Here is a 55030-nt window from a genome sequence, read left to right on the forward strand (position 1 = left end):
GTCCAAGGCGCAGGCTCATAAGCTGCTTTAGCCGGCCAAATGGGGGGGGGGGGCCCCCGGGGGGGGGGGGGCCCCCCGGGGCGGGGGGGGGGGGGGGGGGCCCCCCCCCGGGCTGGGCTTACGGGTGATAGGCCGCTTCGCCATGCGCGGTGAGGTCGAGCCCTTCGCGCTCTGCATCGGCTGTCGGGCGCAAGCCTACGATCATATCGACGATCTTGTAGAGGATGGCGCTGCCGATGCCCGACCACAGGACGGTTACCAGGACACCCTTGAACTGCGACCACAGCTGCGTGGCCGTGCCGGCATAGCCGGCGGCGAAGTCGGCCGTCGAATAATCGACGATGCCGGCGCCGCCGAGGGCGGGGTTGACCAGGATGCCGGTCCCAAGCGCGCCGATGATGCCGCCGACGCAGTGGATGCCGAAGACATCGAGGCTGTCGTCGTAGCCGAACTTGTTCTTCACGACCGAAACGAAGAAGTAACAGACGCAGCTGGCGACGATACCGAGCACGATGACGCCCATCGGTCCGCCAAAACCGGCGGCGGGCGTGACGGCGACAAGGCCGGTAACAGCGCCCGAAACCGCGCCAAGCATGGAGGCTTTGCCGCGCAGCAGCGTTTCAAGCACGATCCAGGTCACTGCCGCCGCGGCTGTGGCGACGAAGGTGTTGACCATGGCCAGCACCGCATAGGCGTTGGCTTCGAGGTTCGAACCGGCGTTGAAGCCGAACCAGCCGACCCACAGCAGCGACGCGCCGACCATGGTCAGCGTCATAGAATGCGGCGCCATGACGTCCTTGTTGTAGCCGATGCGCTTGCCGATCATCAGCGCGCCGACAAGGCCGGCGATGCCCGCATTGATGTGAACGACGGTGCCGCCGGCGAAGTCGATGGCGCCGAAGCTGAAGATGAGCCCCGACGGGTCGCTGTAAGCGCTCGGGCCGCCCCAGAACCAGACCATATGCGCGATCGGGAAGTAGACGAATGTGACCCACAGGATGGTGAACAGGATCACGGCCGAAAACTTGATGCGTTCGGCGAAGGCGCCGACGATCAGGGCAGGCGTGATGCAGGCGAAGCTCATCTGGAAGATGACGAACACCAGCTCAGGAATGGCGACACCCTTGGTAAAAGTTTCCGACACCGTCGTCACGTCGACGCCGGCGAGAAACATCTTGGAAAGGCCGCCGACGAAGGCGTTGCCGGGGGTGAAGGCAAGGCTGTAGCCGTAGAAAACCCAGACGATCATCACCACGCTGGTGATGGTGAAGACCTGCATCAGCACCGACAGCATATTCTTGGCGCGAACCAGGCCGCCGTAGAAAAGGGCAAGGCCGGGAATGGTCATCAGCAGCACCAGGATGGTGGAGATCATCATCCACGTCGTGTCGCCCTTGTCGACGGTAAAGGCCGGCGCTGCTGGCGCGGCCGGGGCGGCCGGCGCCGCTTCCTGCGCGAAAACGGCGACCGTGCCCAGTGCTGCGATAGCCAGTGAGCCCAGCAGCGCGGTGCGCGCTACCGACTTCAAAGTAGAAGGAATATTCATTGATCTCTCCATTGGAATACGTTTCCGCAGCTCAAAGCGCGTCGGTGTCTGTTTCGCCGGTGCGAATGCGCACCGCCTGGTCGATGCCGAAAACGAAGATCTTGCCGTCGCCGATCTGACCGGTCTTGGCCGCCGCAGTGATGGCTTCGACGGCCTTGTCGACCATGTCCAGACCGACCGCGACTTCGATCTTGATCTTCGGCAGGAAGCTGACCGCGTATTCCGCCCCGCGATAGATTTCCGTGTGTCCCTTCTGACGCCCGTAGCCTTTGACTTCGGTGACGGTCAGGCCCTGGATGCCGACTGCGGTGAGCGCTTCGCGCACCTCGTCGAGCTTGAACGGCTTGATGATTGCCATCACGATTTTCATAAGGTTTCACCCTTTACTGTTGCGGGTCCCCCCGCGTTTGCACGACTTCGCCGATCCCCATGAGAGCCGGAGAGTGCCCGCTAGGATTCAAGCTCCGTGCCAGTTGCCGAAGCAGGGTGTTAAGCTGCTGTTAAATAAGCACTTGGGGAAGGTTTGTCGGCTGACTGTTCATAGTCGCGGGAGCGCTACTGATTAAAAAGTAGGCAATTTCGCAAAATTGCCTATTCCGCGGGCGGCCGCTTCAGCCTGATCAGGCCTTCCTGGGCAACCGAGGCGATCAACGTGCCGTCGCGGGCAAACAGCGATCCGCGCGTGAACCCCCGCGACCCTTGCGTCGACGGGCTGTCCTGCGTGTAGAGCATCCAGTCGTCGAGTGGATGGCTGCGATGGAACCACATCGCGTGATCGAGGCTCGCCGCCTGGATGTCGCTATCGAAGATGGCGCGGCCATGCGCAAAGGTCGAGGTATCGAGCAGCGTCATGTCGGAAAGATAGGCAAGCACTGCCGCCTGCCTGCCGCGATCGCCCGGAACCGGGCCGGTGGTGCGGATCCAGATGTTCTGTTTCGGCTCCAGCTTCTCCCGGCTGGTGTAATGCTCCAGCATCACCGGCTTCATCTCGATCGGCCGGTCACGCTCTCAGTAGCGCCTGATGCCGTCGGGCACGGCCGCGCCGAACTTGCCGATCAATTCGCGCTGCGACAGCAATGTGTCGGGCGCCGGCACGTCCAGCGGCATCGGCACCTGGTGCTCGAGACCGACCTCGTCCTGCTGGAACGAGGCTTCCAGCGAAAAGATCGCCTGGCCGTGCTGCACCGCCACGACTCGCCGCGTGGTGAAGGAGCCGCCGTCGCGGATGCGGTCGACCTGGTAGATGATCGGCACCTTGGTGTCGCCCGGCCGCATGAAATAACCATGCAGCGAATGGACGTGGCGTTCGGGCTCGACGGTTCGCTGGGCGGCGACCAGCGCCTGGGCGATGGTCTGGCCGCCGAAGACACGCTGCCAGTCGAGTTTGGGGCTGCGACCACGGTACAGGTTGTGTTCCAGTTGCTCGAGGTCGAGAATGCCGAGAAGCTCGTCCATGGCCGCCGTCATGTTTTCGCGCCCTCGTGTCGATTTGATTCCGAAGTTCGCCTAATTTTGATATTTCACTCGAAGCGAACTTCAAAAGCCGCAAAAGTGTTATGGCGGTTTCCGACAGGAATGACGGGCAGTCAAGGGCCGGCAGGAATTTGGCCGGAAGGAATTGGCCGGAAAGGAATTTGGCCATGGTCGACGGCAAGCCGGATGCAAAAAACCGAACCGCGCTCGACATTCTGGTCGCCGGCGCCGGCTATGTCGGCCTTGCCGCCGCCGTATCGCTGAAACAGGCGCGACCGAGCCTGGCGGTCGCTGTCGTCGACGCCGCGCCCGCCGGCATCTGGCAAAAGGACGGCCGCGCCTCGGCGATCGCCGCTGCCGCTTGCCGCATGCTCGACCAGCTCGGCGTCTGGGCCGAAATCGCCCCCGAGGCGCAGGCGATCACCGAGATGATCGTCACCGATTCGCGCACGTCCGATCCGCTGCGTCCGGTTTTTCTCACTTTCGATGGCGAGGTCGCGCCTGGCGAAGCGTTTGCGCATATGGTCGCCAACAGAGATTTGAACGGAGCCTTGCGCCGGCGCGCTGAAACACTCGGCATCGACATCATCGAAGGCGTCGCCGTCAGTGCCTTCGACGTCAACGGCGCCGGCATCACCGTGCATCTTGCCGACGGCGCGACGCTGAAGGCGCGGCTGCTGATCGCCGCCGACGGCGTCAACTCGAAGCTGCGCGACATGGCCGGCATCAAGACGGTGAAATGGGACTACGGCCAGTCCGGCATCGTCTGCACCGTCGCGCATGAGCGGCCGCATAATGGCCGCGCCGAAGAGCATTTTCTGCCGGCCGGCCCGTTCGCCACGCTGCCGCTCAAGTCAGACAAGGACGGCACACACCGCTCGTCGATCGTCTGGGTCGAGCGGTCGGAAGACGCCGAAAAACTGGTCAACGGCGACGACCTCGTCTTCGAGCACGAACTGGAACAGCGGTTTGGCCTGAAGCTCGGCGAAATTCACGTCGCCGACAGGCCGCGCGCCTGGCCGCTCGGCCTGACCATCGCCCGCGATTTCGTCGCGCCGCGCATTGCGCTCGCCGGCGACGCCGCCCACGGCATCCACCCGATCGCCGGCCAGGGCCTCAATCTCGGTTTCAAGGATGTCGCGGCATTGGCCGAAGTGGTGGTCGAGGCCGACCGGCTCGGCCAGGATGTCGGCGCGCTCGACGTGCTCGAACGCTACCAGCAGTGGCGGCGCTTCGACACGCTGCAGATGGGCATCACCACCGATGTCCTGAACCGGCTGTTTTCCAACGACATCGGCCCGTTGCGCGCCGTCCGCGACATCGGCCTCGGCGTCGTCGAACGCATGCCGCGGCTGAAGGATTTCTTCATCCGACAGGCGTCCGGTCTGTCCGGCGACACGCCGAAACTGCTCAAGGGCGAGGCGATCTGAACCCGTGTGACGGGCCGGCATCACCTGAATATAGCACACCCTAAAGCGCGTCGCGTTCGACCGACCTCACGCGACGCGCTTTAGGTTGCTGTTTTACGCATGTCGTTATCGCAAAACCGCTGCACACCCTCGGTTCAAGCCCGAGGGCATGCTTTTGCGCGACATGCATCAGTTGACCTCAAAGCCCAGCTTCTGGCGCAGCCGCAGTATCCTCTGGTCGGATATTTTTAGGGGTTGCTCACCAGCCTGCGCCGCGCGGTTCACCATCTGCAGCAAATCGTTTCTTTCGGTCACATCCAGACGTTCCCGCAGGAACGGCGCCAATTTGTCGATGACGATCGTGGCATCGTCGATCTGTGACGCCGCCCATTTGGCGTAGACGACGGCCTCATCGGTCTTCTTGTCGTCAGCAATCTCCGAAATCACCGACCGAATCACGGCTTCGCGCTGCGGCAGGACAGGTCCGTTCTCGGAAATGATGGCGGTGATCAGTGTCGCGGCCGCCACGACCGGATCGTCGATCGCCGTCAGCGGTGAGAGCGCCGCCTGCTTGCGCAGTCTCTTGCGCCGAATGTTGCCTTGCACACGCCCGACGACGTCCGCGACCTCGCGCGCTGCATCGTTCACGGCCTTCATCCGATACCACCAGAACGCCGCCACTCCCAACAGCCCAATTGCAGCAATCAGTATATGCATGCCCGAAATCCCCCAACCGCAGCGACGATAGGAGAAGTGCTGCCTCGCTTCAACACGCAAAAGTTGCGCACGCCGAAGAAATCGATTCCGCCGGACGCAAACGGAATAGTGTTTAGGACCCCGGCACGTCGTAGATCGCCCTGACCTCGATCGTGCCGATTTCAGCCAGCGGAATCCCGCCGGCAATCTCCAGCGCCTCGTCGATATCCCCGGCCTCGATCATGACGAAGCCGAGCAATTGCTCCTTGGTCTCGGCGAAGGGGCCATCGGTGATCAGCCGCTTGCCCTTGCGCCGGCGCACGGTTTTCGAGGTTTTTACCGATTGCAGCGCCTGCGCGATGATCAGCCGACCGCTTTGCTCCACTGATTTGTCATAGGCCAGCGAGTCGGCGTCGAGCTTGGCCAGCCTCTCCGGACTCATTGCATAAAGGTCTTTTTCCTCACCATAGACCAGGCAAACATATTTCATCTCTCATCTTCCTTGTTGTGACGAACCGTTAGCGACCAAGGTCTCATCCGGGCTTTTGACCGCCGCATGATCGAGAAGGGATACCGCAACCCCGATCATCGCGACCGCAGCAAGCAGTCGACCGAACCCGCAAGGTTGCCGATCCAACCAGTCGGCTTCCTGTTCAGCTGACTTTCGGCCGGTGTCTCTCCAGTGAGCAGAAAACAGATTATTCATGGTGTCCTCCATTCGGCCACGAAACCCGTGGCCGCCCGCAGGACGGGCGAGGCAGATGGAAGTCGACATTTTTGCACGCAGATTTTTTTGCGCCTGGCCATTGGCGCGAATGCACGGGTGGCCTTCGTGCCCGCGCGCGCTATAGTCGACCGGACGCCGATCACGGCTCAGCCGTCACATCAAGGAGGAATTCATGGACCGCATCGCAAACGCCGTCTGGCAAGGCAATCTGAAAGAGGGCAAGGGCACGCTCGACACGCAGAGCGGGGTCCTGAAAGGCACGCCGTACTCGTTCAAGATGCGCTTCGAGGATGAAAGCGGCAAGTCCGGCACCAATCCGGAGGAACTGATCGCAGCGGCGCATGCCGGTTGCTTCGCCATGCAGTTCTCTCACTTCCTGGCCGAGAACGGCACCCCCGCCACCGAACTCGACGCCAAGGCGGTGGTGACGCTGGTTCCAGGCACGGGGATCACAGGCAGCGCGCTCACGCTGGTCGGCAAGGTGCCGGGCATCGACGCGGCGAAATTCCAGGAGCTGGCCGAGAAGGCCAAGGCCGAATGCCCGGTGTCGAAGGCGCTCGGCGCCATAAAGGTTTCGCTCGACGCCAGGCTGGGTTGAGAGCCCAGCCTTCGGAGAGTGGGCGATCCTTCGCGCCCCCCTCTGCCCTACCGGGCATCTCCCCCACGAGGGGGGAGATCGGCAGCTTCGCCGTCCCGCCCTCTTGCAGCATTGGAGACTGGCGAAAGCCGAGGTGACGTCCAATCTCCCCCCTTGAGGGGGAGATGTCCGGCAGGACAGAGGGGGCTGTCGCTCCGACGCCTCAAAAATTCGTTACCGCCCGTCGCCGGTCAGCCCGTCGATGCGTGCGCGCAACTGCGTAACCTCCTCCTCGAGAGCCTGCACCCGGCCTTCGAGATCGGACACCGGCGAAGGCGCTTGCAAGGGCGCTGCGGCAGCCGACAGTTGTACAAGCCCGCCCAAGAGATGCGCAAAGCGGTCCTCACGCTGGCCGGGACCACGGTCGATCTGCTGAACGAGCGGCGGCTTGCGGCCGATCAACAGGTCGAGATTGCTGCGAAGCTCGTCGATGGAGGGTAACCGCGCCATGCGCTCAGCTCGCGCCAGCAACTCATAGGCGGTCTGCGGACCGCGCAGCAACAGCAGCCCAAGCAGCGCAATCTGCGCCGAGGTCAGCGAAAATCGCTGCGCAACGACATGCTCGTAGCGCTCGACGCGCGAGGCAAAGACCTGCCTGACCAGCCCCTTGTGCTCAAGCTGGCCGAGCGCTCGTCTCACCTCGACAAGCTCGACCGACATCACCGGCTCGCGCGCCGTCTTCTGGTTGGCGGCGGCAAGTGCTGCATTGAGCGTCAGCGGGTAGATATCGGGCGTCAGTTCCTTCTTTTCGATCAGGCACCCGAGCACGCGGGCTTCGACGGGAGAGAGGATGGGGAGTTCGGTATCGGTCATTGGGATTGGCTGTTTGATTGCTAATGTTCTTTGGCACTGTGACTTTGACAGACATCAGAACGCCGCGACAGGGCAGAACGTTGAAGTCGGCAGGACAGAGGGGGGTGTGAAGGATCGCTACCTATGAACATATCTGGGCAATTGTTGCTGCCCAGCAACCCGTCCGCCTCTAAACCCTTCTCTCCACCATCATCTTCTTGATCTCGGCGATCGCCTTGGCTGGATTGAGCCCCTTGGGGCAGGTCTGGGCGCAGTTCATGATGGTGTGGCAGCGATAGAGCCGGAACGGGTCTTCGAGATTGTCGAGCCGTTCGCCCTTGGCCTCGTCCCGGGAATCGATCAGCCAGCGATAGGCCTGCAGCAGCGTCGCCGGGCCGAGATAGCGGTCGCCGTTCCACCAGTAGCTCGGGCACGAGGTCGAGCAGCAGGCGCACAGGATGCATTCATAGAGCCCGTCGAGCTTTTCGCGGTCCTCATGGCTCTGCAGCCATTCCTTGGCCGGTTCGGGTGACACCGTCTTCAGCCATGGCTCGATCGAGGCGTGCTGGGCGTAGAAATTGGTCAGATCGGGCACCAGGTCCTTGACCACCGGCATATGCGGCAGCGGGTAGACCTTGATCGCGCCGGAAATGTCGTCGCAGCCCTTGGTGCAGGCAAGCGTGTTGGAACCGTCGATATTCATGGCGCAGGAGCCGCAAATGCCCTCGCGGCAGGAGCGGCGCAGCGTCAGCGTCGGGTCGATCTTGTTCTTGATCCAGAGCAGCGCGTCGAGCACCATCGGCCCGCAATCGTCCATGTCGACGAAATAGGTGTCCATGCGCGGGTTCTCGTCATCGTCCGGCGACCAGCGGTAGATGCGGTACTCCCGCAGATTGGTCGCATTCTCCGGCTTCGGCCAGGTTTTCCCGGCCTTGATCTTCGAGTTTTTCGGAAGGGTGAGTTCGACCATTATCTCAGGTCCTTTCGGATGACGAGCTTCAGCCCGGACCAAGTCCCGTTCACGGCGGCCATCGTCAATACACCCTGGCCTTGGGCGCGATCTTGGCCAGGTTGATGCCGCCGTCGGCTTCCCTAAGCAGCGGCTCGGTGTGCACCGGCCGATAGCTGAGCGACACCTCGCCGGCCTCGCTGAGCCGGGCCAGCGTGTGCTTGCGCCAGTTCGCATCGTCGCGCGCCGAAAAATCTTCCCGCGCATGTGCGCCGCGGCTCTCCTTGCGCGCCTCGGCGGCGTAGACCGTGGTGATGGCGTTGGCCATCAGGTTTTCCAGCTCCAGCGTCTCGACCAGGTCGGAATTCCAGATCATCGAGCGGTCGAACACTTTTACGTCCTTGAGTTCGCCCCAGATCTGCGAAATGCGCTTGCAGCCGCTTTGCAGCGATTCCTGGGTGCGGAACACCGCCGCATCGTCCTGCATCGCCTTCTGCATCTTTTCGCGCAAAACCGCCGTCGGCGTCGAGCCGTTGGCGTGGCGCAGCCGGTCGAAGCGGTCCATGGTCTTGTCGACCGAGGCTTCGTTGGGCGACGGGATCGCCGCGTTGCGGTCGATCACCTTGCCGGCCCTGATCGCCGCCGCGCGGCCGAACACCACCAGATCGATCAGCGAGTTGGAGCCCAGCCGGTTGGCGCCGTGGACGGAGGCGCAGCCGGCTTCGCCGACCGCCATCAGCCCGGGCGACACCTGGTCCGGGTTCAAGGCAGTAGGGTTGAGCACCTCGCCCCAGTAGTTGGTCGGCACGCCGCCCATATTGTAGTGGACCGTCGGCAGCACCGGGATCGGCTCCTTGGTCAGGTCGACGCCGGCAAAGATCTTTGCCGACTCTGAAATACCCGGAAGTCGCTCGTGCAAAACGGCCGGATCGAGGTGGTCGAGGTGGAGAAAAATATGGTCCTTGTTCTTGCCGACGCCGCGTCCCTCGCGGATCTCCAGCGTCATGCAGCGCGAGACCACGTCACGCGAGGCAAGGTCCTTGGCCGACGGCGCATAGCGCTCCATGAAGCGCTCGCCCTCGGAGTTGACGAGATAGCCGCCCTCGCCGCGCGCGCCCTCGGTGATCAGGCAGCCGGCGCCGTAGATGCCGGTCGGGTGGAACTGCACGAATTCCATATCCTGCAGCGGCAGCCCGGCCCGCGCCGCCATGCCGCCGCCATCGCCAGTGCAGGTGTGCGCCGAGGTCGCCGAGAAATAGGCACGGCCATAGCCGCCGGTCGCCAGCACCACCATTTTTGCCGAAAAACGGTGGATGGTGCCGTCATCGAGGTTCCAGGCGACGACGCCGGTGCAGGTGCCGTCCGGCTCCATGATCAGGTCGAGCGCGAAATACTCGATAAAAAACTGCGCGTTGTTCTTCAGCGACTGGCCGTAGAGCGTGTGCAGGATGGCGTGGCCGGTGCGGTCGGCGGCCGCACAGGTGCGCTGCACCGGCGGGCCGTCGCCGAAATTCATCATATGGCCGCCGAACGGCCGCTGATAGATCTTGCCCTCTTCGGTGCGCGAGAACGGCACGCCGTAATGCTCGAGCTCGTAGACGGCGGCGGGTGCTTCGCGCACCAGATATTCCATGGCGTCGACGTCGCCGAGCCAGTCCGATCCTTTCACGGTGTCGTACATGTGCCACTGCCAGGAATCGGGGCCCATATTGGACAGCGAGGCGGCGATGCCGCCCTGAGCAGCGACAGTGTGCGACCGTGTCGGAAAAACCTTGGTGATGCAGGCGGTGCGCAGGCCCTGTTCGGCCATGCCGAGCGTGGCGCGCAGGCCGGCGCCGCCAGCGCCGACCACAACCACGTCGAACTTGTGGTCGACATAGCTGTAGGCGGACGCCGTGTTGGCGTTGTTCGCGTCCTTGGCCAAAATTTCAGCCTCCAAATGCCAGTTTGAGCAGGGCGAAGATCGAGGCGACGCCGACCACTACGGGAAAGAATGTGTTGAGCGCGAGCAGCGCCAGCCTCATGCCCTCGCCATGCACATAATCCTCGATGATCGCCTGCATGCCGAGCCGCATATGGTAGAGCCCGGACAACAGCACCAGGGCCAGGACCAGCGCCACAAACGGGTTGGCAAGTGCGGCGCGCACTTGCGCATAGCCGGCGCCGTTCAGCGCGATCAGAAAGCCGACGAAGAACAGGATCAGCGGAATGTTGGCGATCGCCGTCAGGCGCTGGCGCCAAAAATGCTCCGTGCCCTCGCGGGCGGAGCCGAGGCCGCGGACCTTGGCCAGCGGGGTGCGCATGTCGGTGTTGTGGTGGCTCACGATCAGGCTCCCCGCGCCATGTAGCCGGCGATCCAGATCAGCAGCGTCAGTACGATCGAGCCGGCCAGCGTCGCCCAGGCGACCCTGGAGGCCGTGTCCTTTTCAAGACCGGCCCCGGTGTCCCAGATCAGATGGCGCACGCCGCCCAGCATGTGGTGCATCAGCGCCCAGGTATAGAACAACAGCACCAGCCGCCCCAGCCACGAGCCGAAGGCCCAGTTGACGGCATCGAAGGTGGATTGCGAGCTCGCCGCCGCCATCAGCCACAGCGCGACCAGCAGCGTGCCGAAATAGAGCGCCCCGCCGGTGACGCGATGGATGATCGACATCGTCATCGTGATCGGCGGTCGATAGACGGTCAAATGCGGCGAAAGCGGCCGTTCACGTCTGGCAAATTCGCGGGTGGCTGGTGATTTGCTCATGGCTCCCCCAGTTCGGCGTCTCTGGAGCCCCAGGCGGAAATGCGGCATTACCGCTTCCGGTTGCGACTTTGGACAGCCCGGTTTCTAATGCTCTTTTTGCACCGCGTCAAAGCCGGAAAATCGGTTCGAAAACGTAATTTAGTCTGACAAAAGGCAGGTGATTTCGCTTCAATCGATTAGGGCAGAAGCTCAAAGCCGGCGCAATGTTCGCTGCAGTGCGGTATGTGGTTTCGGACCGACGGCTTGGGGCATGTTGAGATGCAGGTCAGGCCGTGGCGAAAACAGTGGTTCCGAGAACCGGAACGGAGCGTACTATTGGGTACGTGAGTACCGGAAGCGCAGGAACCCACTGTTTGCAGACCGGCCTCACCTGCATATCGGCATGCCCCTAGCGGGTGCAGGTTAGCGGCGTGGCGCCGCCCTTCATCACCAGCGCGTCGCGCCCGTCGATCACGATTGCGTCATGCGCCACGCCGAAGCGGCTGTTTTGATTGGCTGGCGAGGCCGGCAGGTCCTCGCTGGCGCCGTCCGGGCCAAGCACCCGCACCGAGGTGCCGAGATTTTCGATGGTGATCCTGGCGCCATCGGCGCAAGCGTAGGTGGCGGTGCGCGGCTGCGGTGAATCGGCGAGCGGATTTCCGGCCTTCGACGCATTGCAGGCAATTGTGGTCAGCAATGGACAAAGGGCCAGCGTCACCCGAAACGTCCGGCCTAACGCCATGTGCTGTCTCCCTACGCGTCAATCCAGCCGCGATGCTTTGCCAAGATCACCGATGTCGCGCTCGGCGCCAGCCGCGATGGTGATGGCAAGCATGGCCGAAAGATGGCCGCGGATATTAACCATGTTTGCCGAGACCTGGCGGCCAACAGGGCTGGCCTCTTAACAAAGGTTAATAAAAGGTTAATTTATGATTCGAACAAGACTGGGCCTCTGACAAATGGGAGACGCCATGCATTCCAATTCAGGCAGATCGCGCCTTCCGACGCCCGTCTCGATGGCCGTCGTCCTTGTGGCGGTGGCCATCGGCTTCGCAGCACCGGCGCACGCCGGGGCGCGCGACCGCGTCTATGCCGATTCCTTCGGCAATCTGGTCATCGAGAGCGCCGCCGGGTACAAGCGCATCCTCGTTGGCGAGGGCAAATTGGCCAAGAAATTGTCGAATTACGTCGGCGCCAGCCAGCCCAAAATCGTCTATCAAGACGAACCGGACGATGTCAGCAGCCGCGACTGCTACAGGCCGCCGGTTTTCGTGAAGGGCCGCAGCTATATGTACGGGCTTTCCGACGGCGAGATGCCGGAGCTTAGCCCCTGCCGCTGATCTTCGGCCCGGCATTGGCGACAGCCGGCTGTCGGGCGGCGATTGATCCTATCGAGATCCGCACGCAATTGCGTCCGCTGCCCTTCGCTTGATAGAGCGCTTCGTCGGCGCGCCGCAGCAGGTCGGAAAAATTCTCAGTCGGGTGGAGCTCGGCAACGCCCCGAAAGCGCTGCGCGTGCCTTCGGCGAAGAGCCGCGCAGCGGCGAGGTTTGTTCCCGGCAGGATGATGGCGAATTCCTCACCACCGATGCGGCCGGCGACGTGATGCTCGGCGGCCGCATCACGCAGGAAGCCAGCAAAGGCCTCGATGACCCGGTCGCCGGATGCATGGCCGAAACTGTCGTTGACGCTCTTGAAATGGTCGAGGTCGGCGATGACCAGGGCGACCGGAATACCCCTGCGCACGGCGTCACGCATCGCGAGCTCGGCATGACGCTCGAAGCCGCCTCGGTTGAGCAGCCGAGATAGCGTGTCCGTCTCCGACTTCGACGTCGCTTCGGCGAGCACGTCGCGGACCAGAATGATCAGAATGAGAAGCGCGATCGTCATACCAAACACCGTGCCAAGCGATTGCGACACCAGAGCGCAGTTGCTCTGCAGATAGGCCTGTGGATTGGCTCCCCAGCCGCCCAATGCGTGGGCGATGAACGGCTTGCTCACGAATTGCAGGGCGCTGGCCGCCAGAACGGCCATCAGCGCATGGTCGAGCCAGTCGCGTCTTTGCCTGGACGACCAGACGATGCCGACGCCGGCAAACTGCATGGCGGCATAGGGAAGCTGGTAGGCCATCATGCGGGCAATCGACTGGCGCGGCAGATCCTGCACGAAATACACCGCCACGGTGGCCGCCAACAGGAAGACGAGCATCGGCGCCCACGGTGGCGCGACGCCGTATTTAAGGGCAAGCCCGCCATTGAAGGCGATGGTGGCGCCGAGGAAAACGGCGAAGCCCGCGACGACTGCGGGCCGCGCATTGTCGAAGACCGGAATGCTGAACTCGATGGCGAAATAGGCCATCCCGAGCAGATAACCGAAGACCAGACAGCGCGCCGGCGGGCGCGCCGAATCGTTGAACGAGATGGTCATGAAGGCAGCCGCCAGCAGGCCGGCGACGAGCAGGTTGATTGCAAGGATGAACTCTGCGCCGCCGCCCATGTGGTCTTTCGCACTCCCTGCGCCAGCAAATCACGAACGGGCGAAAGAGACGTTAACGTGGGGTCTGATGATCAGCCGGCTTTGAGCGGCTCCACAACATGCACGCCATGAGGCAGCTGCACGGAACTTGAAACGGCGACCGGCGTTTTCCCGCAGCAATAGATGGAGACGCTTTCATGGCCGATACAATCATGCTGACCGACCACGAGGCAATTCGCTCTTGGGCCGCGTCACGTGCCGGATTTCCGGCAATCGTCGATGTATCGCCCGAAACAGGCACGCAAGCCATGCTGAGGCTGGTTTTCGGCCAGCATGCCTATCAGGACCAGGACCAGGCCGAACGCCCGGCCAATGCCGGCGGCTACGAACTGGTCGAATGGGACGAATGGTTCAAGCTGTTCGACGAACGGCAGCTGGCGCTCGTGGTGGCAAAGGATCAACCCGGCCGCCGTGAGCAATTCCACGAATTCGTCAGGCGCCCCGGCTGAAAGAAACGGCCCGAATCGCGTTGCGGCTCGGGCCTGGCATGCACTCATATACGGACTGTGGCAGCCCTGAACTATTTCCACTCGCGGATGTCGACGAAATGGCCGGCGATCGCCGCCGCCGCCGCCATCGCCGGCGACACCAGATGGGTGCGGCCCTTAAAACCCTGACGGCCCTCGAAATTGCGGTTCGAGGTCGAGGCGCAGCGTTCATGCGGCTTCAGCCGGTCGTCGTTCATGGCAAGGCACATCGAGCAGCCCGGCTCACGCCAGTCGAAGCCGGCGGCGACAAAGATCTTGTCGAGACCTTCGGCCTCCGCCTGCTCCTTGACCAGACCGGAGCCCGGCACGATCATCGCATCGACGTGAGGACTGACTTTTTTGCCCTCGACCACCTTGGCGACAGCGCGCAGATCCTCGATGCGGCCGTTGGTGCAGGAGCCGATGAAGACGCGGTCGAGCGCGATATCGGTGATCCTGGTGCCTGGGGTCAGGCCCATATAGTCGAGCGCGCGCTGCTTGGACGTACGCTTGTTCTCATCGGTGATATCGTCGGGGTTCGGCACTGTGCCCTGGACCGAGACGACGTCCTCGGGCGAGGACCCCCAGGAGACGATCGGCGGCAGTTTCGCGGCGTCGAGCACGACCACCTTGTCGAAATGCGCGCCCTCGTCGGAATGCAGCGTCTTCCAGTAGGCAAGTGCTGCGTCCCACGCCTCGCCCTTCGGCGCGCGCGGCTTGTCCTTGACATAGGCGAAGGTCGTCTCGTCAGGCGCGATCAGGCCGGCCCGGGCGCCGCCCTCGATCGACATGTTGCAGATGGTCATGCGGCCTTCCATGGACAGCGCGCGGATCGCTTCGCCGGCATATTCGATGACGTAGCCGGTGCCGCCGGCAGTGCCGATCTCGCCGATGATCGCCAAAATGATGTCCTTTGCGGTGACGCCTTCCGGCAGCACGCCGTCGACGCGCACCAGCATGTTCTTGGCCTTGCGCTGGATCAGTGTCTGCGTGGCCAGCACATGCTCGACTTCCGACGTGCCGATGCCGTGCGCCAATGCGCCGAACGCACCATGCGTCGAGGTGTGGCTGTCGCCGCAGACGATGGTCATGCCGGGCAGTGTAAAACCCTGCTCCGGACCGATGATGTGGACGATGCCCTGGCGGATATCCTTCTCGGAATAGTATTCGACACCAAAATCCTTGGCGTTCTTGGCCAGCGCCTCGACCTGGATGCGGCTTTCCTCGTTCTTGATGCCGAACTTGCGCTCGGGCGAGGTCGATACGTTGTGGTCGACCACGGCCAGCGTCTTTTCCGGATGGCGGACCTTTCTGCCGGTCATGCGCAGGCCTTCGAAAGCTTGCGGGCTGGTCACTTCATGGACAAGGTGACGGTCGATATAGAGCAGGCAGGTTCCGTCGTCCTGGCGGTCGACGACATGGTCGTCGAATATCTTGTCGTAGAGGGTGCGCGGTGCGCTCATATGCGTAAATCCGTCGATATGAAAATGGGAAGCGACTAGCGCCGGCCAGCCGGCGAACACGGCCTAGCGAAGTCGGCTGGTCAGAGCGCCGGAAACGCGCGCCGAGAATCGCGACGGCAGACGTTTTCTGTCCTGCAGCACGAACCCCTTGTAAGCCGGATCGCCAAAAAGCTGTTCCATGGCGTGGCTCATATCAATGTTTTGGCTTTTCGGCAATTAGCTGGTGTAGCGCGGCTTCACCTTCTCCCCTTGTGGGAGAAGGTGGATCGGTGCGCAGCGCCCGAGACGGAAGAGGGGTGTTGGACGGAGTGCTGTCGCAGCCAAGCTGGAGCACCCCTCATCCGACCGAGCTTCGCTCGGCCACCTTCTCCCACAAGGGGAGAAGGAAGAAGCCGCCGCTTCAAACCACCTCGTACACAAATGTCTTCACCAGCGCCTCGGGCTCGGCGATCGCATAGCAGCGGAACCACGGGCTCTCCTCGACCGGCCGCCATTTTTTCGCCTGCTCCAGTTCGTCGAACGTCGCCTGAAACCCGCCGCTCGCAAAAACCTGGTCGCGAACGGTGAAGATGGCGTGGCCGCCCCTCCTGGTGATGCGCACCAGTTCATGCAGGCCGGAGGCCGGTGCATGGTTGATGGTGAACACGCCGGTCGAGAAGAAGGCACGGAAATACCCGTCCGGCCAGGGCAGCGGGCCGCCGAGCATCGCCTGTTTCAGCTCGCTGTAAGCCTGCCGGCTGCCGGCGATTTTTAGCATTTCAGCCGACAGGTCGAGCCCGGCGATGTCCGGATAGCCCAGCGCCTTGAGCGACGGTCCCGACAGGCCGGTGCCGCAGCCGGCGTCGAGCAGCGGCCCCTCGCCTGATGGCACATGGCGCGCCACCCAGGCGGCGATCAGGAACGGCAGGAGGTAGCCGAGCGAGGCAGTTTCGCTGTCGTAGGTCGCAGCCCATGCCGCGTAGGCCTTGGCAAGCGCTTCCGGCGTATCGGCCATATAGACCGCTTCCAGCGCCGCATTGGCTTCGTCGATGATCACTGGTTTCTCCGGACACAGGACATACCTGCCGCAATGGTAGCGCCGTCCTCGCCTGCCGGCTATTGCCCATCCCTGCGGCGCAGCCGCTTCTCCAGCCCCCGCAAGGCCAGCGACAGACCGACCGTAAGGATGAGATAGATATAGGCGACGATCGAATAGGTCTCGAAGAAGCGGAACGAGCCGGCGGCATAGATCTTGCCCATCTGGGTGATGTCGGCGACGCCGAGCACCGAGACCAGCGAGGAATCCTTGACCATGGCGACGAAATCATTACCGAGCGGCGGCAGGATGGTGCGGATCGCCTGCGGAAACACAATCAGCCGAAAACGCTGCGTGCGCGTCAGCCCCAGCGCCTTCGCCGCCTCGATCTGGCCCTTCTCGACCGCCTGGATGCCGGCGCGGAAGACCTCCGAGATGAAGGCCGAGTAGCCGATGGTCAGCGCCATGATCGCGCGCCATAGCAACGATACGTCGCGTATCATCAGCTCGCCGAACAGGCCGGCGCTTTGCAGCGGCGCCGTCAGCGCGTTCCATGCCGCGACGAAGGCCGGCGCGCCGGCGAAGGCGATCCAGAACAACAGCACCAACATCGGCACGCCGCGAATGATCTCGACATAGAAGCGAGCGATCTGGCGCAGCCAGCGCGACCCCGACAGCCCCATCAGCGCAATGCCGAGCCCGATCACCGATGCCAGCGCGAAGGCGACCATTGTGACGAACACGGTGATGCCGATGCCCTTGGCGACGGTCGCGAAAACCTGGGCATAGAGGTCGCTTGCGGCGATGAAGATGGCGGCTGCCGCGGCGAGCGCCGCGGCCGCGGCGAGCCACCAGGGGAAGTCGGATTTTGGGGTAGAGGATGCGGGCATCAGGTGATGCCGGTAAAGCAGGCATCGCGGAGGCGGGCGCGAAGGAACGAAGGCAGCGCGAGTTCCTGCGCGTCCCGCAACGTCCGCGACAAAAGTCCTACTGCCCCATCTTGTAATCAAGGAACCATTTCTTGTTGAGCGCGTCGAGCGTGCCGTCGGCCTTCAACGCGGCGATCGCGGCATTGACCGGCTTCACCAGATCCGAGCCTTTCGGAAAAATAAAGCCGAAATCCTCGGTGCCGAGTGGTCCGCCGATCAGCTTCAGCCCGCCATTGGACGCCTCGACATAGCCCTTGCCGGCGGTGCCGTCGGTCAGCACGACATCGACGTCGCCGGTCTTCAGCGCCTGCACCGTGGCGCCGAACGTCTCGAACAGTTTTATGCGCGGGTTCTGCTCATTGCCGTCGAGGACGCTGTAGACAGCGGTGTAGAACGGGGTGGTGCCGGCTTGCGCGCCGATCAGCCCGTCCTTGAAAGCGCCGAGCGTCTTGGCGTCGGTGAAGCGCTTCTCGTCGCCGCGCACCAGCATGAACTGTTCCGAGCGCATATAGGGGTCGGAGAAATCGACCTTCTGCTTGCGATCGTCCTTGATGGTGATGCCGGTCATGCCGATGTTGTACTGGTTGTCGGAGACCGCCTGGATCATCGCGTCCCAGGAGGTGTTCTGGTACTCGACCTGGAAATTCAGCCGCTTGGCGATCTCGTTCATCGCGTCATATTCCCAGCCGATCTGCTTGCCGGTCTTGGCATCGATGAACTGCAGCGGCGGATAGGCGTTCTCCGTCACCACCACCACCTTCTTGCCGCCGAGATCGGGAAGCGCCTGCGCCAGGGCGGCGACGGGCGCAACAATCAGAGCCAACAGGCCGGCCAACAGCATTTTCGATTTGGTCATGGTACACCCCGAGCATTTGAACGGCCTCGACATTATCGAGGCTTGCAGGAAATCCGGCGCCGACTTTAGCTTTCCGCAGGCGCCTTGCAAGCCGGCTTGATGCGGCTCGCGCGAAAATGGATTCCATGCTTTCAAGGCATTACGGAACGATCCGTTTCGATTGCGGACCGAGGCGGCCCGGCAAAACCGAAAACCATTCCGCGTGGCAAAAAAGGCGGCCGAAGCCGCCTTTTCGAAACATGGTTTGTTAAAGACGCCTTATTCGGCGGCAGTGACTTCCTCGGCCTTGGCGGCCTCGTCGGCGGCCTTCTTCTCGGCGGCGTCCTGCGCAGCCTTCTCGGCGGCCAGCGCCTGAGCGGCAGCCACCTTCTCTGCCTCGATGCGGGCCTTTTCGGCGTTCAGCGCATCACGCTCTTCGTCGTTGAGCTTGCGGGCGCGCACGCCGGTGTTTTCCGAAATACGGGCCGACTTGCCGCGACGATCGCGCAGGTAGTAGAGCTTGGCGCGACGCACCTTGCCGCGGCGCACGATCTCGACGCCTTCGACCATCGGCGAAAAGACCGGGAACACGCGCTCCACGCCTTCGCCGTAGGAAATCTTGCGAACGGTGAAATTCTCCTGGAAACCGGCGCCGGCGCGGGCGATGACGACACCCTCATAAGCCTGGACACGGGTGCGGGTGCCTTCGGTCACGCGGACCTGGACGCGCACGGTGTCGCCGGGCTGGAATTCGGGAAGCTTGCGCTTGGCTTCGATCTTGGCGGCCTGTTCGGCCTCGAGCTGACGGAGGATATCCATCTCAAAAATCCACTTCTTGTTCTTCCGACAGTCAGAGCGTCCGACACTCGCCTTGCAGTTGCATTGACCGCTCGGCTATGCCCTTTATTCGAGACCGTCTGGGTTCGAGAACATCGGGCAGGGGCGACTACACCGCCATTGTTGACGGGTCCGGCAGATTGTTCTTGCCAGCACGGCGCGCACATACAGCTATTTCGGCGCTTTGTCACGCCTTCGCCGTGTCTTTTTTGGCCGTTGGCCGACATTGCAATCTTTCAGCGCAGGGGTTGCGTCGAAGGGCCAAGCTTTTTAAGCCGGGCAAAACGTGACTTTCCTCCGGCGGCAACACCTCCATGCCAGTTCTCGATGCGGCACTGCTCTTTTTCGCGGGCTTTCTCTCAGGTGCCGTCAACGCCATAGCCGGCGGCGGGACGTTCATAACCTTCGGCGCCATGTCGCTGGTCGGCTTGCCGCCGATCGTCGCCAACGCCACCTCGTCGCTGACACAGTTTCCCGGCTACATCACCTCGACGCTCGCCTACTGGTCCGACATCAAGCATTTCTGGCGCACCGCGTTGCTGCTCGGCCTTATCTCGGCTTTTGGGGCGCTGGCCGGTGCGCTCATCCTTCTGGCGCTCGACAATCCGTCGTTCCGCGTTCTGGTGCCCTGGCTGCTGCTGGCGGCAACCGCGCTGTTCGCCGCCGGGCCGTGGCTGAAGCCGGCGCCCAAGCCGGGCCGTGAGGCCGCGGTGGGTTCGCTGGTCGGCTGCCTGGCGCAGTTCGCCACCGCCGTCTATGGCGGCTTTTTCGGCGCCGGCATGGGCGTCATGATGCTGGCGACGCTCGGCCTCACGCAGGCTGGCGACTATCACCGCCTCAACGCGCTGAAGAACCTGTTGGCCGTGGTCATCGCGGCAGTAGCCATCCTGGTCTTCGTCTCGGGCGACGTCATCGCCTGGCGGCAGGCGATCGTCATGATACCGGGCGGCGCGCTGGGCGGCTATGCCGGCGTCTGGATCGCCAAGCGCGTGCCGCAAATTGCCGTGCGCGGCTTCGTCGTCGGGGTCGGCGTGTTCCTGGCCTTTTACTACTTCACCAAGGGCTGAGCGGCTAACAGGTCCGGCCGCCGCTCTTTCGTCAATCTTTCCGATTCGGCGCGTCGCCATGCGGCGATCTTCTGGTGATTGCCCGAGGTGAGGACCTCGGGGATTTGCCGGCCCTCGAATTCCTGCGGCCGCGTGTAGTGCGGATGTTCGAGCAGGCCGTTTTCAAAGCTCTCTTCATCGCCCGACACCACGTTGCCCATCACGCCTGGCAACAGCCGCACCACGGCGTCGAGCAGCACCAGCGCCGCCGGCTCGCCGCCGGAGAGGATGAAGTCCCCGACCGAGACCTCCTCCAGCCCCCGCGCGTCAATCACCCGCTGGTCGACGCCCTCGAAGCGGCCGCATACGATAACGACACCCGGCCCGGCGGCCAGTTCGCGCACACGCACCTGTGTCAGCGGTTTTCCACGCGGGCTCATTAGCAGCCGTGGCCGTGGATCGCCCGGTGGCGAGCTATGGTCGATCGCCTTGGCCAAAACATCGGCACGCATCACCATGCCGGCGCCGCCGCCGGCCGGCGTGTCGTCGACAGTGCGATGCCGATCGGTGGCGAAATCGCGGATCTGGATTGCTTCCAGCGACCATGTGCCGGCCTCCAGCGCCCGGCCGGCCAGCGACACGCCGAGTGCACCGGGAAACATCTCCGGATAGAGCGTCAGCACCGAGGCGGAAAAACTCACCGGTTGCCCCCGGCGTCCTTCGGCCCCCGCGGCCTGCCCTTCGGGTCGAAACCATCGCTGCCGGGAGCATCGCTGTCTTCGTCATCGATCAAGCCCGCCGCCGTCGGATCGATGCGGACGAAGCCGTCCTTGATCGACACGTCAGGAACGGCAGCCTGCGTGAACGGGATCAGCACGCCTTTGCGCCCCGCCAATGTCACGTCGAGAATGTCGCCGCCGCCGAAATTATGCACGGCGACGACTTTGCCGATGTCGGCACCGGTATCGTCGCGGACCGTTAGACCGACGAGATCGGCATGATAGAACTCGTCCTCTTCGCCGTCGTCGGGCAGCATCGAGCGGTCGACGAACAATTCCGTGCCGGCGAGCGCCTCGGCGGCGTTGCGGTCGCTGATCCCCTTGAAGCGCACCACCACGACGTTATTGGCCGGCCTGATGTCGACGATCTGGAAGGCGCGGCCGTCCCTGGCATAGAGCGGCCCGTAGTCGGCCAGCGCCAGCGGATCGCCGGTGAACGTTTTAACGCGCAATTCGCCCTTGATGCCATGGGCGGCGCCGATCACGGCCATCTGGACGGGGTTTTGCGGTTTGGTCATCGGTGGAACAATCCTTTGCCTTGCTCTAGCTCCACGCTCTTGTCATTTCAATGACGCCGCTCTTCACCGCTTCCTAACCCGGCTGCCGGAAGATGGCCCAGAATTGGAAGAACGGAATATTGGAAGAGCGCAATGCAGGAATTCCTCATCCCGGCCAAACCAGACCTTCAGGCGGCCCGTGAACGCTGGCTGAAGATGCTGGCGCGCGAACGCCGGCTGTCGCCGGAAACCGTGGAGGCCTATGAGCGCGACACCCGCCAGTTCCTGCACTTCCTGACCGGCCATTGCGGCGGCTCGCCCGGCATTTCGGATATCGCCGCTTTGCGCCCGGCCGATCTGCGCGGCTTTCTCGCTGCCCGCCGCGCCGGAGGCGCCGGCGCCCGCACGCTCGGGCGGGGGCTCGCCGGCATCCGCTCGCTGCTGCGCTTTCTGGAGCGGCGCGGCCTCGTCAATGCGGCGGGTGCTGCGGCACTGCGCGCGCCGCGGCAGCCGAAGTCGCTGCCCAAGCCGCTGACGGCCAGCGATGCGAAACACGTCGTTTCGGTGGAAGGCCAGTTGGCGGAGGAACCGTGGGTCGCCGCCCGCAACGCCGCCGTGCTGACGCTGCTCTACGGCTCGGGCCTGCGCATCTCCGAGGCGCTCGGCCTGTCCGGCGCCGATCTGTCGTCGCCTGATGAAACGGTGCTGCGCGTCACCGGCAAGGGCGGCAAGACGCGGCTGGTGCCGGTGCTGCCGATCGCGCTGCGGGCGATCGCCCAGTACCGGCGGCTCTGCCCCTATCATCTCGATCCGAAGGGCCTGCTGTTTCGCGGCGCCCGCGGCGGGCCGCTCAACCCGGCCATCGTCCAGCGCGACATGGCCAAGCTGCGCTCGGCGCTCAATCTGCCCGACACCGCCACGCCGCATGCGTTGCGCCATTCCTTCGCCACACATCTGCTTGGGCGCGGCGGCGATCTGCGCACCATCCAGGAACTTTTGGGCCACGCCAGCCTGTCGACGACGCAGATCTATACCGGCGTCGACACCGCGAGGCTGCTCGAAATCTATGAGGCGGCCCACCCGCGGGCCTAACCGACGCATGATTTCGCGATGTTGCAGCCAGGATATGCGCCGTGGAACGATGTCCGAGACAATTTTGCCGCGCCGGTTAACCGTTTCGCCGTTCTTTGTCTCTAAAAGCGAGCCATGAAACGCGTACTTGCCATCGCCGACCGCACGGTCTTTGCTTCGTTGAAGCTGCTCGTCGCGTTGAACGTCCTGTTTTTCCTCTCCTTCCTCGTCATCGCGCTGCTCGCCGCCGGCAAGGCGCGCGCTGAAACCCCGGTCTGCGCCGGCGCCGACATGCTGTCGGCCCTGCAGAAGGACGACCCGGCCGCCTACCGCAAGATCGAGACGGAAGCGGCCGCGACACCGAACGGCAAGGGCCTGTTGTGGAAACTGGAAAAGGCGGGCGAAAGACCGTCCTTCCTGTTCGGCACCATGCACATGACCGACCCGCGCGTGACCACGCTGCCGCCCGCCGCGCAAAAGGCCTTTGACGCCGCCGACACTGTCGTCATCGAGACCACGGAGGTGCTCGACAAGCAGAAGATGATGGCGGCGTTCCTGAAAGAGCCGGAGCTGATGATGTTCACCGACAGCACCACGCTGTCCTCGCTGCTGTCGCCGGACGATGCGGCGGCGGTGAACAAGGCGCTCGACGCGCGCGGCATTCCACCGGCGAGCGTCGCCAAGATGAAGCCGTGGATGCTGTCGACCATGGTCGCGCTCCCGGCCTGTGAACTGGCCCGCCAGGCCGGCGGCACGCCGGTGCTCGACATCAAGCTTGCAGAGGACGCCAAGGCCTCAGGCAAAACCGTCGATGGGTTGGAGACCGTCGCCGACCAGCTTCGCGCCATGGCCTCGCTGCCACTTGCGTTTCACATGAAGGGCCTCGTCGACACCCTGAAGCTCGGCGACAGGGTGAACGACGTCAATGAAACCATGATCGTGCTTTACCAGCGCGGCGACACCGGTATGCTTTGGCCGCTGTTTCGTGCCGTCCTTCCCGGCGACGACGACGATTCGGCAAGCTATGCCGCCTTCGAGGAAATCATGATCACCAGCCGCAACAAGGTGATGATCGACCATGCCAGGCCGATCCTCGCCAGGGGCAACGTATTCATGGCGGTCGGCGCTCTGCACCTTCCGGGCGCCGAAGGCCTGGTCGAGGATTTCCGCAAGGCCGGCTACACTGTCACCGCCGTCGACTAGTTGCACGGTTGAGTTGCGGGCCTGGCAAGGCGTGATTCGGGGCGACGCTTTGCCCGACTCGCCGGAGGTTTGTCTCAGTACAGGACGGTCGAAAGGTTTAATTTGGCTCGATCACTGCGAGTTTTGCGAGTAAAATGCTTGCAAACAAACGATTCCCGGCGAAGAATGCCCTGTTTTCGGCGTTTTCGATTCCTAGCGTGAAACCTGTTCAACGATTGCGCGTTGATGTGTGTTGATTGATACTTTTCATCCACGGAGGACACTTTTATGGCGAATCCAAACGACCCGTACACCACTCCGACCCCCCCTCCCAAGTCGGGTGGCGGCAGCACTGGCTGGCTGATTGCCTTGGTCGTCGTTATTCTGGCTATTGTCGCTTACTATGTTTTTGGAACAAGCGGTGAGGCGCCAGAGCCTGGTGAACCGCCGGCTGCAACCACGCCGGCCCCGGCGCCAGCGCCCGCTGAACCGACGCCTGCCCCGGCTCCGGCGCCAGCAGAACCAGCGCCTGCTCCGGCGCCAGCAGAACCAGCGCCAGCGCCAGCGCCAGCACCTGCTCCGGCACCGGCAGAGCCAGCGCCGGCACCTGCAGAGCCAGCACCTGCTCCGGCGCCAGCACCAGCCCCGCAGTGATCGGCTGCTGACTCCAAATACGGAACGGCCCGCTGAAAAGCGGGCCGTTTTGCGTTGAGCCTTCCGATGGCTGCCGGAGTTCCTTGGGAGGGCCTACATGTGGATCGGCTTGAAGAAGGTCGCCAGCGCCGCTTCCTTCACCGCTTCCGACATCGTCGGATGGGCGTGGCAGGTGCGGGCAAGATCTTCCGACGAGCCACCGAACTCCATCAGCACCGCCGCCTCGTGGATCATCTCGCCGGCGCCGAAGCCGACGATGTGGACGCCGAGCACGCGGTCGCTCTGCTTGTCAGCCAGGATCTTCACGAAGCCGTCGGTATGCAGCATGGCGCGCGCCCGGCCATTGGCGCTGAACGGAAACTTGCCGGCCTTGTAGTCGATGCCGGCCGCCTTCAGCTCTTCCTCTGTCTTGCCGACCGAGGCGATTTCCGGACTGGTGTAGACGACGTTCGGGATCACCCCGTAATTCACATGGCCGGCCTGGCCGGCAATGATCTCGGCCACCGCCACGCCCTCGTCCTCGGCCTTGTGGGCGAGCATCGGCCCGGCGATGACGTCGCCGATGGCGTAGATGCCGGGGACATTGGTGGTGAGATGGCCGTCGGTCTTGACCCGGCCGCGCTCGTCGACCTCGACCCCGGCCTCCTTCAGCCCGAGACTGTCCGAATAGGCCCGGCGTCCCGTCGCGATCAGCACCGCATCCGCCTCGATCGTCTCGGCCGCGCCGCCCTTGAGCGGCTCGAAGGTGACGGTGGCGCCCTTCTTGGCCTTGGCGACACCGGTCACCTTGGCGCCGAGCCTGAATTCGATGCCTTGCTTGGACAGCATGCGCTGGAACTGTTTGGCGACCTCGCCGTCCATGCCGCCGAGTATGGTGTCGAGGAACTCGACGACGGTCACCTTGGCGCCAAGCCGCGCCCATACCGAGCCGAGCTCCAGCCCGATGACGCCGCCGCCGACCACCACCAGGTGGCCCGGCACCTTGCCCAGCGACAACGCGCCGGTCGATGACATGATCACCTTCTCGTCAAAGTTGACCTTGACCCCGGGAATGCCGGTGACGTCGGAGCCGGTGGCGATGACGATGTTCCTGGTCTCGATCTCCTCGGCCTTGCCGTCCTCGCCGGTCACCGACACTTTTCCGGCGGACACGACCTTGCCGGTGCCGCGAAAGCTGTCGATCTTGTTCTTCTTGAACAGGAAGGCGACGCCGTTGACGTTGGACGCCACCGTCGCGTCCTTGTGCGCCATCATCTTTTCCAGATTGAGCTTCGGCGCGCCGATCTCAACGCCCAGCGTATCGAAGGAATGACCGGCCTCGGCGAATATCTCGGAGGCATGCAGCAGCGCCTTGGACGGGATGCAGCCGATATTGAGGCAGGTGCCGCCGAAGGTCGGGTTCTTCTCGACCACCGCCGTTTTCAGGCCGAGCTGGGCCGCCTTGATGGCGCAGACATAGCCGCCTGGTCCCGATCCGATGATAACGACGTCATAAGCCATGATTTGTCCTTCTGGTCTGCACTCAGCCTTGGCTGGGATTAGCGGCCGCCGCCCACTTCCAAATTCGCGCCTGTCGTATAGGACGCCCCGTCCGACAGGAGCCAGAGAATTGCCGCGGCGACCTCTTCGGTGGTCGCCGCCCTTTGCATCGGCACGCCGTGACGCATCCTCGCGACGCGATCCGGCTGTCCGCCGGAGGCATGAATTTCGGTATCGACAATCCCTGGACTGACCGCGTTGACGCGAATGCCTTCGCCGGCCACCTCGCGCGCCAGGCCGATCGTGAAAGAATCGATCGCGCCCTTCGAGGCGGCGTAGTCGACATATTCGCCCGGCCCGCCAATTCTCGCTGCAATCGAGGAGACATTCACGATGGCGCCGCCGTTGCCGCCATGGCTGGTCGACATGCGCCTCACCGCTTCGCGGGCACAGAGCATGGAGCCAATGACGTTGATGCGCATCATGCGCTCCAGCCGTGCTCCGCTCATTTCGTCGACACGCGCCCTCTGGTCGACCACGCCAGCGTTGTTGACGAGCGCATCGAGCGGCCCGAAGACATGATCGATCCTCTCGAACATCGCCTGGATATCGGCCTCGCTGCCAACGTCGCCCATGATGGCCAGCGCTTCGCCGCCGGCCTGTTCGATTGCCTCGACAAGCGCCGTGGCAGCAGCCTCATTCGATGCGTAGTTGATCGCAACACGGTATCCGGCCTTGACGGCAAGCCTGGATGTGGCAGCGCCGATGCCGCGGCCGCCGCCGGTCACCAGCAGCACTTTTTTGGCCGCGCTCATTCCTGACAGCCCTTCAACGAAAAAACATCCCACGGCACCTTTGAAAACCCGTTGGCGCCATAGGCGGTCGACCTCTGCAGCGACGGTCCGAGGTCGGGAAAGATCAGGGTCTTCGGAGCATCTACCCCTTCGGCCGGCAACAGAGCGATGTTGCCCTTGTCATCCGCACTGTAGACGACCCCCTCCCACAGCGTGCAGGCGGCGAGCTCGTCGCCGGTGACGTCGCCTGTCGGGCATTTGTACATCAGCGAACCATGCGGCCGCGCCACGCCTTGCGTCCACATGACGATCCCGTCGAGCACGACATCGTTATCGAGCACCATCTTGAAGGTGTTGGTGACGACCGCCGATCCCGCGGTCGGCCTGAAATCGATCTCGGCCGCACTTTCGGCATCGCCATAGACGGCGAGTTCGAGCGGGCATGCGGCAAAGGCTGCCGATCCCGTCTGCGCAACGCCGGCCGCGCACAGCGTGAAAAACATGCCGGAGTACAAACGAGAGGAACTCATTCGGTGGCGCAGATCCATTCTCCGGCTCACCTCGACCGGGCCTAGAGATCGAGCACCAGCCGTTCCGGATCCTCCAGGCTTTCCTTGACCCGCACCAGGAAGGTCACCGCTTCCTTGCCGTCGACGATGCGGTGATCGTAGGAGAGCGCCAGATACATCATCGGCCGGATCACGATCTGGCCGCCGACCACCACCGGCCGCTCCTGGATCTTGTGCATGCCCAGGATGCCCGACTGCGGCGCGTTGAGGATCGGCGTCGACATCAGCGACCCGTAGACGCCGCCATTCGAGATGGTGAACGTGCCTCCCTGCATATCCGCCACGGAAAGCTTGCCATCACGCGCAGCAATGCCCAGCCGGCCGATCTCCTTCTCGATCTCGGCTATTCCCATCTGGTCGGCATCGCGCACGACCGGCACGACGAGGCCCTTTTCGGTGCCGACGGCGACGCCGATATGGGCGTAGTTCTTGAAGATGATGTCGGTGCCGTCGATCTCGGCATTGACGGAAGGGATTTCCTTCAGCGCATGGGTGACGGCCTTGGTAAAGAAGCCCATGAAGCCCAGCTTCACGCCGTGCTTCTTCTCGAACACGTCCTTGTATTTGGTCCTGAGGGCCATTACCGCGCCCATGTCCACCTCGTTGAAGGTGGTCAGCATGGCGGCGGTCGACTGCGCTTCCTTGAGGCGGCGGGCGATGGTCTGCCGCAGCTTGGTCATGCGCACCCGCTCTTCGCGCGACGCGTCGTCGGCCGAGGACGGCGCACGAGCGGCGACCGGCGCAGGGGCCTTCGGCGTCTCGGCCGGCTGCGACGGCGCGCCCCTGGCGATCGCGTCGAGCACGTCGCCCTTAAGCACCTGGCCGCGCTTGCCGGAACCCGAGATCTGGTCGACCGCGAGATTGCTCTCGGCCAGCAGCTTCGCCGCCGCTGGCGCCGGCGGCATCGCGCGCGCCTCGATCGGCCCGGCATCGCCGGCGATCTTGGCGGTCTCGGCCGCGGCTTGCTTGACGGTGGCTGCGGCGGTCGGCGCCGAGGCCTGCGATACCGCGTCCTGCTTCGGTTCGGACGTTGACGACTTCGCGGGTTCGGGTGCTGCCGCTTTTGCCCCGTTGCCCGCCGAAATCATGCCGAGCAAAGCGCCGACTTCGACCGTCTCGCCTTCCTTGACGGCGATCTCGCTGAGCGTTCCTGCGGCCGCGGCCGGCACTTCCACCGTTACCTTGTCGGTTTCGAGCTCGACCAGCGGCTCGTCGGTGGCGATCGCATCGCCCACCTTCTTGAACCACTTGCCGATGGTCGCCTCGGTGACTGATTCGCCAAGAGTAGGGACGCGGATTTCGGTAGCCATTGTGCCTGTCCGTTTTTCTGTCGGTTCTGTTCTATTCGCCGAACTCTGTTCTATTCACCGAGCGCGTCTTCGAGCAAGGCGGCAAGCTGGGCGAGATGCTTCGACATCAACCCGGTCGCCGGCGACGCCGCGGCCGGCCGGCCGGTATAGCGCACCCGCTGGTGCTTGGCGTCGATATGCGCCAGCACCCATTCCAGATACGGATCGATGAACGACCAGGCGCCCATATTCTTGGGCTCCTCCTGGCACCACACCATCTCGGCGTTGCGGAAGCGTGACAGTTCGGTGATCAGCGCCTTGGCCGGGAACGGATAGAGCTGTTCGACGCGCAGCAGGTAGATGTCGTTGATGCCGCGCTTCTCGCGCTCCTCGTAGAGGTCGTAATAGACCTTGCCCGAGCAGAGCACGACGCGGCGGATCTTCGAATCCTTGGTGAGCTTGATCGCCTGGCCGGGGAGCTGCTGGGCATCGTCCCACAACAGCCGGTGGAACGCGCTTTCGCCCGACATCTCCGGCAGCGTCGACACCGCCCGCTTGTGGCGCAGCAGCGACTTCGGCGTCATCAGGATCAGCGGCTTGCGGAAATCCCGCTTCAACTGCCGGCGCAGGATGTGGAAGTAGTTGGCCGGCGTCGTGCAGTAGGCCACCTGCATGTTGTCTTCGGCGCAAAGCTGCAGGAAACGCTCGAGCCTGGCCGACGAATGTTCCGGCCCCTGGCCTTCATAGCCATGCGGCAACAGGCAGACGAGGCCCGACATTCTGAGCCACTTGCGCTCGCCCGACGAGATGAACTGGTCGAACACCACCTGGGCGCCGTTGGCGAAATCGCCGAACTGCGCTTCCCAAAGCGTCAGTGCCTTCGGCTCGGCCAGGCTGTAGCCATATTCGAAGCCGAGCACGGCCTCTTCCGACAGCATCGAGTTGATGACCTCGAAGCCGGCTTGCGCCGCCGACAGATTGTTGAGCGGGATGTAGCGTGTCTCGTCGCGCTGGTCGTAGAGCACGGAGTGGCGTTGCGAGAACGTGCCGCGCTCCGAATCCTGGCCGGACAGCCGGACCGGATTGCCGTCGAGCAGGATGGCGCCGAAGGCCAGCGCTTCGGCCGTCGACCAGTCGATGCCTTCGCCCGACTCGATCGCCTGGCGGCGATTCTCGAGAAAGCGCAGGATCGTCTTGTGCGCCTCGAATTCCTTCGGCACCTCGGCCAGCTTCTTGCCGATTTCCTTCAGCGTCTTGACCGGCACGGCGGTCTTGCCGCGCCGCTGTTCGTCCTGGTTGTCGGCTGTGCGCAGGCCCGACCAGGCGCCATCCAGCCAGTCGGCCTTGTTGGGCTTGTAGTGCTGGCCGACCTCGAATTCCTGTTCGAGATGTGCCCGCCAGTCGGCCTTCATCTTGTCGAATTCGGCCTGGCTGAGGTGGCCTTCGGCGATCAGCCGGTCGGCATAGATCTGCACCGTCGTCTTGTGGCGGCGGATGTTGCTGTACATGATCGGCTGGGTGAAGGCCGGCTCGTCGCCCTCATTGTGGCCGAAGCGGCGGTAGCAAAACATGTCGACCACGACAGGCTTGTGGAATTTCATGCGGAATTCGATCGCCACCTTGGCGGCGTGGACCACGGCTTCCGGATCGTCGCCATTGACGTGGAAGATCGGCGCCTCGATCATCTTGGCGACATCCGACGGATAAGGCGACGAGCGCGAGAAACGCGGATTGGTGGTGAAGCCGATCTGGTTGTTGATGATGAAGTGCAGCGTGCCGGCGACGCGGTGGCCGCGCAGGCCCGACAGGCCGAGGATTTCGGCAATCACGCCCTGGCCAGCAAAAGCGGCGTCGCCGTGCAGGAGTAGCGGCAGCACCTTGGCGCGCTCTTCCAGCGGCACGATCTCCTCGCGGCTGCGGCCGAACAGAGAGTCCTGCTTGGCCCGCGCCTTGCCCATCACCACCGGATCGACGATTTCCAGATGCGAGGGATTGGCGGTCAGCGACAGGTGCACCTTGTTGCCGTCGAACTCGCGGTCCGACGAAGCGCCGAGATGGTACTTCACGTCGCCCGATCCCTCGACCTCGTCGGGTGCGGCCGAGCCGCCCTTGAACTCGTGGAAGATGGCGCGGTGCGGCTTGGCCATCACCTGGGAGAGCACGTTCAGCCGGCCGCGATGCGCCATGCCGAGCACGATCTCCTTCATGCCAAGCTGGCCGCCTCGCTTGACGATCTGCTCCAGCGCCGGGATCAGCGCCTCGGCGCCGTCGAGGCCGAAGCGCTTGGTGCCCTTGTACTTGACGTCGATGAACTGCTCGAAGCCTTCGGCCTCGACCAGCTTCTGCAGGATCGCCTTTTTGCCGGCGGCGGTGAAGGAGATCTCCTTGTCGGTGCCCTCGATGCGCGCCTGGATCCAAGCCTTCTCCTCGGGATCGGAAATATGCATGAACTCGACGCCGAGCGTCGAGCAATAGGTGCGGGTCAGGATGTCGAGCATCTGCCGGATGGTGCCGAATTCGAGCCCGAGCACGTTGTCGAGGAAGATCGGGCGGTCGTAGTCGGCGGCGGTGAAGCCGTAATTTTCCGGCGACAGCTCGTTGTAATCCTCGAGCTTGGCGATGCCGAGCGGGTCGAGATTGGCGTGCAAATGGCCACGCATGCGGTAGGCGCGGATCATCATGATGGCGCGCACGGAATCGCGCGTCGCCTGATGCACGTCGGCGTCGGAAAGGGTGACGCCGTTCATCACCGCCTTGTGCTGGACCTTCTTCTCGATGTGCTTCTCGACGATGCCCCAATCGCCGTCGAGCGCCGAGACCAGTTCGCCATTGGCCTGCAGCGGCCACGAGGGCCTGGCCCATGAGGCGCCCTTGGCATTCTTGCGGACATCGCCGGCGTCGTCCTTCAGCGCCGCGAAGAAATCCTGCCATTCGGGATCGACCGAAGCGGGATCGTCCTCATAGGCGGCGTAGAGCGCGTCGATATAATCGGCATTGCCGCCATAGAGGAAAGAGGTAAGCGAAAATTGGTCGTTGGCCTGATCTTGTCTTGCCATTTTTTTCAGCGGAGGCTGCGCTCCGTCTCCTGTTTTGGAGGGGAGTAGGGCAGTAAGGGAGTAGGGCAGTAGGGAAAAGTAGGCACTTGCCGTCGTTCGTCCCGTTCTTCCTATTCCCCTACTCCCATACTGCCTTACTCCCCTACTCCCTTAACCCTTTATCGCTTCAACCAAGGTCGTGCCGAGCCTAGCCGGCGACGGCGAAACCTTTATTCCGGCCGATTCCATCGCCGCGATCTTGTCCTCGGCGCCGCCCTTGCCGCCGGAGATCACCGCGCCGGCATGACCCATGGTGCGGCCGGCCGGGGCCGTGCGCCCGGCGATAAAACCGGCCATCGGCTTCTTGCGGCCACGCTTGGCTTCATCCTTGAGGAACTGCGCGGCGTCTTCCTCGGCCGAGCCGCCGATCTCGCCGATCATGATGATCGACTGGGTCTCGTCGTCGGCGAGGAACATCTCCAGCACGTCGATGAACTCCGTGCCTTTGACGGGATCGCCACCGATGCCGACGGCGGTGGTCTGGCCGAGGCCGACATTGGTGGTCTGGAACACTGCCTCGTAGGTAAGCGTTCCCGAGCGGGAAACAACGCCGACCGAGCCCTTGCGGAAGATGTTGCCGGGCATGATGCCGATCTTGCATTCATTGGGGGTCAGGACGCCGGGGCAGTTGGGGCCGATGAGCCGCGATGTCGAACGGTCAAGCCGCGCCTTGACCTTGATCATGTCGATCACCGGTATGCCCTCGGTGATGCAGATGATCAGCGGGATCTCGGCTTCGATCGCCTCCAGGATCGCCTCGGCGGCGCCCGCCGGTGGCACATAGACGACAGACGCATTGGCGCCGGTCTTCGCCTTGCCTTCAGCGACGGTGGAAAAGATCGGCAAGCTCTCGCCCGTGGCACCGGTCCACGTCTCGCCACCCTTCTTGGGGTGGATGCCGCCGACCATCTTTGTCCCGTGATAGGCCAGCGCCTGCTCGGTATGGAACGTGCCGGTCTTGCCGGTCAGGCCCTGCACGAGCACCTTGGTGTTCTTGTCGACGAGAATGGACATGGTGGTCCTTTACAAACCGTTGATGGAGGAAGGCTGCGCGGTCATCGTCAGGTCAGAGACGCTTGAGATCGGCGACGGTGAGGTCACTTTTGGCGTTGCCGGTATTGAGCGTCGTCGCCGGCTCGAACATCAGCACCACCGGCTGTTCGCTCAGCGAGCGCGGCCGGTGCTCAATGGCGCGCGGCACGACTATGAACTCGCCGCTGCCAAGCTCCACCGTGCCGTCGCGAAAGTCGATGGCGATGCGGCCGCGCAGCACCAGGAAGGCTTCGTCCTCATTGTCATGCGCGTGCCAGTCGAAGACATCGCCAAACTTGGCGATCTTGACCTGGGCGTCGTTGACGTCGCCGGCGATATGCGGATCGAAGACCTTTTTGATCTTCTGATCCGCCGCCTCGACCAGGTTTATCTTGTGCGGAGGCACCAGATCAGCCCTTCACCGCCGCCACGATTTTCTTGGCCGCGTCGTCTAGGTCATCGGCCGAGACGACGTTGAGCCCGCTGTCGTTGATGATCTTCTTGCCGAGCTCGGCATTGGTGCCTTCCAGCCGCACCACCAGCGGCACTTGCAGGCCGACTTCCTTGACCGCCGCGATAACGCCCTCGGCGATGACGTCGCACTTCATGATGCCGCCAAAGATGTTGATCAGGATGCCTTTGACCGCCGGGTCCTTGGTGATGATCTTGAACGCCGCCGTCACCTTCTCCTTCGACGCGCCGCCGCCGACGTCGAGGAAGTTGGCGGGCTCGGCGCCGTAGAGCTTGATGATATCCATCGTCGCCATGGCGAGGCCGGCGCCGTTGACCATGCAGCCGATATTGCCGTCGAGCGCGACATAGGCGAGGTCGTATTTCGACGCCTCGATCTCCTTCTCGTCCTCTTCGGTGATGTCGCGCAGCTCCATCACGTCGGGATGGCGGAACAGCGCGTTGTTGTCGAACGACACTTTTGCGTCGAGCACGCGCAGCCGACCATTCTTCATGATGATCAGCGGGTTGACCTCGAGCAGGCTCATGTCCTTCTCGACGAAGGCATTGTAGAGGATCGGGAACAGCGTCTCGCCGTCCTCGGCGGCCTCGCCGTCGAGCTTCAGCGCGCCGTTGAGTTCTTTCAGATCATCCGCCGTCACACCTTTTTCCGGGTCGATGGCGACGGTGATGATCTTTTCCGGCGTGTCGTGGGCGACCGCCTCGATGTCCATGCCGCCCTCGGTCGAAACGACGAAAGCGATGCGGCCGACGGAGCGGTCGACCAACAGCGACAGATAGAGCTCGCGCTCGATGTCGGCGCCATCCTCGATGTAGAGCCGGTTGACCTGCTTGCCGGCCGGACCGGTCTGCTTGGTGACCAGAGTGTGGCCAAGCATTTCCTGGGCGTTGGTGACGACCTCGGCCACCGATTTCGCCAGCCGCACGCCGCCCTTGGCGTCGGGGCCGAGCTCCCTGAACTTGCCCTTGCCGCGGCCGCCGGCATGGATCTGGCTTTTTACCACATAGAGCGGGCCGGGCAGCGCCTTGGCGGCAGCTTCCGCCTCGCTTGCCCTGAACACCGGCACGCCTTCGGCCACCGGTGCGCCAAAGCCCTTTAGCAGCGCCTTGCCCTGATATTCATGGATGTTCATGCGCGTTGTCTCCAGATCAGCTGCTGGGGGATCACTTGGCGGCGAGTTGCGGAGCGATCTTGACGCAAGCCTCGCACAGGCCCTGCACCGCCGCCACCGAATTGTCGAACATCTTCTGCTCGGCCTTGCCGAGCTCGATCTCGATGACGCGCTCGACGCCGCCGGCGCCGATCACCACCGGCACGCCGACATAGGTGTTCTTGACACCGTACTGGCCGGAGAGATGCGCAGCACAGGGCAGCACGCGCTTCTTGTCCTTGAGATAGGCTTCGGCCATGGCGATCGCCGAGGCGGCCGGTGCGTAGAAGGCCGAGCCGGTCTTGAGCAGGCCGACGATCTCGGCGCCGCCGTCGCGGGTGCGCTGCACGATCTGGTCGAGCTTTTCCTTCGAAGTCCAGCCCATCTTGATGAGGTCGGGCAGCGGGATGCCGGCGACCGTCGAATAGCGGATCATCGGCACCATGGAATCGCCATGGCCGCCGAGCACGAAGGCGGTGACATCCTCGACCGACACCTTGAACTCCTCGGCCAGGAAGTAGCGGAAGCGCGAACTGTCGAGCACACCGGCCATGCCGACGACATGGCTCTTCGGCAGCCCGGAGAACTTCTGCAGCGCCCAGACCATGGCGTCGAGCGGGTTGGTGATGCAGATGACGAAGGCTTTCGGCGCGTATTTCTTAAGACCCGCGCCAACCTGCTCCATGACCTTCAGGTTGATGCCGAGAAGGTCGTCGCGGCTCATGCCGGGCTTGCGCGGCACGCCGGCGGTGACGATGCAGACGTCGGCGCCCTCGATGCCGGCATAATCGTTGACGCCGGTCAGCCTTGAATCGAAGCCATCGACCGGTGACGACTGCGCGATATCCAGCCCCTTGCCTTGCGGGATGCCCTCGGCGATATCGAACAGCACAACATCGCCGAGATCCTTGAGGCCGATCATGTGGGCGAGCGTGCCGCCGATCATGCCCGAGCCGATGAGCGCTATCTTGTTGCGTGCCATGTCAGGATTTTTTCCCTTTAGACTGTGACGGCGCCCAAATCCCTTAGCGAATTGGATGACGGCGTCGAGGAAGGAGGCCGGAATGCTGCGGGGAAGCCGCGAAGATGTCGCCGCACCCAATAGCCCCGGCGCATGAAACATTCAAACGATTATTTTGGAGTGAGTTTTTTCAATCGGTTAGATGGGTTGGGATTTACGTAAACGTCAAAAGAATTGAGCCGACTTGGGAAAGTTACGCAATGAAGATGGAAATAAGAAGGCTGTTTCCCGGCGATGACGCCCTTGTGATGCGGGTCGCCGGAGATGTGTTCGATGAACCGGTCAGGCTGGATCGGCTGGCAGCGTATCTCCGCGAATCCGGTCATTTCATGATCGTGGCATTGGCCGATGGCACGGTCGTCGGCCAATGCGCGGCCGTCATCCACCGCCACCCGGACAAGGTGAGCGAACTCTACATCGACGAAGTCGGCGTGGCGCCGGCCTTCCAGCGCCAGCGCATAGCGACGAAGATGCTCGACGCCATGTTTGAGCTCGGCCGGGAGCATGGCTGCGAGGAGGCCTGGCTCGGCACCGAGCCGGACAATGTGGCGGCCCAGGCGCTTTATGAGTCGCGCAAGGAGCCCCATAGGCCGGCGGAGGATTTCGTCATGTATGTGTATCGACTATAGGCGCCGGCGGGACAGGGCCCCGGACAGCGCCCCTCTGTCCTGCCGGACATCTCCCCCACATGGGGGGAGATCGGCAGCTTCGACGCTCCGCTCACGCCTCTGACGTTGGAGATTGGACAAGCGAAAGATGACGGCCAATCTCCCCACTTGTGGGGGAGATGCCAAGATTTGCCAAAGAGGGCAGGACAGAGGGGGGCGCGAAGGATCGCGACCTTCCGAAGACTATCTTCAGGCCCGAACCTGCCTCGCCTCCACCGGCACCACCCGCGCCTTCTGCCTCTCCACCCAGTCTTCCAGCCATTCGTGGCTCTGCATCTCGATCAGCCGCGACGCGGTGCGCTCGAATTCGAAGACCTCGTTGCCGCGCTTGGCCGTATAAAGCTGCGCTGGCGGTGCGGCGGCGCTCACCACCAGCCGCACATGATGGTCGTAGAGCGTGTCGATCAGCAGGATGAAGCGCTTAGCCTCGTTGCGCATGCCTTCGCCAAGCACCGGCACATGATCGATGAAGACCGTCGAGAAGCGGCCGGCAATCGCCAGGAAATCGCGGGCACCGAGCGGGTTTTCGCAGAGATCGGCAAAGGAAAACCGCGCCGCTTCGCCGGCGGCGCGCGGCACGACGACCTGCCGGCCCTTTACCGTCAGGGCCGCTGCCTGCGTCGACCTGCCATGCGTCATCACTTTCCAGGCCTCGTCGAGGACAGCATCGGCGGCGGCATCGGCAGGGGTGACATAGACCGGCAGGCGGCTGAGCTTGTCCAGCCGATAGTCCTTGTCGGCATCGAGGGCAATCACCTGCGCATGCCGCTCCAGGATGCCAATGAAGGGCAGGAAAAGCTTGCGGTTCAAGCCGTCGCCGTAAAGATCCTGCGGCGCGACATTGGACGTGGCGACCAGCACGACGCCGTTGGCAAACAGCGCCGAGAACAGCCGCGACAGGATCATCGCATCGGCGATGTCGGTGACGGAAAACTCGTCGAAGCACAGCACCCAGGCTTCCTCGGCCAACGCGCGGGCCACCGGCGCGATCGGGTCGTCTTCCCTGACGGTGCCCTCTTTACGCGCCTGCCGGTGCTTCTGGATGCGGTCCTGCACATCGGCCATGAAGTCGTTGAAATGCACACGGCGCTTGCGCCGGACCGGCACCAGCTCGAAGAACATGTCCATCAGCATGGTCTTGCCGCGGCCGACGCCGCCGTGGATATAGAGGCCCTTGACGGCCTCGCGCGTCTCGCGCTTGCGAGCGAACAGCCAGCCCAGCGCGCTCGATTTGTGCGCCAGCCGTTTTGCCGAAATCTCGTCGATCAGCCGGTCGAGTGCCGCGACGACCCGCTCCTGCGCGCGATCGCGGTCGATCAGGCCCGTATCGACCCAATGGTCGTAACGCTGCCGGACGGTCGCATGGGTCTGAAGGCCGTCACGCAGATGCATCGGTCACGTCGTTCCGGAGCAATTCCAAGAAAAGTGTGTAGCGGCTTTCTGTCCGGAATTGCGTAAAAACAAAAGAGAGCAATTCCGGGAAAAGCGTGTAGCGGTTTTCGGCCCGGAATCGCGTAAAAACACTAAGGGCGGGCGGGTCAGCCTCTTGTAAGCGAGATCGGCAGGCCGTTGGAAGTCTGGCCGTCGAATTTCTCTCCGCCAGAGGAATAGAGCCGTGCCAGCGTGCCGCCATTCGCGTCGTACAGCGTCAACTGCTTGCCGGCGACGTTCCAGGATTTGATGCCGTCGATCGGTGCCGGGCAATGCAGCGGTCCAGCCCGATAGCCGGAGCCGAATTTGGTCTGCGGCGTCGCCACCTGGCAGCTCTGGCCGGACACGCTGGCCTTCCACACACCGGCGACGCTGCTTGCGGTAAGATCCGGGGCTCCGGCCGGAGCCGTTCCGTCCGGCGGCAGCGAGGCGACCTGCGGGCCCTGCGGCGCCGTCGGAAATTTCGACGGGTCGGCGGTGCCGGGCGACGCCGGCGGCGGCAGCTGGTTTGCGGTCACCGTGCCGGAGGGCGCGGCTTGCAGCGGCGCCGGCTGCTGGTCCATCGACGAGAACCGTGACGTTGAACAGCCGCTGGCAAAGAGCGCGGCCAGCGATACGGCCAGCAGACCGGTTTTCGAAAAATCCATTTCAAACCTCCGTCGGGTCCGGCTGGGCTGCCGTCCGCACAATATCCCCTTTACCAAGACGGAGAAGGTGGCAAAATTTCAACCCTGTATGGTTAAAATAGCATTTGCGGCGACACCTGTTGCAACTTTGCCACAGATGCGTGCCGCCCGAAAACCTGCCCTGGGGGTCTGGCCCGAGACTGCGCAGCGGTTTGCCTGGATAGGCCTGCCCCTGGCGTCCGGCCGCCAAATGCTTGCGCCAGCCCGCTTCGGTCCTATCTCTGATGAAACCGAACCTTGCCGGAGGCGAAATCTTGGCTGCGAGAAAAAGGGCGGCCAACCGCTACTATAACGGGCTGCCCAGCGATCATTTCGACGGCACCTTGTTCTTCAATCCCAGTGGCAAGCCGCCTGCCCGCTTTTCCGATCTTTTGAAGTGGCAGTTGGGCGGCGAACGCTCGAAATGGCCGACGGCGGATCCGAGTCCGTTTCGTCAGGCGACACCGGCCAAGCGGATCGACGGCTCCGGGCTAAGGCTGACCATGGTCGGCCATTCCTCGCTTCTCATCCAGACAGCCGGCCTGAATATTCTTACCGACCCGGTCTGGTCGCAGCGCGCCTCGCCGCTCCCCTTTGCCGGGCCGAAACGGGTCAATCCGCCGGGCATCGCCTTCTCCAACCTGCCGCCGATCGACCTCGTGTTGGTCAGCCACAACCACTACGATCATCTCGACCTGGCCACGCTGAAACGGCTGAAGACAAAGCACGACCCGCTGGTGCTGACGCCGCTCGGCAACGACGCCATCATCGACGCTGGCGTTCCCGGCATGCGGCTTTCCGTGCATGATTGGGGCGAGCGGGTCGAGATCGGCAACGACGTCGCCGTCCATGTCGAGCCGGTGCACCACTGGTCGGCACGCGGCACCCGCGACCGGCGCATGGCGCTGTGGGCGGGTTTTGTGGTCGAGACGCCGGGCGGAAAGGTCTATTTCGCCGGCGACACCGGTTTCCACGATGGCATCAACTACCGGCTGATGGCCGGAAGGCACGGCGGCTTCCGCCTCGCTATCCTGCCGATCGGCGCCTACGAGCCGCGCTGGTTCATGGCGCCACACCACCAGAACCCGGAGGAGGCGGTGCAAGGCATGCTGTTGTGCAACGCCGCCTATGCCGCCGGCTGCCATTGGGGCACGTTCCGGCTCACCAACGAGCCGATCGACGAGCCGGCAAGAAAGCTTGGCGAGGCCCTCGACGATCAAGGTGTCCCGCAAGAACGCTTTCGCGCCCTGCGTCCCGGCGAGGTCTGGGACGTGCCGGCGTTCTAGGCAGGCGACCCGGCGCCCAGGGGAACCGGGGACGTCGTAAACGCGTTGGTAGTCGTCCACAACCGTCGGCTGCGAGGGATTTTCCATGATCAAGTGGATCATCATTCTTCTGATTATCGCGGCCGCGGCCAGCCTGCTCGGCATGCCGGCATTGGCCGGAGCCGCCGCCACCGGCGCCCGCATTCTCATCGGCATCGTGCTGATCATCTTCCTGCTGGTCATGTTTGGCGTCTTCGCGGTGGCGTAGACAGCATCGGCCCGAAAATCGGAATCGATTTTCAGAAAGCACGATGCGCAGGTCTAAAAATGTCAGAGCGTATCTTGTGCGTCCAAGTCGACGCACGGCGCGCTGGCGTCTCGCACTGGTAATTCCGGCCACTATCCGCCATATAGGCGCCAAACCGGCATGAGACCTTTCGATCCATGGCAAGCACCGCCCCCTTCGCCAAGATGAACGGCATCGGCAACGAGATCATCGTTGCCGACATGCGCGGTCGCGCCGATCGGGTGATGGCGGCTGCCGCCCTTGCGCTCAATGCCGACGCCGCGACGAAATTCGATCAGATCATGGCGATCCACGACGCCAGAACGCCGGGCACCGCCTTTTTCATCGACATCCTGAACTCCGACGGAACCGGCGCGCAGGCCTGCGGCAACGGCATGCGTTGCGTGGTGCAGGCACTTGCCGCCGAGACCGGCCAGAAGACATTCGCCTTCGAGACAGTCGCCGGTATCCTCAACGCTGAAGAACATGCCGACGGGCTGATCTCGGTCGACATGGGCAAGCCGCGTTTTGGCTGGCAGGATATTCCGCTCGCCGAGGAATTCCGTGATACCCGCATGATCGAGCTGCAGGTCGGCCCGATCGACGCGCCGGTGCTGCACTCACCCTCGGTCGTGTCGATGGGCAATCCGCACGCCATCTTCTGGGTCGACCGCGACGTCTGGTCCTATGAGCTCGACCGCTTCGGTCCGCTGCTCGAAAACCACCCGATCTTCCCCGAACGCGCCAACATCACCATTGCGCGGGTGACCTCTCCCGAGACGATGGTCATCCGCACCTGGGAGCGCGGCGCCGGCCTGACCAAGGCCTGCGGCACGGCGGCTTGTGCCGCCGTCGTTGCTGCGGCGCGCACCAGGCGGACCGGACGCAGCGTCTCCCTGGTGACGCCCGGAGGCGGCGCCTTGCATGTCGAGTGGAGCGGCGACGACCACGTCATCCTCACCGGTGCCGCCGAATGGGAATTTTCCGGCAGCTTCGACCCGGCGACCGGCGTATGGGCTCGCGACACCGAAAGCGCCGCCTGATGGCTCCTCTTGCCAAGAAGGGTCCCGCTCTTTCCGGGGATCCCGTTTTCTCCAAGGGCCCCGGTCTTCCCAAAGGTGTTGACGTCGTCACCTTCGGCTGCCGGCTGAACACCTATGAATCCGAGGTGATGCGACGAGAGGCGGAAAGCGCCGGCCTTGGCGCGCTGGAAGGCGGCGCCATCATCTTCAACACCTGCGCCGTCACCGGCGAGGCGGTGCGCCAGGCCAAACAGTCGATCCGCAAGGCCCGCCGCGAGAACCCGCAGGCCCGCATCATCGTCACCGGCTGCGCCGCGCAGACCGAGCCGCAGAATTTCGTCGCCATGGACGAGGTCGATCTCGTCCTCGGCAATGAGGAAAAGCTGAAGGCGCAGTCCTATCGCGCGCTGCCGGATTTCGGCGTCAACGACACCGAGAAGGCTCGCGTCAACGATATCTTTTCGGTACGCGAGACGGCCGGCCACATGGTCGACGCCATCGAAGGCCGGGCGCGGGCGTTCGTCCAGGTTCAGAACGGCTGCGACCACCGCTGCACCTTCTGCATCATCCCGTATGGCCGCGGCAATTCACGCTCGGTGCCGATGGGCGCCGTGGTCGAGCAGGTCAAGCGGCTGAGCGGCAATGGCTATGCCGAGATCGTGCTGACCGGCGTCGACATGACCAGTTTCGGCGCCGACCTGCCGGGCAGCCCAAAACTCGGCAAATTGGTCAAGACAATCCTCAAGCAGGTGCCTGACGTGAAACGCCTGCGCCTTTCCTCGATCGATTCGATCGAGGCTGACGACGACCTGCTCGAAGCCATCGCCACCGAGCCTCGGCTGATGCCGCATCTGCATCTGTCGCTGCAGTCCGGTGACGACATGATCCTGAAGCGGATGAAGCGCCGGCACAACCGGGATCAGTCGATCCGTTTTTGCCAGGATTTGCGCAAACTGCGTCCCGGCATCGTCTTCGGCGCCGACATCATCGCCGGCTTCCCGACCGAGACGGACGCCATGTTCGAAAAATCGCTGGAGATCGTCGAGGAATGCGGCCTGACGCATCTCCACGTCTTTCCGTTTTCGCCGCGCGAAGGCACCCCCGCCGCGCGCATGCCGCAACTTCGCCGCGAACTGGTCAAGCAGCGTGCGGCACGGCTGCGCGCCGCCGGTGACGCCGCCTATCGCAGCCACCTTTCCTCGCTCGCCGGAACACGCCAGTCGATCCTGGTCGAGCGCGACGGGCTCGGTCGCACCGAAGGGTTTACGCTTGCCGCGATCTCCGGGAGCGCGCCGGGCGAAATCGTCGAGGCCGATATCGCCGGCGATGACGGCTCGCGGCTGATCGCGGCGCCGCTTGCCGCCCGCGCCGCCTGAGACGCAAGGACATGGCTGGTTTTTTCAAGAAGATATTTTCGTTCGGCAAGAAGGAGGTGGTCGAGGAGCGGATCGACGAGACCGCACCGCTGCCGCCGATCAAATGGGACGCGCTCGAGGCGCTGAAACCGGCGGCCGAGCAAGCCGCTCCGGAATTTTTGAAACGCGAAGAGCCTCGGCCCGAAGCAGAAGCCGCACCGCCGGTCGAACCAGAGATACCTTCCGCGCCGCAACCGACGCCTGTTGAAGAGGCCGAACCCGCTCCGAGCATTCCGCCCGAGCCAGACATCCAGCCGGAACCTGCGCCCGTCGAAGCGTCCACTCAGCTTCCATCATCAGAGGCTGGCGCTGCCCATCCGCCTGCCGGCACCTTCTCCCCGTATAGGGACGGGGAGAAGGGTGCTGATCGTCCCGCCGAGCCTCCTTTTGAAAGCGGCAAAGGAGAAGCTCCGACGCTGACGCCCCCCTCTCCCCGTCCTTCACGGGGAGAGGATAAGGGTGAGGGGCAGCACGGACCTGCGCAAGATGCCGCACCGCCTGCCGAGGCCCCCTTAACTGCGCCCGAGCCTGAGGCGCCGGCGGCCGAAATCCCGCCACCGATTCGCCAGCCGGCGCCGATCGAGGCGAAGCCGATCCTTACCGAGATCGCGCCCGAACCTGAAGCCATACCAGCGCCCCACCCTCCCCTCGATGGGGAGGGTGAGGGGGTGGAAGCGGCGGGGTGGGGTGACAGCGCCGGCGCCAGCGCCAGTCACCCCCACCCCCGAGCTTCGCTCGGGACCTCCCCCATCGAGGCGGAGGTAAAGCGCGAGCCTATTCCGCAACCACCGCCGGAGCCAAAGCCGGCTCCCGGCAAGGTCACAGTCACCAAGAAGGTCGAGCAGAGAGCCGAGCCGCAGAAGGCGCCGGAACCGGCGCCGAAACGCTCGTGGTTCCAGCGCATGAAGGAGGGGCTCGCCCGCTCTTCCCGGGAACTGTCGGGCAACATCGCCGGCGTCTTCACCAAGCGCAAGCTCGACGAGGACACGCTGCAGGATCTGGAAGACGTGCTGATCCGCGCCGATCTCGGCATGGAGACGGCTTTGCGCATCACCGATTCGCTGGCTGCCAGCCGCTACGGCAAGGACGTCTCCGAGACGGAAGTCCGCGCCATCATGGCGGCCGAGGTGGAGAAGGTGCTGACGCATGTCGCCTTGCCGCTGGAGCTCGACCTCAGCCACAAGCCGCATGTCATCCTTGTTGTCGGCGTCAACGGCACCGGCAAGACCACGACCATCGGCAAGCTGGCGGCAAAGCTGACCGACGGCGGCCTGTCGGTGATGCTCGCCGCCGGCGACACGTTCCGTGCCGCCGCGATCGAGCAATTGAAGATCTGGGGCGAGCGCACCAAGTCGCCGGTCATCGCCTCAAAACTCGGTGCCGACGCCGCAGGTCTTGCCTACGATGCCTTCGAACAGGCCAGGCAAGCCGGCTCAGACGTGCTGATCATCGACACCGCCGGGCGGCTGCAGAACAAGACCGAGCTGATGGCGGAACTGGAAAAGATCGTCCGGGTGCTGGGCAAGCTCGATCCGGAGGCGCCGCACACCGTGCTGCAGACGGTCGACGCCACCACCGGCCAGAACGCGCTCAACCAGGTCGAGATCTTCCGCAATGTCGCCGGCGTCAACGGCCTGGTGATGACCAAGCTGGACGGCACGGCACGCGGCGGTATTCTGGTGGCGATTGCGGCAAAGCACAAATTGCCGGTTTATTTCATCGGTGTCGGCGAACAGGTCGACGACCTCGAACCATTCTCCGCAAGCGAGTTCGCCAGGGCGATCGCTGGAGTGGCATAACAAGCTTGATCCCAAAAAGTTGCAGACTTTTTGGACAGGATCATGCGCAAGAAGGAAAGCCTATGAACCCGCGCATCCTCGAACGCGACCCGTCCGACCCGCAGAAACAGAAGAAGGAAGGCGTCAATCCGCTGCTCAAGCTGGTACTGGAGCTCGGCCCGTTGATGGTGTTCTTCTTCGCCAACGCGCGTGGCGCATGGCTGTCGCAGAAATTTCCGATGCTGGCCGAATTCGGCGGCCCGATCTTCGTCGCCACCGGCCTGTTCATGGCCGCGACCGCGATCGCGCTGGCCGCGTCCTGGCTGCTCACCCGCACCTTGCCGATCATGCCGATGGTGTCGGGCGTCGTCGTCTTCGTCTTCGGCGCGCTGACGCTCTACCTGCAGGACGACATCTTCATCAAGATGAAGCCGACCATCGTCAACATGCTGTTTGGCGGCGTGCTGCTCGGCGGCCTGTTTTTCAGCAAGTCGCTGCTCGGCTACGTCTTCGATTCGGCGTTCAGCCTCGACGCCGAGGGCTGGAAGAAACTCACCTTCCGCTGGGGCCTGTTTTTCCTGTTCCTGGCTCTTGTCAACGAGGTGGTCTGGCGGAATTTTTCCACCGACGCCTGGGTTACCTTCAAGGTTTGGGGCATCATGCCGATCACCCTTCTTTTCACCTTCACCCAGATGCCGTTGATCATGCGCCATTCGCTTGAAGGCAAGACCGGGACAGAAGGGAAGCCCGGCAAGTAACTGGCAAGGAGAGGGCATGGAATTCGTCACCACGCGCGAAGAGCTGAGAACGATCTACAAGACGCCTCGGCCGACCGACGGCTCTATCCGCAAGGAACTGAGGGCGCTGGATGGCCACAGCCGTTCCTTCATCGGCAAAAGCCCCTTCGTGCTGATCGGCTCCTCCGATGGCGCCGGCAATGCCGATGTGACTCCAAAGGGCGACAGGCCGGGCTTTGCCGCCGTGCTCGACGACAAGACCATCGCCATCCCCGACCGGCCCGGCAACAACCGGCTCGACACGCTGGAGAACATTCTTCTCAACCCTTCGGTCGGGCTGCTCTTCCTCATCCCGGGCATGAACGAGACGCTGCGCGTCAACGGCGACGCCCGCATCACCGTTGATGCGGCTTTGCGCGAGCGGCTCGCCGTCGACGGCAAGGAACCGCAAAGCGTTGTCCTGGTGACGGTCAAGGCCGCCTACATGCATTGCGCCAAGGCTTTCATGCGCTCCGATCTGTGGAAGCCGGAAACCTGGTACGACCGTGCGACGCTGCCGACGCTCGGCCAGATCCTGCGCGATCAGTTGGCGCTCGCCGATTCGGCCGAGGCGACCGACCGCTGGCTGGACGAAGAATACAAACACACCATGTGGTAGTGTGCCCGGCAACGAATCGCCCGAGCCCGCCTCTAAGCCTTTGCTAAACATCCTCGCCATTTCCGGCAGCCTGCGCGCCGCCTCGACCAATTCGGCCCTGGTCGCGGCGCTCGCGCAAAACGCGCCGCCGGACTGTCACCTGTCCGTCTATGACGGGCTTGGCCGGTTGCCGATTTTCAATCCGGATGACGAAGGCGAGCGGACGCCACCGCAAGCATCCGCGCTGATCGACGCGGTCACCGCCGCTGACGGCGTCATCGTCTCCTGCCCGGAATATGCCCATGGTGTGCCGGGCGGGCTGAAGAACGCGCTCGACTGGCTGGTATCGCGTGACGCCGCTGTCGCCAAGCCGGCCATGCTGGTGCACGCCTCGCCGCGCTCGCTGTTTGTCCGCGCGGCTCTGGCCGAGATCATGCGCACCATGTCTTTCGCGCTTTTTGAAGACACCGCGCTTGAGGTCGCCCTGCTCGGCAAGAAGCCACCGGAGGTGGCCAAAATCCTGTCGGAGCCAGCAAGCCAACTGGCAATGCACAACGCCATTTCGGCCTTCGCCGATTTCATCCGCTCGCGCTAAGTAGCGGCCACCGTGCTTTCGTTATCCCGGGGCGGAGCGAACGCTAAGCGCGCGCCGGCGACGAAGCTGCCGATCTCCCCCCAAGTGGGGGAGATGCCCGGTAGGGCAGAGGGGGGCCCTGTCCCGCAGCCTCTCGCAAACTTGCCTTCCGTCTCAACGTCTCGACATTGGTTTCGCCGACGAACCACTCATGCGCAGCGACCTCTTCGAAAACCCCACGGCCGCTCAAAAAGTCTTTGCGCCGTTGATCATCAGCCGGACCATGTAGAGCGAGGTCGTGCCGGCGATGTAGAGGCAGTTCAGCTTGTTGCCGCCGAACACGCAATTGGCGACGACTTCCGGCACCTTGATCTTTCCGATCAGCGTTCCGTCGGGATCGTAGCAATGGATGCCGTTGGCGGCACTGGTCCAGATGCGCCCCTGGTCGTCGAGCCTAAAGCCATCGAACAGGCCGGCCGTGCAATCGGCGAAGACCTTTCCGCCAGAAACCTTGTTGCCGGCCTCGTCGACATCGAACACCCGCATATGCGCCGGATTCTGCGCGCCATGCGTGCGGCCGGTATCGACGACATAGAGCTTGCTCTCGTCGAGCGAGAAGGCAAGCCCGTTGGGCCTGACCATGTCGGTGATCGCCGCTTCGATCTCACCGGTGCCGGGATCGGCCCGGTAGACATGGCAGGCGCCGATCTCGCTCTCGGCCTTGTCGCCCTCATAATCCGTATCGATGCCGTAGGTCGGGTCGGTGAACCAGATCGAACCGTCGGACTTGACCACCGCATCGTTGGGCGAGTTCAGCCGTTTGCCGCGCCATTTGTCGGCGATGGTGGTGATCGAGCCGTCATGCTCGGTGCGGCTGACGCGGCGGCCCGAATGCTCGCAAGTGACCAGCCGGCCCTGCCGGTCGACGGTGTTGCCGTTGGAATTGCCCGACGGCTGCCGGAACACGCTGACGTTGCCGTCAGTCTCGTCGTAACGCAGCATGCGGTTGTTGGGGATGTCGGACCACACCACATAACGGCCGGCCGCAAACCAGGCCGGCCCTTCGGCCCACCGGCATCCGGTGAACAGCTTGTCCACCTGCGCGTTGCTGTTGAACAGCCGCGCAAAGCGTGGATCGAGAATTTCGTAGTCTTCGGCGGCCATGGTTTCCTCCCGGTCGTGCAAATCGTTGGTGCCGGCGCGATCAAGCCAGCCGGCGATCGATATGGCAAGATCGTTGATATCGGTCTCACCGCATCTTGAGGCCCCGAGGAGGCAACGCCGCCCCTTGCTCAGATGACAAAACCCAAATGACGGGTCATGCGCCGTTAACCGGCTATGCGCTCAGTGCAATGGTGCATTGCAACATCTTATTTTTGCAGCGCACCATAACTATGTCATGCTGCGTATCGATCAGGGAGGAACAACCTGCCGCAACAATGCGGCGCAGAAGGAACCTCGCTATGATTCTCGACAGCCTCGTGAGCCGCGCTCGCACCAGCATCGCCAAGCGGCGGCAATACAACCGTCTCATCGCCGAAATCGACTCGTTTTCCAGCCGCGATCTGGCCGACATGCGCGCCGACCGCAGCGAAATGCTGTACCAGGTCCACAAGCAGATCTACGGCTGAATCTTCGGTCGACCTGTCACCTTCGGTCGATGGCCCGTGATTTCGCACGTTGACAGCGGGGGGCCATCAGCCGGGTGCTGCCAACGCTTTTTCGATCTCCGGTAAAAGCAGCGTTTGTGCTGAGTCCGCCGTCAGCGGGCCGACGTGCTTGTAGGCGATCTTGCCGTCCTTGCCGACGACGAAGGTTTCCGGCACTCCGTAGACGCCCCAGTCGATCGCCGCGCGCCCTGCCGCGTCGACGCCGATCGCCTGGAACGGGTTGCCGAGATTGCCGAGGAACCGGCGGGCGTTTTCCGGGTGGTCCTTGTAGTTGAGCGCGGCGATGACGAAGCGCTTGTCCTGCGACAGCGCCAGCAGCAGCGGATGTTCGTCGCGGCAAGGCCCGCACCACGACGCGAAGACGTTGACCAGCGTGACCTTGCCGGCGAATTGCCTTGAATCGAGCCCCGGCAAATTCATGCCCTCCAGCGCCGGCAGATTGGTCTGCGGCGCCGGCAGGCCGATCAGCGCCGATGGCACTTCCGAAGTGTCGCGGCCGGACAGCAGCTGCGTCAGGAACAGTCCCGCCAGCCCGAGAAAAATCAGCAGCGGCAACAGCACGATCAGGCGGCGTGAGCGCGCCGGCGTTTCCGTCTCCATGCTCATGATTTCCCCGCCTTGTCGGAGCGCCGCCGCACGCCGGATGCTTCCAGTTCGGCGAGGTCTCGTCTGCGTGCCCGCTGGTCGAGCAGGATCCAGCCGAACAGCCCGGCCAGCACCACGGCCGTGATGGCATAGGCAGCCGTGACATAGAGGGCGTGTACGCTCATTTCCCGATCCGAGGCTTCCTGCAGTGGAGTTCATAGCTGCACTGGCTGTTCGTCGCAATGAACGGTGTCTGCGGCAGATTTGCGGTCACTCGGAATCCGACGTTCATTTCACCGCGACTGCAGCAGACCGGATATCTTAATGATGCGCATGAACTGGCATGTCAGGGACAGCCTGACAGCTCCTTCGCAGGTGAGCAGAATCTTGCCTGCGTCATCCCACATTCTGACCGCGCTCCTGTCATGACTCTGGAACTTGCGAACGCTGACTGACTCGACACCTTCGAACCCGAGTTCAAAATGCACCGCGTTGAATGGCCCCCATTTGACGGGAGGCCGATAGGGAAGATGGGTCGATATAAAATGTAGGTGCAGGCTAGGCCCGTCACGACTGATTTCGGCCTTGGTGATCTCGACGGAAGACAGGTCCGGATAGTGGCCGTAGATGGTCTGGAGAAAGATCGGATTTTCTATGCGTAGCGGCCACATCAGTCTGTTCCATGACGCAGCGCCAATGCTGCCGCAACCGGCCCCAGCACGGCAAGAAACAAGGTCAGCGCGGCAAGAATGAGGAAAGGCTGCAGGAACGGATCGGGGTTCGCCACCGCGCCATAGCTCGCCGAGACGCCAAAGATCAGCACGGGAATGGTCAGCGGCAACACCAGCACCGAGATCAGCAGCCCGCCGCGCGGCAGCGCCACCGCCACCGCCGCACCGGCAGCGCCGATGAAGGTGATCGCCGGCGTGCCGACCAAAAGCGTCAGCGCCGTGGCGCCGATGCCGATCGGCTCCATATTCATGAACAGGCCGAGCAAGGGTGCGGCGATGACCAGCGGCAGCACGCTTCCCGCCCAATGCGCCAGGCATTTCGTCAGCACGGTCAGCGCCAGCATCTGCCGGTCGTCGCCGAGCACCAGCAGATCGAGCGAGCCGTCTTCCCGGTCGGCCTGGAACAATCGGTCAAGACCGAGCAGGCAAGCCAGCAAGGCGCCGATCCACAGGATCGCCGGGCCGATGCGGGCAAGCAGATTGAGGTCCGGCCCGACGCCGAAGGGGATCGTGGCGATCACCGCGAGAAAGAAGATCACGCCGGTCAGCGCCCCGCCGCCGGCCCGGATGCTCAGGCGGATATCGCGCAGGAAGAGGGCTAGCATGGTGTGAGATGCCTTTGCCCAGGCGGGAACGCCGACATCAACCAGTCATCCTCAATTCTGTCGCTCTTTCAATTCCCAGCGGCAGATGCGTCGCCGCAACAATGACCCCTCCCTCATCAAGATGCTCCCTCATCAGTCCGCCGAATCGCTCTTCCGAAGCCTTGTCCAGCCCGGCCGTAGGCTCGTCGAGCAGCCACAGCGGCCGCCGGCTGACCAGCAGTTTTGCGATCGCCGCGCGGCGGCGTTGCCCGGTGGAGAGATAACCGAACGGCAGATGGCCGATACCATCAAGCCCGACCATTGCCAGCGCCTGTTCAGCGCTCAAAAAATCCGCGCCCAAAAAATCGCGCCAGAAGCGCAGATTTTCCGCCACGCTCAGCGCCGTCTTCATCGCGTTCTGGTGGCCGAGATAGTGGCAGGTTGAGGCGACCGACGGAAAATCCTCAGCCCCGCCTTCGATGAGCAAACGGCCTGCCGCTACCGGCAGCAACCCGGCGACCACCCTGAGCAGCGTCGATTTTCCCGCGCCGTTCGGCCCGGTGACGATCAGCGCCTGGCCTTTGCCAAGGGCAAAGTTGAGGCCGGAGAAAACCGCCTCGCCGCCGCGTTCGCCGCCCAGATTTTCGGCGATCAGCCGCATTTCTTGTCCGTCCCGAAAACGCCGCTGCACGGCAGCTGCCGCATCGCACAAAATAGCCGTTCGACTGTCTAGAACTATTCCAGGAAATTCTCTATATGCGGGGCATCCGTGCCAGCGGTCGGCACGGGAAGCGAATTAGCGCCGAACCAGCGCACGCGCCGCCTTGAACGGCTCGGGTTGGCTGGGAACGGACAGCGGAAATGGCCGTACCCGCACCTTTGCGCGTGATTGCATGCCATCGGCGTCCGTTCCCTTTCAGGCTGAACAGACAAGGACGGATCGCACGTGTCAAAATCCCTCGATAGTTTCAATTGCCGCCGCACGCTGACCGCAGCCGGCACCGACTATGTTTATTACGACCTCGTCGAGGCCGAGAAGAACGGCCTCACCGGCATCGCCCAGCTGCCCTATTCGATGAAGGTGCTGCTGGAGAACCTGCTGCGCAACGAGGACGGCCGTTCCGTCACCAAGGAGAGCATCGATGCGGTCGCCGGCTGGCTGACCGACAGGGGCACCGCCGGGGTCGAGATCGCCTATCGCCCGGCCCGCGTGCTGATGCAGGATTTCACCGGCGTTCCGGCCGTGGTCGACCTGGCCGCCATGCGCGATGCCATGGCCTCGCTCGGCGGCGACCCGCAAAAGATCAATCCGCTGGTGCCGGTCGACCTGGTCATCGACCACTCGGTCATCGTCGACGAGTTCGGCACGCCGCTGGCTTTCGCCAGGAATGTCGAGCTTGAATACGAGCGCAACGAAGAACGCTACAAATTCCTGAAATGGGGCCAGCAGGCCTTCCGCAATTTCCGCGTCGTGCCGCCCGGCACCGGCATCTGCCACCAGGTCAATCTCGAATATCTCGGCCAGGTCGTGTGGACCAACACCGAGGGCGGCGAAACCACCGCCTATCCCGACACCTGCGTCGGCACCGATTCGCACACCACCATGATCAACGGCCTTGGCGTGCTCGGCTGGGGCGTCGGCGGCATCGAGGCCGAGGCCGCGATGCTTGGCCAGCCCGTCTCCATGCTGTTGCCCGAAGTCATCGGCTTCCGGCTCACCGGCAGGCTCAGGGAAGGCGTCACCGCCACCGATCTCGTGCTCACCGTCACCCAGATGCTGCGCAAGAAGGGCGTCGTCGGCAAGTTCGTCGAATTCTTCGGTCCTGGTCTGTCCAACATGACGCTGGCCGACCGCGCCACCATCGGCAACATGGCGCCCGAATATGGCGCCACCTGCGGCTTCTTTCCGGTCGATGGCGAGACCATCCGCTACCTCACCATGTCCGGCCGCGAGGAAAACCGCATCGCGCTGGTCGAGGCATACGCCAAGGCGCAAGGCATGTGGCGCGATACCGACTCGGCCGACCCGGTCTTCACCGACCTGCTCGAGCTCGATCTCGGCAGTGTCGTGCCGTCGATGGCCGGCCCCAAGCGTCCAGAGGGCCGGGTCGCGCTTGAAGGCATTCCGGCCGGCTTTGTCAAGGCGATGGAAACCGAATACAAGAAGGCGGTCGAAATCGACAAGCGCTATGCCGTCGAGAGCACCGGCTACGACCTTGGCCATGGCGACGTCGTCATTGCCGCCATCACCTCCTGCACCAACACCTCGAACCCGAGCGTGCTGATCGGCGCCGGCTTGCTGGCACGCAACGCCAACCGGCTCGGACTCAAGCAGAAGCCGTGGGTCAAGACATCGCTGGCGCCGGGCAGCCAGGTCGTCGCCGAATATCTGGAGAAATCCGGCCTGCAGAAGGAACTCGACCAGATCGGCTTCAATCTGGTCGGCTTCGGCTGCACCACCTGCATCGGCAATTCCGGCCCGTTGCCGGCGCCGATCTCCAGGACCATCAATGACAAAGGTTTGATCGCTGCCGCGGTCTTGTCCGGCAACCGCAATTTCGAAGGCCGCGTCTCGCCCGACGTGCAGGCGAACTACCTCGCTTCGCCGCCGCTGGTCGTCGCCCACGCGCTGGCCGGAACCGTGACCAAGGACCTGACCACCGAACCGCTCGGCGAGGACCGCGACGGCAACCCGGTCTACCTCAGGGACATCTGGCCGAGCTCGGTCGAGATCCAGGAGTTCATCGAGAAGAACGTGACGCGCGAACTGTTCGCCCGCAAATATGCCGACGTCTTCAAGGGCGACGAATACTGGCAGAACGTCAAGGTGCCGGAAGGCCAGACCTATGCCTGGGACCACAATTCGACCTATGTGCAGAACCCGCCCTACTTCGCTGGCATGACACCAGGCTTCGGCACAATCGGCGACATCAAGGGCGCCCGCGTGCTCGGCCTGTTCGGCGACAAGATCACCACCGACCACATCTCACCGGCCGGCTCGATCAAGGCAGCCTCGCCGGCCGGCAAGTACCTCATCGATCATGGCGTCGGCGTTGCCGACTTCAATCAATACGGCACGCGGCGCGGCAATCACGAGGTGATGATGCGCGGCACCTTCGCCAATATCCGCATCCGCAACCACATGCTGGGCGAGAACGGCCGCGAGGGCGGCTACACGATCCACTATCCGTCGAAGGAAGAGAAATCGATCTACGACGCAGCCATGGAGTACAAGAAGGAAGGCGTGCCGCTGGTCATCTTCGCCGGTGTCGAATACGGCAACGGCTCGTCGCGCGACTGGGCGGCCAAAGGCACCAACCTGTTGGGTGTTCGCGCCGTCATCGCTCAGTCCTTCGAGCGCATCCACCGCTCGAACCTGGTCGGCATGGGGGTCATCCCGTTCGTCTTTGAGGAGGGCACCTCATGGGCCTCGCTCAACCTCAAGGGCGACGAACTGGTCGAAATCGACGGACTGAGCGCCATCAAGCCGCGTCAGAAGATGATCGCGAAGATCACTTATGGCGACGGCACGGTGAAGAACATTCCGATCATCTGCCGCATCGATACGCTGGACGAGCTCGACTACTTCAAGAACGGCGGCATCCTGCAATATGTGCTGCGCGATCTGGCAGCATAGGAATAATTAGGGGAGTAGGGCAGTAGGGAAGACAATACCTACTGCCTTACTGCCTTACTGCCTTACTGCCTTACTGCCTTACTGCCTTACTGCCTTACTGCCCTACTGCCCTACTGCTGCCCTCCCAAACCGCGCCACCGCCGCCAGCAGCACGCCGAGCATCAGCCCGTTGAGGATGTGCCACAGGAAATGCGTGCCGAGCGGGAAGCTGCCGCAGACCAGCGGATCGATCGTCCTGAAGATGACCGACACGACGAAGATCGCCGAGCCCGCCAGATTGTACCAGCCGGCGCGGTTGCCGCTCGCCACCACCCAGGCGCCGAAGAAGGCGAGCGCCAGGAAGGGCGGCAGATAGCCGGTCGTGCCGTTCGATGCCTGGCGCAGCCAGTCCGGCACGGCAAAGGTCAACAACCCGGTGACGGCATAGAAGGCGACGAAGATGGCGATCGCCTTGCCCCATTTCATAGCGAGGAAACGGCGCAGGTTGAACAGCGTGTAGGCCAGCGTGAACCCGGCGATCGGCAGCACGTCGGCCCAGACCGTGGCATGGTTGGCAAAGGTGTGGAACAGCGCCGAGCCGATGCCGATCGCCACCACCCACCATGCCAGCATTTTGGCGAAGATGCCTGTGCCACGCCGGCGCACCTCCCGGACACCCCACAGCCCGGCGACAAGAAAAGCCATATTGGTCAGTGCGTTGACCGGCTCGGCCCAGAACTCCGGCCCGACCCGCTCGCAGTACAGGTCGACCGGCGTCAGGAGAGTTTGCCACATGCTGATTGTTGCCCGAATCGGTATCTTCCCTGAAGTGTAGCCGTCCTGGAGTGCCCTTGCAGTTGGCTACAGCGGTAAAAGTTTCACCGCAACGTGACTTCCCGTTGACTGCCGCTTCTGCCACATATTTCGCCAACCAGAACAAAGCCGGCCATCACCGGCGGGAGTCGAAACGGCCATGACACCTCGAAGACCATTGCGGCTTGCGGCATTGGCGCTGGCCCTCTCGGTGCTTGCCGGCGCCGGACTTGCCAGCAATGCGCTTGCCGGCAAGGCGCTGGCCGGCGAGGCCGACAAGCCCCAGGCTGACAAAGCCTCGACTGATCAACCCTTGGGCGTGGTCGAGCTCTTCACCAGCCAGGGCTGCAGTTCCTGCCTGCCGGCCGATGCGTTTTTCGCCGAGCTTGCCGCCAAGCAGAACATCATCGCGCTCGCCTATCACGTCGACTACTGGGATTATCTCGGTTGGAAGGACACACTGAGCCGCAAGGAGAACACCGAGCGGCAGTATGAGTATATGCGTGCCTTCGGCAGCCGCTCGGTCTATACGCCGCAGGCCGTCATCAATGGCCGCAGCCATGTCAACGGCGCCCGCCGCGAGGAAGTCGACGGCGCGCTCGCCCGGATGGAAACATCCGGCGAAGGCATGCAGGTCAGCATCAACGTCAGCCGGACCAGCGACCGCGTCATCATCGACGCAGGCGATGCCGGGAGCGGCCCCAGCGATGCCCATGTCGTCATCGTCTATTTCGACCCACCGCAGACGATCAAGATCGGCAAGGGCGAGAACACCGGCCGCAGCATGACCTATTGGAACGCCGTCTCCGGCATTCAGACCGCCGGCATGTGGCACGGCAAGGCGCAGCGCTACGAATTGCCGATGAGCGTGATTGCCAAGAAAGGCGGCTGCGCCGTGCTGCTGCAATCGGTGGGCAAGGACGGCATGCCGGGTCCCATCCTGGGCGCCGCCTTGATCCACAAGCCTTGAACGCCCTCTCCTTCTCCCCTTGTGTGGCCCGAAGGGCGGGCTAGGCCCGCGACTCGCCCCGGGTGGTGGGATCGGCGCGCAGCGTCGAGACGGATAAGGGGTGGTGGAAGGAATGAATGAGGCGGCGGCGATTTCAAGCAAATTGTCAAGCTGGAACATCCCTCATCCGTCGCCTTCGGCGACACCTTCTCCCACAAGGGAGAAGGAACGCCTGCGCATCACTCGGCCAATAAAAAACCGACGTCAGCTTGCTTCTGACGTCGGTTATTTAGGTATTGGGATCGTCGCACTCGATTTCTCCAAGGGAGAAACCAAGGTTGGTTCGATCCGACGCAGACCCGTGGGCGGGGGGCTTGGGGTTTACGAGCCAGTGCCGGACCGAACCGTCTCAGGCAACACCTGTAAATTCGTCGGAGATT

The 55030-nt window shown here is 63.4% G+C and carries 57 protein-coding genes and 2 pseudogenes (1 of these 59 cut by a window edge); 20 read left to right on the top strand and 39 right to left on the bottom strand.

Features of this window, described 5'->3' with window-relative positions; all coding sequences use genetic code 11:
- Window positions 1-118: 118 nt before the first annotated feature.
- From AC0L16_RS19290 to tesB, 3 genes and pseudogenes are all read right to left on the bottom strand, one after another.
- Entirely contained in the window at window positions 119-1546 is a 1428-nt protein-coding gene (locus AC0L16_RS19290) for an ammonium transporter (protein WP_473622589.1), read from the bottom strand.
- A gap of 31 nt (window positions 1547-1577) precedes the next feature.
- Window positions 1578-1916: a P-II family nitrogen regulator gene (locus AC0L16_RS19295; protein WP_023800571.1), complete on the bottom strand. Its 339-nt coding sequence runs from the start codon at window positions 1914-1916 to the stop codon at window positions 1578-1580.
- Between the two features lie 221 nt (window positions 1917-2137).
- Window positions 2138-3013, bottom strand: a pseudogene (gene tesB, locus AC0L16_RS19300) (acyl-CoA thioesterase II).
- A 173-nt stretch (window positions 3014-3186) separates the two neighbouring features.
- On the opposite strand from tesB, the gene AC0L16_RS19305 reads away from it, so the two are divergent.
- Window positions 3187-4449 carry a ubiquinone biosynthesis hydroxylase gene (locus AC0L16_RS19305; RefSeq protein WP_473622591.1) on the top strand — a complete coding sequence of 421 codons (1263 nt, stop codon included), beginning with the start codon at window positions 3187-3189 and terminating at the stop codon, window positions 4447-4449.
- A gap of 168 nt (window positions 4450-4617) precedes the next feature.
- Here AC0L16_RS19305 and AC0L16_RS19310 read toward each other — a convergent pair whose 3' ends face one another.
- The 3 genes from AC0L16_RS19310 to AC0L16_RS19320 form a co-directional block, all read right to left on the bottom strand.
- The gene (locus AC0L16_RS19310) at window positions 4618-5145 is read right to left on the bottom strand and encodes a hypothetical protein (protein WP_473622712.1); all 528 of its coding nucleotides are present in this window, start codon (window positions 5143-5145) and stop codon (window positions 4618-4620) included.
- 112 nt (window positions 5146-5257) lie between these two features.
- A complete protein-coding gene (locus tag AC0L16_RS19315) occupies window positions 5258-5614 on the bottom strand; it encodes a YciI family protein (RefSeq protein WP_473622592.1) in 357 nt (118 codons plus the stop codon).
- A gap of 3 nt (window positions 5615-5617) precedes the next feature.
- A complete protein-coding gene (locus AC0L16_RS19320) occupies window positions 5618-5830 on the bottom strand; it encodes a hypothetical protein (protein WP_473622594.1) in 213 nt (70 codons plus the stop codon).
- A gap of 193 nt (window positions 5831-6023) precedes the next feature.
- On the opposite strand from AC0L16_RS19320, the gene AC0L16_RS19325 reads away from it, so the two are divergent.
- Window positions 6024-6449 carry an OsmC family protein gene (locus AC0L16_RS19325; RefSeq protein WP_473622595.1) on the top strand — a complete coding sequence of 142 codons (426 nt, stop codon included), beginning with the start codon at window positions 6024-6026 and terminating at the stop codon, window positions 6447-6449.
- A gap of 213 nt (window positions 6450-6662) precedes the next feature.
- Here the strand turns inward: AC0L16_RS19325 and AC0L16_RS19330 are convergent, their stop codons facing one another.
- The 6 genes from AC0L16_RS19330 to AC0L16_RS19355 form a co-directional block, all read right to left on the bottom strand.
- Complete coding sequence (locus tag AC0L16_RS19330) at window positions 6663-7301, bottom strand: YceH family protein (protein WP_473622597.1); 639 nt, start codon at window positions 7299-7301, stop codon at window positions 6663-6665.
- Between the two features lie 169 nt (window positions 7302-7470).
- On the bottom strand, window positions 7471-8250 hold the full coding sequence (locus AC0L16_RS19335; RefSeq protein WP_202365372.1) for a succinate dehydrogenase iron-sulfur subunit: 780 nt from the start codon (window positions 8248-8250) through the stop codon (window positions 7471-7473).
- Window positions 8251-8314: 64 nt separating this feature from the next.
- The gene (gene sdhA / locus AC0L16_RS19340; protein ID WP_473622599.1) at window positions 8315-10153 is read right to left on the bottom strand and encodes a succinate dehydrogenase flavoprotein subunit; all 1839 of its coding nucleotides are present in this window, start codon (window positions 10151-10153) and stop codon (window positions 8315-8317) included.
- A gap of 4 nt (window positions 10154-10157) precedes the next feature.
- Window positions 10158-10532 carry a succinate dehydrogenase, hydrophobic membrane anchor protein gene (gene sdhD / locus AC0L16_RS19345; protein WP_268929907.1) on the bottom strand — a complete coding sequence of 125 codons (375 nt, stop codon included), beginning with the start codon at window positions 10530-10532 and terminating at the stop codon, window positions 10158-10160.
- A 23-nt stretch (window positions 10533-10555) separates the two neighbouring features.
- On the bottom strand, window positions 10556-10975 hold the full coding sequence (gene sdhC, locus AC0L16_RS19350; protein WP_236378865.1) for a succinate dehydrogenase, cytochrome b556 subunit: 420 nt from the start codon (window positions 10973-10975) through the stop codon (window positions 10556-10558).
- Between the two features lie 388 nt (window positions 10976-11363).
- Complete coding sequence (locus AC0L16_RS19355; RefSeq protein WP_473622601.1) at window positions 11364-11696, bottom strand: hypothetical protein; 333 nt, start codon at window positions 11694-11696, stop codon at window positions 11364-11366.
- A 229-nt stretch (window positions 11697-11925) separates the two neighbouring features.
- On the opposite strand from AC0L16_RS19355, the gene AC0L16_RS19360 reads away from it, so the two are divergent.
- Window positions 11926-12294 (top strand): hypothetical protein, encoded by a 369-nt coding sequence (locus tag AC0L16_RS19360; protein ID WP_473622602.1) that lies wholly within the window; start codon window positions 11926-11928, stop codon window positions 12292-12294.
- On the opposite strand, the pseudogene AC0L16_RS19365 reads toward AC0L16_RS19360, so the two are convergent.
- Window positions 12278-13449 (bottom strand): annotated as a pseudogene (locus AC0L16_RS19365) (GGDEF domain-containing protein). The gene AC0L16_RS19360 and the pseudogene AC0L16_RS19365 overlap by 17 nt on opposite strands.
- A 176-nt stretch (window positions 13450-13625) precedes the next feature.
- On the opposite strand from AC0L16_RS19365, the gene AC0L16_RS19370 reads away from it, so the two are divergent.
- Entirely contained in the window at window positions 13626-13937 is a 312-nt protein-coding gene (locus AC0L16_RS19370; RefSeq protein ID WP_095495597.1) for a hypothetical protein, read from the top strand.
- 71 nt (window positions 13938-14008) lie between these two features.
- Here the strand turns inward: AC0L16_RS19370 and leuC are convergent, their stop codons facing one another.
- The 5 genes from leuC to rplS form a co-directional block, all read right to left on the bottom strand.
- Window positions 14009-15418: a 3-isopropylmalate dehydratase large subunit gene (gene leuC / locus AC0L16_RS19375; RefSeq protein WP_473622603.1), complete on the bottom strand. Its 1410-nt coding sequence runs from the start codon at window positions 15416-15418 to the stop codon at window positions 14009-14011.
- A gap of 400 nt (window positions 15419-15818) precedes the next feature.
- Window positions 15819-16454 carry a class I SAM-dependent DNA methyltransferase gene (locus AC0L16_RS19380; RefSeq protein ID WP_473622605.1) on the bottom strand — a complete coding sequence of 212 codons (636 nt, stop codon included), beginning with the start codon at window positions 16452-16454 and terminating at the stop codon, window positions 15819-15821.
- Window positions 16455-16513: 59 nt separating this feature from the next.
- Entirely contained in the window at window positions 16514-17323 is an 810-nt protein-coding gene (locus AC0L16_RS19385) for an amino acid ABC transporter permease (RefSeq protein ID WP_473622606.1), read from the bottom strand.
- A gap of 97 nt (window positions 17324-17420) precedes the next feature.
- A complete protein-coding gene (locus tag AC0L16_RS19390) occupies window positions 17421-18218 on the bottom strand; it encodes a transporter substrate-binding domain-containing protein (protein ID WP_473622607.1) in 798 nt (265 codons plus the stop codon).
- Between the two features lie 258 nt (window positions 18219-18476).
- The gene (gene rplS / locus AC0L16_RS19395; protein WP_473622609.1) at window positions 18477-19016 is read right to left on the bottom strand and encodes a 50S ribosomal protein L19; all 540 of its coding nucleotides are present in this window, start codon (window positions 19014-19016) and stop codon (window positions 18477-18479) included.
- Window positions 19017-19348: 332 nt separating this feature from the next.
- Here rplS and AC0L16_RS19400 point away from each other — a divergent pair, with 332 nt between their 5' ends.
- Window positions 19349-20101, top strand: coding sequence for a sulfite exporter TauE/SafE family protein (locus AC0L16_RS19400; protein WP_473622610.1), 753 nt, complete (start codon window positions 19349-19351; stop codon window positions 20099-20101).
- On the opposite strand, the gene trmD is transcribed toward AC0L16_RS19400, so the two are convergent.
- Together trmD and rimM are read right to left on the bottom strand one after the other, a co-directional pair.
- Window positions 20083-20781: a tRNA (guanosine(37)-N1)-methyltransferase TrmD gene (trmD, locus tag AC0L16_RS19405; RefSeq protein WP_473622611.1), complete on the bottom strand. Its 699-nt coding sequence runs from the start codon at window positions 20779-20781 to the stop codon at window positions 20083-20085. The two genes, AC0L16_RS19400 and trmD, sit on opposite strands and share 19 nt — an antisense overlap.
- The gene (rimM, locus tag AC0L16_RS19410) at window positions 20778-21377 is read right to left on the bottom strand and encodes a ribosome maturation factor RimM (protein ID WP_292409187.1); all 600 of its coding nucleotides are present in this window, start codon (window positions 21375-21377) and stop codon (window positions 20778-20780) included. Before rimM ends, trmD begins: the two co-directional genes overlap by 4 nt.
- Window positions 21378-21509: 132 nt before the next feature.
- On the opposite strand from rimM, the gene AC0L16_RS19415 reads away from it, so the two are divergent.
- Both AC0L16_RS19415 and AC0L16_RS19420 read left to right on the top strand, forming a co-directional pair.
- The gene (locus AC0L16_RS19415) at window positions 21510-22448 is read left to right on the top strand and encodes a tyrosine recombinase XerC (protein WP_473622613.1); all 939 of its coding nucleotides are present in this window, start codon (window positions 21510-21512) and stop codon (window positions 22446-22448) included.
- 114 nt (window positions 22449-22562) lie between these two features.
- Entirely contained in the window at window positions 22563-23630 is a 1068-nt protein-coding gene (locus tag AC0L16_RS19420; RefSeq protein WP_473622614.1) for a TraB/GumN family protein, read from the top strand.
- 367 nt (window positions 23631-23997) lie between these two features.
- On the opposite strand, the gene AC0L16_RS19425 is transcribed toward AC0L16_RS19420, so the two are convergent.
- From AC0L16_RS19425 to mdh, 10 genes are all read right to left on the bottom strand, one after another.
- Entirely contained in the window at window positions 23998-24249 is a 252-nt protein-coding gene (locus AC0L16_RS19425) for a hypothetical protein (protein ID WP_473622615.1), read from the bottom strand.
- 107 nt (window positions 24250-24356) lie between these two features.
- Window positions 24357-25763 carry a dihydrolipoyl dehydrogenase gene (gene lpdA / locus AC0L16_RS19430; protein ID WP_473622616.1) on the bottom strand — a complete coding sequence of 469 codons (1407 nt, stop codon included), beginning with the start codon at window positions 25761-25763 and terminating at the stop codon, window positions 24357-24359.
- 38 nt (window positions 25764-25801) lie between these two features.
- A complete protein-coding gene (locus tag AC0L16_RS19435) occupies window positions 25802-26557 on the bottom strand; it encodes an SDR family oxidoreductase (protein ID WP_473622617.1) in 756 nt (251 codons plus the stop codon).
- A complete protein-coding gene (locus tag AC0L16_RS19440) occupies window positions 26554-27039 on the bottom strand; it encodes a hypothetical protein (protein ID WP_473622713.1) in 486 nt (161 codons plus the stop codon). Before AC0L16_RS19440 ends, AC0L16_RS19435 begins: the two co-directional genes overlap by 4 nt.
- Before the next feature lie 68 nt (window positions 27040-27107).
- Window positions 27108-28415 (bottom strand): 2-oxoglutarate dehydrogenase complex dihydrolipoyllysine-residue succinyltransferase, encoded by a 1308-nt coding sequence (gene odhB / locus AC0L16_RS19445; protein WP_473622618.1) that lies wholly within the window; start codon window positions 28413-28415, stop codon window positions 27108-27110.
- Window positions 28416-28465: 50 nt separating this feature from the next.
- Window positions 28466-31450 carry a 2-oxoglutarate dehydrogenase E1 component gene (locus AC0L16_RS19450; protein ID WP_473622619.1) on the bottom strand — a complete coding sequence of 995 codons (2985 nt, stop codon included), beginning with the start codon at window positions 31448-31450 and terminating at the stop codon, window positions 28466-28468.
- Between the two features lie 150 nt (window positions 31451-31600).
- Window positions 31601-32503, bottom strand: a complete 903-nt coding sequence (sucD, locus tag AC0L16_RS19455; protein WP_287121059.1) for a succinate--CoA ligase subunit alpha — start codon at window positions 32501-32503, stop codon at window positions 31601-31603.
- 52 nt (window positions 32504-32555) lie between these two features.
- Window positions 32556-32927, bottom strand: a complete 372-nt coding sequence (locus tag AC0L16_RS19460; RefSeq protein ID WP_473622621.1) for a cupin domain-containing protein — start codon at window positions 32925-32927, stop codon at window positions 32556-32558.
- A gap of 4 nt (window positions 32928-32931) precedes the next feature.
- A complete protein-coding gene (gene sucC / locus AC0L16_RS19465) occupies window positions 32932-34125 on the bottom strand; it encodes an ADP-forming succinate--CoA ligase subunit beta (protein WP_473622622.1) in 1194 nt (397 codons plus the stop codon).
- Between the two features lie 31 nt (window positions 34126-34156).
- Entirely contained in the window at window positions 34157-35125 is a 969-nt protein-coding gene (gene mdh, locus AC0L16_RS19470) for a malate dehydrogenase (protein ID WP_027153710.1), read from the bottom strand.
- 239 nt (window positions 35126-35364) lie between these two features.
- Here mdh and AC0L16_RS19475 point away from each other — a divergent pair, with 239 nt between their 5' ends.
- Window positions 35365-35793, top strand: coding sequence for a GNAT family N-acetyltransferase (locus AC0L16_RS19475; RefSeq protein ID WP_473622623.1), 429 nt, complete (start codon window positions 35365-35367; stop codon window positions 35791-35793).
- A gap of 228 nt (window positions 35794-36021) precedes the next feature.
- Here the strand turns inward: AC0L16_RS19475 and zapE are convergent, their stop codons facing one another.
- The gene (gene zapE, locus AC0L16_RS19480) at window positions 36022-37224 is read right to left on the bottom strand and encodes a cell division protein ZapE (protein WP_473622625.1); all 1203 of its coding nucleotides are present in this window, start codon (window positions 37222-37224) and stop codon (window positions 36022-36024) included.
- A 146-nt stretch (window positions 37225-37370) separates the two neighbouring features.
- Window positions 37371-37910 (bottom strand): protease inhibitor Inh/omp19 family protein, encoded by a 540-nt coding sequence (locus AC0L16_RS19485; RefSeq protein WP_473622627.1) that lies wholly within the window; start codon window positions 37908-37910, stop codon window positions 37371-37373.
- Window positions 37911-38203: 293 nt separating this feature from the next.
- Here AC0L16_RS19485 and AC0L16_RS19490 point away from each other — a divergent pair, with 293 nt between their 5' ends.
- From AC0L16_RS19490 to AC0L16_RS19525, 8 genes are all read left to right on the top strand, one after another.
- On the top strand, window positions 38204-39214 hold the full coding sequence (locus AC0L16_RS19490) for an MBL fold metallo-hydrolase (protein ID WP_473622629.1): 1011 nt from the start codon (window positions 38204-38206) through the stop codon (window positions 39212-39214).
- 85 nt (window positions 39215-39299) lie between these two features.
- Window positions 39300-39461 (top strand): DUF1328 domain-containing protein, encoded by a 162-nt coding sequence (locus AC0L16_RS19495; protein ID WP_473622630.1) that lies wholly within the window; start codon window positions 39300-39302, stop codon window positions 39459-39461.
- 176 nt (window positions 39462-39637) lie between these two features.
- On the top strand, window positions 39638-40522 hold the full coding sequence (dapF, locus tag AC0L16_RS19500; protein ID WP_473622632.1) for a diaminopimelate epimerase: 885 nt from the start codon (window positions 39638-39640) through the stop codon (window positions 40520-40522).
- Entirely contained in the window at window positions 40522-41877 is a 1356-nt protein-coding gene (gene mtaB, locus AC0L16_RS19505; protein ID WP_473622633.1) for a tRNA (N(6)-L-threonylcarbamoyladenosine(37)-C(2))-methylthiotransferase MtaB, read from the top strand. Before dapF ends, mtaB begins: the two co-directional genes overlap by 1 nt.
- Window positions 41878-41888: 11 nt before the next feature.
- Complete coding sequence (gene ftsY, locus AC0L16_RS19510; protein WP_473622635.1) at window positions 41889-43715, top strand: signal recognition particle-docking protein FtsY; 1827 nt, start codon at window positions 41889-41891, stop codon at window positions 43713-43715.
- A 62-nt stretch (window positions 43716-43777) separates the two neighbouring features.
- Complete coding sequence (locus tag AC0L16_RS19515; protein WP_473622636.1) at window positions 43778-44452, top strand: septation protein A; 675 nt, start codon at window positions 43778-43780, stop codon at window positions 44450-44452.
- Window positions 44453-44468: 16 nt separating this feature from the next.
- Window positions 44469-45089 carry a pyridoxamine 5'-phosphate oxidase family protein gene (locus tag AC0L16_RS19520; protein ID WP_473622638.1) on the top strand — a complete coding sequence of 207 codons (621 nt, stop codon included), beginning with the start codon at window positions 44469-44471 and terminating at the stop codon, window positions 45087-45089.
- Between the two features lie 40 nt (window positions 45090-45129).
- Window positions 45130-45663: an NADPH-dependent FMN reductase gene (locus AC0L16_RS19525; protein WP_473622714.1), complete on the top strand. Its 534-nt coding sequence runs from the start codon at window positions 45130-45132 to the stop codon at window positions 45661-45663.
- Window positions 45664-45888: 225 nt separating this feature from the next.
- Here AC0L16_RS19525 and AC0L16_RS19530 read toward each other — a convergent pair whose 3' ends face one another.
- Window positions 45889-46806: an SMP-30/gluconolactonase/LRE family protein gene (locus AC0L16_RS19530; RefSeq protein ID WP_473622639.1), complete on the bottom strand. Its 918-nt coding sequence runs from the start codon at window positions 46804-46806 to the stop codon at window positions 45889-45891.
- Window positions 46807-47105: 299 nt separating this feature from the next.
- On the opposite strand from AC0L16_RS19530, the gene AC0L16_RS19535 reads away from it, so the two are divergent.
- A complete protein-coding gene (locus AC0L16_RS19535; RefSeq protein ID WP_077380926.1) occupies window positions 47106-47273 on the top strand; it encodes a hypothetical protein in 168 nt (55 codons plus the stop codon).
- A 66-nt stretch (window positions 47274-47339) separates the two neighbouring features.
- Here AC0L16_RS19535 and AC0L16_RS19540 read toward each other — a convergent pair whose 3' ends face one another.
- From AC0L16_RS19540 to ccmA, 5 genes are all read right to left on the bottom strand, one after another.
- Window positions 47340-47918 carry a DsbE family thiol:disulfide interchange protein gene (locus AC0L16_RS19540; RefSeq protein WP_473622640.1) on the bottom strand — a complete coding sequence of 193 codons (579 nt, stop codon included), beginning with the start codon at window positions 47916-47918 and terminating at the stop codon, window positions 47340-47342.
- Entirely contained in the window at window positions 47915-48082 is a 168-nt protein-coding gene (gene ccmD, locus AC0L16_RS19545) for a heme exporter protein CcmD (protein WP_473622642.1), read from the bottom strand. Before ccmD ends, AC0L16_RS19540 begins: the two co-directional genes overlap by 4 nt.
- A gap of 108 nt (window positions 48083-48190) precedes the next feature.
- Window positions 48191-48568 (bottom strand): Imm50 family immunity protein, encoded by a 378-nt coding sequence (locus AC0L16_RS19550; protein ID WP_473622643.1) that lies wholly within the window; start codon window positions 48566-48568, stop codon window positions 48191-48193.
- Entirely contained in the window at window positions 48568-49233 is a 666-nt protein-coding gene (gene ccmB / locus AC0L16_RS19555; RefSeq protein WP_023803343.1) for a heme exporter protein CcmB, read from the bottom strand. The genes AC0L16_RS19550 and ccmB overlap by 1 nt, the downstream gene beginning before the upstream one ends.
- Before the next feature lie 37 nt (window positions 49234-49270).
- Window positions 49271-49873 (bottom strand): heme ABC exporter ATP-binding protein CcmA, encoded by a 603-nt coding sequence (gene ccmA / locus AC0L16_RS19560; protein ID WP_473622645.1) that lies wholly within the window; start codon window positions 49871-49873, stop codon window positions 49271-49273.
- A 285-nt stretch (window positions 49874-50158) separates the two neighbouring features.
- Here ccmA and acnA point away from each other — a divergent pair, with 285 nt between their 5' ends.
- Window positions 50159-52849 carry an aconitate hydratase AcnA gene (gene acnA / locus AC0L16_RS19565; protein ID WP_473622646.1) on the top strand — a complete coding sequence of 897 codons (2691 nt, stop codon included), beginning with the start codon at window positions 50159-50161 and terminating at the stop codon, window positions 52847-52849.
- A 102-nt stretch (window positions 52850-52951) separates the two neighbouring features.
- Here the strand turns inward: acnA and AC0L16_RS19570 are convergent, their stop codons facing one another.
- Window positions 52952-53623 carry a ceramidase domain-containing protein gene (locus tag AC0L16_RS19570; protein WP_473622647.1) on the bottom strand — a complete coding sequence of 224 codons (672 nt, stop codon included), beginning with the start codon at window positions 53621-53623 and terminating at the stop codon, window positions 52952-52954.
- Between the two features lie 178 nt (window positions 53624-53801).
- Here AC0L16_RS19570 and AC0L16_RS19575 point away from each other — a divergent pair, with 178 nt between their 5' ends.
- Both AC0L16_RS19575 and AC0L16_RS19580 read left to right on the top strand, forming a co-directional pair.
- The gene (locus AC0L16_RS19575; protein WP_473622649.1) at window positions 53802-54611 is read left to right on the top strand and encodes a DUF1223 domain-containing protein; all 810 of its coding nucleotides are present in this window, start codon (window positions 53802-53804) and stop codon (window positions 54609-54611) included.
- Window positions 54612-54723: 112 nt separating this feature from the next.
- Window positions 54724-55030, top strand: the 5' portion of a protein-coding gene (locus tag AC0L16_RS19580; protein WP_473622651.1) for a hypothetical protein. The gene runs 161 nt beyond the window's last position; 307 of the gene's 468 nt are visible here — the first part of the coding sequence; its start codon is at window positions 54724-54726; the stop codon falls past the right edge of the window.

It is taken from the genome of Mesorhizobium sp. WSM4848 (assembly GCF_055811375.1).

Bases quoted from the DNA above. Each gene is read 5' to 3' on its own strand.
- AC0L16_RS19290 (WP_473622589.1), bottom strand. From the start codon at position 1,546: ATGAATATTCCTTCTACTTTGAAGTCGGTAGCGCGCACCGCGCTGCTG.
- AC0L16_RS19295 (WP_023800571.1), bottom strand. From the start codon at position 1,916: ATGAAAATCGTGATGGCAATCATCAAGCCGTTCAAGCTCGACGAGGTG.
- AC0L16_RS19305 (WP_473622591.1), top strand. From the start codon at position 3,187: ATGGTCGACGGCAAGCCGGATGCAAAAAACCGAACCGCGCTCGACATT.
- AC0L16_RS19310 (WP_473622712.1), bottom strand. From the start codon at position 5,145: ATGCATATACTGATTGCTGCAATTGGGCTGTTGGGAGTGGCGGCGTTC.
- AC0L16_RS19315 (WP_473622592.1), bottom strand. From the start codon at position 5,614: ATGAAATATGTTTGCCTGGTCTATGGTGAGGAAAAAGACCTTTATGCA.
- AC0L16_RS19320 (WP_473622594.1), bottom strand. From the start codon at position 5,830: ATGAATAATCTGTTTTCTGCTCACTGGAGAGACACCGGCCGAAAGTCA.
- AC0L16_RS19325 (WP_473622595.1), top strand. From the start codon at position 6,024: ATGGACCGCATCGCAAACGCCGTCTGGCAAGGCAATCTGAAAGAGGGC.
- AC0L16_RS19330 (WP_473622597.1), bottom strand. From the start codon at position 7,301: ATGACCGATACCGAACTCCCCATCCTCTCTCCCGTCGAAGCCCGCGTG.
- AC0L16_RS19335 (WP_202365372.1), bottom strand. From the start codon at position 8,250: ATGGTCGAACTCACCCTTCCGAAAAACTCGAAGATCAAGGCCGGGAAA.
- sdhD (WP_268929907.1), bottom strand. From the start codon at position 10,532: ATGCGCACCCCGCTGGCCAAGGTCCGCGGCCTCGGCTCCGCCCGCGAG.
- sdhC (WP_236378865.1), bottom strand. From the start codon at position 10,975: ATGAGCAAATCACCAGCCACCCGCGAATTTGCCAGACGTGAACGGCCG.
- AC0L16_RS19355 (WP_473622601.1), bottom strand. From the start codon at position 11,696: ATGGCGTTAGGCCGGACGTTTCGGGTGACGCTGGCCCTTTGTCCATTG.
- AC0L16_RS19360 (WP_473622602.1), top strand. From the start codon at position 11,926: ATGCATTCCAATTCAGGCAGATCGCGCCTTCCGACGCCCGTCTCGATG.
- AC0L16_RS19370 (WP_095495597.1), top strand. From the start codon at position 13,626: ATGGCCGATACAATCATGCTGACCGACCACGAGGCAATTCGCTCTTGG.
- leuC (WP_473622603.1), bottom strand. From the start codon at position 15,418: ATGAGCGCACCGCGCACCCTCTACGACAAGATATTCGACGACCATGTC.
- AC0L16_RS19385 (WP_473622606.1), bottom strand. From the start codon at position 17,323: ATGCCCGCATCCTCTACCCCAAAATCCGACTTCCCCTGGTGGCTCGCC.
- AC0L16_RS19390 (WP_473622607.1), bottom strand. From the start codon at position 18,218: ATGACCAAATCGAAAATGCTGTTGGCCGGCCTGTTGGCTCTGATTGTT.
- rplS (WP_473622609.1), bottom strand. From the start codon at position 19,016: ATGGATATCCTCCGTCAGCTCGAGGCCGAACAGGCCGCCAAGATCGAA.
- AC0L16_RS19400 (WP_473622610.1), top strand. From the start codon at position 19,349: ATGCCAGTTCTCGATGCGGCACTGCTCTTTTTCGCGGGCTTTCTCTCA.
- rimM (WP_292409187.1), bottom strand. From the start codon at position 21,377: ATGACCAAACCGCAAAACCCCGTCCAGATGGCCGTGATCGGCGCCGCC.
- AC0L16_RS19415 (WP_473622613.1), top strand. From the start codon at position 21,510: ATGCAGGAATTCCTCATCCCGGCCAAACCAGACCTTCAGGCGGCCCGT.
- AC0L16_RS19420 (WP_473622614.1), top strand. From the start codon at position 22,563: ATGAAACGCGTACTTGCCATCGCCGACCGCACGGTCTTTGCTTCGTTG.
- lpdA (WP_473622616.1), bottom strand. From the start codon at position 25,763: ATGGCTTATGACGTCGTTATCATCGGATCGGGACCAGGCGGCTATGTC.
- AC0L16_RS19435 (WP_473622617.1), bottom strand. From the start codon at position 26,557: ATGAGCGCGGCCAAAAAAGTGCTGCTGGTGACCGGCGGCGGCCGCGGC.
- AC0L16_RS19440 (WP_473622713.1), bottom strand. From the start codon at position 27,039: ATGTTTTTCACGCTGTGCGCGGCCGGCGTTGCGCAGACGGGATCGGCA.
- odhB (WP_473622618.1), bottom strand. From the start codon at position 28,415: ATGGCTACCGAAATCCGCGTCCCTACTCTTGGCGAATCAGTCACCGAG.
- AC0L16_RS19450 (WP_473622619.1), bottom strand. From the start codon at position 31,450: ATGGCAAGACAAGATCAGGCCAACGACCAATTTTCGCTTACCTCTTTC.
- sucD (WP_287121059.1), bottom strand. From the start codon at position 32,503: ATGTCCATTCTCGTCGACAAGAACACCAAGGTGCTCGTGCAGGGCCTG.
- sucC (WP_473622622.1), bottom strand. From the start codon at position 34,125: ATGAACATCCATGAATATCAGGGCAAGGCGCTGCTAAAGGGCTTTGGC.
- mdh (WP_027153710.1), bottom strand. From the start codon at position 35,125: ATGGCACGCAACAAGATAGCGCTCATCGGCTCGGGCATGATCGGCGGC.
- AC0L16_RS19475 (WP_473622623.1), top strand. From the start codon at position 35,365: ATGAAGATGGAAATAAGAAGGCTGTTTCCCGGCGATGACGCCCTTGTG.
- zapE (WP_473622625.1), bottom strand. From the start codon at position 37,224: ATGCATCTGCGTGACGGCCTTCAGACCCATGCGACCGTCCGGCAGCGT.
- AC0L16_RS19485 (WP_473622627.1), bottom strand. From the start codon at position 37,910: ATGGATTTTTCGAAAACCGGTCTGCTGGCCGTATCGCTGGCCGCGCTC.
- AC0L16_RS19495 (WP_473622630.1), top strand. From the start codon at position 39,300: ATGATCAAGTGGATCATCATTCTTCTGATTATCGCGGCCGCGGCCAGC.
- dapF (WP_473622632.1), top strand. From the start codon at position 39,638: ATGGCAAGCACCGCCCCCTTCGCCAAGATGAACGGCATCGGCAACGAG.
- mtaB (WP_473622633.1), top strand. From the start codon at position 40,522: ATGGCTCCTCTTGCCAAGAAGGGTCCCGCTCTTTCCGGGGATCCCGTT.
- ftsY (WP_473622635.1), top strand. From the start codon at position 41,889: ATGGCTGGTTTTTTCAAGAAGATATTTTCGTTCGGCAAGAAGGAGGTG.
- AC0L16_RS19515 (WP_473622636.1), top strand. From the start codon at position 43,778: ATGAACCCGCGCATCCTCGAACGCGACCCGTCCGACCCGCAGAAACAG.
- AC0L16_RS19520 (WP_473622638.1), top strand. From the start codon at position 44,469: ATGGAATTCGTCACCACGCGCGAAGAGCTGAGAACGATCTACAAGACG.
- AC0L16_RS19530 (WP_473622639.1), bottom strand. From the start codon at position 46,806: ATGGCCGCCGAAGACTACGAAATTCTCGATCCACGCTTTGCGCGGCTG.
- AC0L16_RS19535 (WP_077380926.1), top strand. From the start codon at position 47,106: ATGATTCTCGACAGCCTCGTGAGCCGCGCTCGCACCAGCATCGCCAAG.
- AC0L16_RS19540 (WP_473622640.1), bottom strand. From the start codon at position 47,918: ATGAGCATGGAGACGGAAACGCCGGCGCGCTCACGCCGCCTGATCGTG.
- ccmD (WP_473622642.1), bottom strand. From the start codon at position 48,082: ATGAGCGTACACGCCCTCTATGTCACGGCTGCCTATGCCATCACGGCC.
- AC0L16_RS19550 (WP_473622643.1), bottom strand. From the start codon at position 48,568: ATGTGGCCGCTACGCATAGAAAATCCGATCTTTCTCCAGACCATCTAC.
- ccmB (WP_023803343.1), bottom strand. From the start codon at position 49,233: ATGCTAGCCCTCTTCCTGCGCGATATCCGCCTGAGCATCCGGGCCGGC.
- ccmA (WP_473622645.1), bottom strand. From the start codon at position 49,873: ATGCGGCTGATCGCCGAAAATCTGGGCGGCGAACGCGGCGGCGAGGCG.
- AC0L16_RS19570 (WP_473622647.1), bottom strand. From the start codon at position 53,623: ATGTGGCAAACTCTCCTGACGCCGGTCGACCTGTACTGCGAGCGGGTC.
- AC0L16_RS19575 (WP_473622649.1), top strand. From the start codon at position 53,802: ATGACACCTCGAAGACCATTGCGGCTTGCGGCATTGGCGCTGGCCCTC.